Source organism: Kitasatospora sp. NPDC058046 (genome assembly GCF_042885595.1).
In the GTDB taxonomy this organism is placed as follows: domain Bacteria; phylum Actinomycetota; class Actinomycetes; order Streptomycetales; family Streptomycetaceae; genus Kitasatospora.
In genome coordinates, this window is the sequence record NZ_JBHVRS010000024.1 from 55,757 (window position 1) to 111,642 (window position 55,886).

A 55,886-nucleotide genomic window follows, 5' to 3' on the forward strand; every position below is an offset into this window, starting at 1 on the left:
CAGGCCGTCGACCAGGCCGGTCACCGTCGCCCGGGAGACGCCGAGACTCGCTGCGAGCTGGGAGGGCGACTTCTCGCCGCCGTGGTCCTCCAGGTCCGCCAGTAGTCGGTAGCGGCCGGTGGAGAGGCCGAAGCGGCCGAAGTGCACCTCGCCGGCCTGGTTGATCCGGGCGCCCGCCGCCATCAGCCGGGTCGCGACCAGAATCGCCTGCGGATCGGCCGAGAGGCCGTAGCGGGCGATCTGGCGGCGCGCCTGGTCGAGGCTGGGGGCGGTGGGACCGCCCGCGGAGTACTGGGTCACGAGAAGTAATATGGCGCCTAACTTGATTCCACGTCAAGCGGGACCATGGGCTTGTGCCTAGGCGGCACGCGGAGCGATCCGCGGCGGCGTCCAGTCGGCGTGCCGCAGGACGGTCCGGACCATCGCGCCGGGCGGGGTGAGCCGGATCGCGGTGTTGCGCAGGCCGACCGCCAGGGGGTGGGCCAGCTGCTGGCCCATCCGGCCGGCCCGGCGGGCGTCCCGGGCCACGGTCTGGCTGCGCGGACGGCGGGCCGCGTCGTACCGGGCGAGCGCGCCTTCGACCGTCCGGGCCTCGGCGAGCGCCGCCGCCAGGGTCACCGCGTCCTCCAGGGCCTGGCAGGCGCCCTGGCCGAGGTGGGGCGTCATGGCGTGCGCCGCGTCGCCGAGCAGTGCGACCCGCCCCGAGACGTAGGAGGGCAGCGGGATGGTCAGCTCGTTGATGTCGTGGTGCAGCACCGCCTCCGGCCGGGTCGCGGCCAGCAGCGAGGGGATCGGCTCGTGCCAGGGCGCGAAGCGGCGGCGGACCTCGGCCAGTGGGTCCCGGTAGCGGACCCCGGCCGGGGCGTTCAGGACCGCGTGCCACTCGGCGGTGCCGTCCGGGAAGGCGATGTGGCCGAACTCGGCGCCGTGTCCCCAGGTGATCTCGAAGTCGGCCCTCAGTCCGTCGACCGGGCGCTCGGTGATCGCCCGGAGCACCGTCGAGCCGCTGTAGACCGGCCCGGGGTGGTCGGGGAAGAGGCGGCGCCGGAGCCGGCTGTTGATGCCGTCGGCCGCGACCAGGAGGTCGGCCTCCAGGAACTCGGCCTTCGGGAGGTCGGCGTGCTGGGGGCCGGTCTGCTGGGAGTCGGCCTGCTGGGTGTCGGTCGCTGGGATGGTGCCGCCGAAGCCGGCCCGGACCCGGAGCGGCCGAGTGGTGTCCAGTTCGGTCACCTCGGCGCCGACGACCAGGGAGTCAGCGGGCAGCGCCTCGCGCAGGATGCGGTGCAGGGCCGCGCGGGGGATCCCGACGATCGGGGCGCCCAGCTCGCGTTCCAGCGCCGCACCGTCCATCGCGGCGAGCCGGCGGCCGTCCGGCGTCCGGGTGCCGCCGGTGTACTGGCGGCGGGCGGCAGCCTCGACCGCATCGCCGACCCCCAGGGCGGCGAGCGCGCGCATCCCGTTGGCGGCCAGTGAGATGCCGGCGCCCGCATCGTCCAGGACGGCCGCCCGCTCGACCACGGTCACGTCCCACCCCGCCAGTCGGAGCCCGATCGCGGCCGCCAGTCCGCCGATGCCGCCCCCGACCACCACCGCGCTGCTGCTGCTCATGCCCGGTCCTTCCCGTGTTGCCGCGCTGTTTTCTACATCTGTAGAAGGAGCGTACTACGGGGCTGTCGGCAGGTGGACGGGGGTGGGGGCGGGTCCGCCGGGGGCCGCCGGGGCGGTTCGGGGTGGTGGGGTGGCGGTCGGCGGTCGGCTCGGACCGAGGTGGTGCGCGCCGGGTGCCGCGGCCCCGGTAGAAAGGAGGGATGCGGCGACACGAGGACCAGAAGCGGGACGATGCGGGGCGGCCGGACCGCCGGACGGTGCTGGCGGACGCCGCGATCGGGGTGCTGGCCGACCTCGGGGTGCGCGGACTGACCCACCGGGCGGTCGACGCGGCGGCCGGGCTGCCGGTCGGAACCACCTCGGCCTACCTGCGGACCAGGCAGGCCCTGCTCACCGCGCTGGTGCGGCGGCTGGTGGAGCTGGACCAGGGCGAGCTGCACGCCATGGGGGAGCGGGTGACGGTCCGTTCGGCTTCGGAACTGGCCGACGGCATCGCCGAGTTGATGCGGCAACGACTGTCCGGCGACGGGCGGTGGCGCTCGCTGGCCCGGTACGCCTGCGCGGTGGAGAGCGTGCGCGATCCCGAGCTGCGCGAGATTCTCGTCCCGCGGGAGAACGCCGGGCGCGCCGCCGTCCGCGCGTTCCTCGCCGACCGGGGCGTGGCCGATCCCGACGGGCGGACCACCACACTGCTGGCCTGCGTCGACGGCCTAGTCTTCGAGCACCTGGTGGGCGGTGGCGAGCCCGGTGCCGACGCGATCCAGGGACTGGTGGCGGCCGCCCTGCGGGGAGCGGCCGCGAGTTGAGGCGTGCCGCTACGCGCCGGCGCGAGCCGGGGCGCGCCGGCGAGGCCCGGGACCATCTCCCCTCCACGGGCCGCCGGGCACCGGCGGGGAGCGTCGTGCCCTCGAAGCCGATCGCGCAATAGCGGGAGCCCCTGGGTGTTCGGCCGCGCGGGAAATCCGCGCCCTTGTCGGCTGCGCAGGCCCCCCGCCGGACGCCTCCCGCCCCCACCGAACCCGGGCGGCCGACGGTCGATCGGCAACGCGGGATGACGAAATCTCAGGTCAATCAACCGTCAAGTCGGTTCATTCACAGAATATTTCGCGATGTGTCACATGACAGGTGGATGATTTACGCCGCTCCCAGGTCTTCCCACGGAGATCTCCGACTGACAGGCTGGGGCCGCCCTTTCAGTACGGAGGAGGTTCCTTGTCCCGCATATCCACGCTGGCCGGAGCGGTCACCTGCGCTCTCGCACTTGTCACCGGCACCGCCGCCGCCGCTTCGGCAGCGCCTATTGACCAGACCCCGAGCCTGGCCGAGGCGAAGGTCGATCCCGTCGCCTGGACGCCGTGCAACCCCGACCCGACCAAGCCGGACCCCGGCATCTACGACTGTGCCGTCTACCCCGTGCCGCTGGACTACGACAAGCCGTCGGGCGAGAAGGTCGGCATCGCGATGATGCGGCGGCGGGCGAGCGACCCGTCGAAGCGGATCGGCTCGCTGTTCCTCAACCCGGGCGGCCCGGGCGGCAGTGGCTACCTGTGGGCGACGACCGCCCGCTTCGGCACCGAGGTGCAGTCGAAGTTCGACCTGGTCGGCTTCGACCCGCGCGGCGTGGCCCGGAGCAACCCGCTCAAGTGCTTCAAGACCCAGGAGGACGCCGACGCGGTCACCAACCGCATGGTCGGCGTGCCGGTCACCAAGGCCGAGATCAACGAGACGCTGGACGCGGACCAGGACTACACCGACGCGTGCAGCAAGAACGCCGGCCCGCTGATCGAGCACATGTCGACCATCAACGTGGTGCGCGACCTCGACCGGATGCGCCGCGCCGTCGGTGACGCCCAGCTCACCTTCGCCGGGTTCTCCTACGGCACCCTGATCGGTTCGACGTACGCCAACATGTACCCGAACAAGGTCCGCGCGATCATCGTCGACGGCAACGTCGACCCGAACCTGCGCCTGCACAACGGCCTGGAGTACGACCGCCAGCGGGCGAACGGCTTCGAGCTGGCCCTGGACGAGTTCCTCAAGCGCTGCCAGACCGCCGGCGCCCCGCGCTGCGCCTTCGGCGAGGGCGACACCCGGGCCAAGTTCGACCAGCTCCGCGACCACCTGCGGACCAGCCCGATCACGCTGCCGAACGGCTCCAAGGTGACGCTGAGCAGCTTCACCGGCGAGGTGGCCAGCGCCCTGTACTCGCAGGCCAAGCTGGCCCCGCTGGCCAAGTCCCTCCAGGCGACCTACCAGGTGTTCCAGAAGCCGGCCGCGGCCGCCCTGCTGGCCCCGCAAGCGAACGTCTCGGACGAGGACGCCAACCTGCTCTCGGTGGACGTCCCGCGGACGGCGCTGCGGGAGGCCCCGGTCGACTCCGAGTACACCGCGGACGACTCCTACATGGCCGTCAACTGCCAGGACAAGCCGTACCCCTCCAACGACCGGGTGTTCGCGAACGCGGCCAAGGCCTGGGAGAAGGAGATGCCGACCTTCGGCCGCTACCAGGCCTTCGACGCGCCCGCGTGCGCGAGCTGGCCGGCCCCGGCCCGGGACGCCGAGCGCTTCTCCGGCCCGTGGAACAAGAAGACCTCCAACACCGTGATGGTCATCGGCAACCTCTACGACCCGGCCACCCAGTACAAGTTCGCCCAGCGGATGCAGCAGGAGCTGGGCAACGCGGTGCTGGTCAGCGTCGACTCGATCGAGCACTGCGCGGTCGGCCGCAGCCAGGCGCTGAACAAGATGGTCACCCGCTACCTGGTCGACGGCACCGCGCCGGCGGCCGGCCAGCTGCTGAAGCCGGACGCGGAGATCTTCCCGGCGGTCTGACGGAACGGCCCCCGGTGACCCGGGGGAGGGTTTGACGGTCGTGGTGGTCGGCGGTGCAGCCGGCCACCACGACCGTGTTTTCCGGGCGAGTTCCCGGAGGGCCGGGAGGGCCCGGAGAACACGGAGAACGCGGAGACGGATCGTCATCGAACCTCCCGTGGAGCGGATTCCTGCGATTCGTCGGCGACCATAGCCCATGCCACTGACAATGGGATTCCGGCGTCAAGGTGACGGTCAAGACCAGGCTGGACCAGCAGGAATGACGTACTGTCACACTTTCCATTAACCGATTCCCGTGGCCGGATATCCGTGTTAGCGTGCGGGCCGCCGGCTTCTCTCGGACTCGGGAAAGTGGGGACGGAACATGCGGTACGAATTCTCCCGGCGGGGATTCCTGGGCGGTGCCGGCGCGGCGGCCACCGGGATCACCGCCGCTTCCACGGGCGCGGCGGCGGCCGAGGGCGCGCGCCGGGAGCTGCCGAAGGGGCGGTCGGTGCTGCCCGGTGACCCCCGCTACCAGACCCTCGCCCAGGGCTTCAACCAGCGGTGGAGCAGCAGTCCCGCCTACATCCGGCTGGTGGGCGACGAGGCCGACGCGGTCGCCGAGGTGAACCGCGCGCTGGACGCCGGGCTACGGCCGACGGTCCGCGGCGGCGGGCACTGCTACGAGGGTTTCGTCGACAACGACCAGGGCGTCATCCTCGACCTCGGCACGATGCGCGGCGTCGCCGCCTCGACCGACAAGTTCGGCCGGCCCACCTACGGCGTCGACGGCGGCGCGACCAACTGGGACGTCTACACCACGCTGTTCCGGGAGTACGCCGTCACCCTGCCCGCCGGGTCCTGCTACTCGGTCGGCGCGGGCGGGCACGTCTGCGGCGGCGGGTACGGCCTGCTCTCCCGGCGGCACGGGCTCACCGTCGACCACCTCGTCCAGGTCGACGTGGTCACCGTCCGGGGCGGCCGGGCGGTGGTGACGAAGGCGCACCGCGAGGACGCGCCGGGCTCGCCCGAGCAGGACCTCTTCTGGGCCCACACCGGCGGCGGGGGCGGGAACTTCGGGGTGGTGCTGCGCTACCACTTCGCATCGGACGTGCCCCAGCCGCCGCCCCGGGTCTGGCTGAGCAGCGTGGCCTGGCCCTGGGCCGAACTGCTCCGGCGGCCGGCCGACTTCGAGACCCTGGTGGCCAACTTCGGCGCTTTCATGGCCGAGCACAGCGGCCCGCGGGAGGCGGTGTACCAGGGGCTGTTCGCCATCCTCAAGCTCACCCACCACTCCAACGGGAACGTCGTCCTGTTCAGCCAGTGGGACGGAGCGGACCCGGCCCCGCTCGACGCCTTCGTGGCCGCCGTCGAACAGGGGATGACGACGCGCCCGGTGGTGCAGACCCGCTCGGCCGGCGGGCTGTTCCTGCCCTACCCGGACAAGCGGCGCCGGATGCCCTGGTTCCAGGCGACCATGACGCTCAACCCCTCGGGAGACAACGAGCGGGGCAAGCACAAGTCGGCCTACCACCGGGAGCCGTTCGCCCCGGCGCAGATCGCCGCCTTCTGGGACTGGCTGACGCGGGACGTCGAGGGGGTGGACCTCTCGAACACGGTGGTCCAGATCGACTCCTACGGCTGCCGGATCAACGCCCGCCGCCCCGAGGAGACGGCCGTCCCGCAGCGCGACTCGATCATGAAGCTGCAGTACCAGACGCACTGGACGGACCCGGCCGAGGACGAGAAGCACCTCGCCTACCTGAGCGGGCTGTACCGCGACGTCTACCGGGGGACGGGCGGTGTCCCGGAGGTCGACACCGCGACGGACGGTGCCTACGTCAACTACCCGGACACCGACCTGGGCACCGCCGACCAGCCCGACCCGGACTACCCGCGCCTCTACTACAAGGGCAACTACCCACGGCTGCAACGCACCAAGGCCTACTGGGACGGGGAGGAGGTGTTCCACCACGCCCAATCGATCATCCCGGCCGGGCCCTGAGTCCGAGCGCCGGCGCCCCACGGGGGCGGGGAGGCACCCCGCATCCCCACCCCCGTAGAGCAGTCCGGTCACGCGCACCCGTAGCGCACACCGGGATCGGCCCCGGGGCCCGGGCCCGTTCCGCTAGGCGGCCTGCTCCGCCTCCTCCTCGACGATCCGTCCGTCCCGGACCTCGATCACCCGGTCGGCGAGCCCCATCAGCGTCGGGTCGTGGGTGGCGACCAGCACGGTGACGCCCTCGCTGCGCACCACCGCGCGCAGCAGCTCCATGATCGAACGGCCGGTCTCGGAGTCCAGCTGACCGGTCGGCTCGTCGGCGATGATCAGGCTGGGCTGGTTGGCCAGCGCACGGGCGATGGCGACGCGCTGCTGCTGGCCGCCGGAGAGCTCGCCGGGGCGCTGGTTGGCGTGGTCGGCGAGGCCGACCAGGGCGAGGAGGGTGTGGGCGCGCTCCTCGCGCTCGGCGGCCGGGGCCTTGCGCAGCCGCAGGGGCACGCCGACGTTCTCGGCGGCGGTGAGCATCGGGATCAGCCCGAAGGACTGGAAGACGAAGCCGATCCGCTCCCGCCGCAGGGCGAGCCGGCCGTCCTCGTCCAGCGAGGCGAGGTCGATGCCGTCCAGCGCGATGCTGCCGCCGGTCGGTGCGTCCAGGCCGCCGACCAGGTTCAGCAGGGTGGTCTTGCCGGAGCCGGACCGGCCCTTGAGCGCGGTGAGTTCACCACGGCCGACGGTGAACGAGACGCCGCGCAGGGCGTGCACGGTCCGCTCACCGGTGCCGAAGCTCCGGCGGAGGTCGGTGACGGCCACCATCGGCTGGGTGGTGGTGTCGGCGGTGGCGGCCTGAGGCTGCGTCATGCGGCGTCCCCCTGTGGGCGTGGCGGCCCGGTTCCATCCGGGTCCCGTCCGGTTCTACGGATATGAGTGCTCCGGCGGTTCACGTTCCCGGGCGGGAATCCGAGAAGTCGGTGTCCCGGGCCAAAGGAGTGCGCCGAAGCCGGATTTGTGAGGTGTTCATGGCATTTCAAGTAGGGCATCCCCGGCCGGGATGCTACCAATGAAAGGAATTTGCTCACTGCTTACTTGATTCGCGCAAGTCCCTTCCGTTCCTGGATCGAATCTGACAGCATCGTCCGCTATCCGGCGACCGATAGCCGGTGATCAATGCGCCGGTGTGCCCGCGGTGTGTCCATCTGTGACCGATCTGCACGCGGATCGGCACTCGGATCGGACCGACGAGCGGGGCCCGGGGATGCAACCGGGGACGTAAGTCCGGGGGAGGAACCTGATGCTCGGCTTCGTCGTGCGCCGACTGCGCGGACGAGTGCCGCTGGCTGCCGCCGTCCTGCTCGCGGTGCTGATCACCACATCCGTGCTGACCGCCTTGGTCGCCTTCAACAGCAGTGTCGGCGAGGCCGGCCTGCGACAGGCGCTCCAAGGGCCCGGTCACGCACGGACCACGGTGACGGTGACCGGCGAGCACGGGCTCGACCAGCGGACGAAGGACGAGGAGGCGCTCGCCTCCTACCGGCAGAAGCTCTTCGGCGACCTGCCCGTGCACACCGACAGCGTGATGCGCAGCCGCTCCTACAGCCTGCCCGGCTCCGGGGGTGCGGCGAACGGCACCGCGGCGAACGGCAGTCCGGCCAACGGCACCGCGGCCAACGGCAGCCCGGCGAGCGGCACCGGCGCAGCCGGCGCCTCCGCCGGCCAGGCCCCCGGCGCCCAGCTCGACCTGACGGTCCTCGCCGACCTCGACCGCGGCCGGGTCCAACTGGTGGCCGGCGCCTGGCCGGGCGCCGCCACCGGGCCGGCCCAGTCCGCTGCCCCGGAGGCCGCCGTCCCGCAGAGCCTGCTGCGCCGGCTCGGTCTGACCGAGCAGGCCCTGCCCGCCGAGGTCCGGCTCGTCGACCGGAACGACAGCAAGCCGCTGACCGTCCGGATCACCGGCGTCTACCGGGCCACCGACCCGGCCGCCCCGTACTGGCGGATCGACCCGGTCGGCGGCCACGAGATCGAGGTCGCCGGCTTCACCACCTTCGGCCCGATGATGGTCGACCAGAGCGCCTTCACCACGGCCGGCCTGGTCCAGAGCAGCCGCGGCTGGTCGCTGGACGCCGACTTCTCCGGCGTCGACCGGGCCGCCGCGCAGGCCGTCGGCGACCGCGCCCAGCGCCTCTCCGATGAGCTGCGGACCTCCGGTTCGCTCGCCGCGAAGACCGAACTGCCCGACATCATGCGCGAGTTGTCCGACAGCATGGTGGTCGCCCGGTCCACCCTGCTGATCGGCGCCCTCCAGCTGGCGGTGCTCGCCGCGGCGGCCCTGCTGCTGGTCGTGCACCTGATCGCCGCGCGGCAGGAGTCCGAGAACGAGATGCTCGCCGCGCGCGGCGCCTCGGCCGTCCGGCTCGGCTCCTTCACCGCCCTGGAGTCGCTGCTGCTGGCCCTGCCCGCGGCGGTGTTCGCGCCGCTGCTGACCCCGTTCCTGGTCCGCGCGCTGGCCGGCCTCGGCAGCGCCCACCAGGTCGCCCTGGACACCGGCATCAGCTGGTCGCTCTGGCCGGTGGCCGTGGTCTGCGCGTTCGCCTGCATCCTGCTGGCCACCGTGCCGAGCGTGGTGCGCGGCGTCGGGGCCGCCCTGCGCCGCCGGGCCGGCCGCCGCCAGGCGGTGGTCTCCGGCGTCGCCCGCAACGGCGGCGACATCGCCGTGCTCGCCCTGGCCGCGCTCGCCTACCAGCAGCTCGACCAGTACGGCGGCGGGCTGTCCCCCGACTCCACCGGCCGGCTGGACGTGGACCTGCTGCTGGTCGCCACCCCGACCCTCGCCCTGTGCGCCGGCACCCTGGTGGTGCTGCGGCTGCTGCCGGTCGTCGCCCGGCTCGGCGCCCGCGCGGCGGCCCGGGGCAGCGGCCTCGGCCCCGCCATGGTCGGCTGGCAGCTGGCCCGCCGGCCCGGCCGCGCCACCGGCCCCGTCCTGCTCCTCGTCATGGCCGTGGCCACCGGCGTCCTGGCGCTCGGTCAGCACGCCACCTGGACCGCCTCCCAGCGCGACCAGGCGGCCTTCGCCACGGCCGGCGGCCTGCGCATCTCCGGCTCGCACAACGCGCCGATGGGTCAGGGCGGCCGCTACGGCAGCCTGCCCGGCGGCGACCGGCTGGTCGCGGTGGTGCGCGACGAGCAGCCGCTGCAGGGCGGCTCCGGCCAGCTGATGGCCGTGGACGCCGCCGCCTTCGCCGAACGCGTCCCGGTCCGCTCCGACCTGCTCGACGGCCGCACCGGCACGGAGGTCTTCGGCTCGCTCGCCTCCCCCGCCCCCGCCGGCATCCCGCTGCCCGGCAGCCCGCTGCGGATCGACGCGGACATCGCGGTGAGCCAGCAGGAGCCGAAGAACTCGCGGTTCACCAGCGTCCCGATCCAGCCCGAGGTCCGGTTGCTGCTGCGCGACCGCTTCGGCCTGGTCCACAAGGTCCCGTTCGGCGAGCTCCCGATGAACGGCCAGGCCCACTCCTCGATCCGGCTCGGCGCGCTGGTCGACGCCCCGGTGGGCTCGGTCGCCGCCCCGCTGACCGTGGTCGGCGCGAACGTCGCCTTCGGCGACCGCAGCGAGGGCGAGGTCACCCTGCGGAACCTGGCCGTCTCGGACACCGCCGACGGACCGTCCACCGCCGTCCCGGTGCCGTCCGGTGCCGGCTGGACCATCAAGCCGCCGGAGTCCCGCAACGGCGCGGGCGGCTCGCCGGTGGCCGCGCTCGCCTCCGAAGCGGCCGCGCCCGACAGCCTGTTCACGGTCCGCTACCACCCCGCGGGCGGCATCGGAGACCCGATCCGCGCGGTGCTGAGCCCGACCGGGGCGCCGCTGCCGGCCGCCGTCAACGGCGTCGCCACCCACGACTACCTGAAGTCCGTCGGAGCCTCCGTCGGCGACACCCTCCAGGTGCCGTTCAGCGGGGTCGTCGTCCCGGTCAAGGTGACCGGCGCGGTCGAGGCCCTCCCGGTGGCCGGCCAGCGGGCGCTGCTGCTGGACCTCGGCTCGGTCGCCCGGATGCTGTCCGTCCAGGACCGCAACCTGCCGTCCCGCACCGAGTGGTGGCTGCCCGCCACGGGGCCGGGCGACCGCATCCCGGCCGAGGCCGCCGCCGCCCTGCGCGGCGCGCCCGGCAGCCAGGACCTCGCGCTCTACGAGGAGGTCTCCGAGGGCCTCCTCGGCGACCCGGTCGGCGCCGCCCCGCAGAGCGCGCTGATGGCCATCGCGATCGTCACCGCCGTGCTCGCCGCGATCGGCTTCGCCGCCGCGGTGGCCGGTTCGGCGCACGAGCGCTCCCGGGACTCCGCGCTGCTGCTCGCCCTGGGCGCCCCGCGCAAGCAGGTCACCCGGACCGTCGCCGCCGAGAACGCGGTGCTGGTCGGCCTGGGCGGGATCGTCGGCCTCGCCCTCGGAGCCCTGCTCGTCCGGCTGATCGTGCCCTTCGTGGTGCTGACCCCGGCGGCCCGCCGCCCGGTGCCGGAGGCCCTGGTCGAGCTGCCGTTCGGTCAGGCGCTGCTGTTCGCGGGGGCGATCGCCGTCGTCCCGCTGCTGTCGGCCTTCCTGATCGGCCGCCGGCGTCGAGACGTGGCCGCGCGGCTGCGCCACGTGGAGGAGATGTGACCACCAAGGCCGGCACCACCGTGCCCACCCCCGCGCCGCCGCCGGCGCCCGAACCGGCGCGGGCCCACCGGCCCGCGCCCTGGGTGCGCACCCGGCTGCGCGCGATGCCGCTGGCCGCGTTGCTCACGGCGGCCCTCGCGCTCGTCACCGTCTTCCTGGCGGCGGCCTTCCCGCGCATCGCGGACCGGAACGCGGACAGCGCGCTCCAGGAGTTCACGCGCGGCCTGGGCACCAACGTCACCAACCTGGAGGTCACCTCCGGGCTGGCCCCCGGCGACGACGGCGCCGCCCTCGAAGCCCTGCAGCGGAAGTTCGACGCGCAGATCGGACGGCAGCTGCCGCTGAGCGCGTCCGCCCAGGTCCACGGCACCCGGATCAAGACCGAGCGGAAGATGTTCAACCCGGGGTTCACCCGGCTCTCCGACCGGGCCGTCCCGGGGCTCGGCCTGTTCTACCTGCACGGCCTCGCCGACCGGGCGACGCTGACCGCGGGCACCTGGCCGGGCCCCGCCCCGGTCGACGGCCCGCTGCCGATCGCGCTGAGCCAGCAGGCCGCCGAGGCCATCAACATCAAGGTCGGCGACGTCATCGAGAGCGGCACCGACGGACCGGTCGCGCTGCGCACCACCGTGACCGGCCTCTACCGGGTCAACGACCCCCAGGACCCGTTCTGGGAGGGACTCGGCTGCCCGTCCAGGGCCTGCCTGGGCGTCAAGGGCGAGGACGCGTGGTACTGGACCAGCGGCTTCGTCGACGGCGGCAGCCTGACCGCGCTGGCCCGCTGGGGTTCGAGCGGCCAGAACTTCTGGCGGCTTCCCGTCGACCCCGGCTCGCTGCGCGCCGACGAGCTCGACCACACCCGCGAGGTCCTCGGCTCGTACACGGCCGGCCCCGGCATGACCGCCCTGATCGACGCCACCCTCCGGGCCGACCTGCACGCCACCTCGCTGATGCCGGACGTCCTCGCCCGGGCCACCGCCCGCTACCAGGCCGCGGCCCCGCTCGGCGCCATCGGGCCGGCCGGTGTCGCCGGCGTCGCGGTCGTGGTGCTCTGCCTGGCCGCGGCGCTCAGCACGGACCGGCGCACGGCCGAGATCCGGCTGCTCCAGGCCCGCGGCGGCTCGCGCACCGGGGTGCTGCTGCGGCTGCTCGGGGAGGGCGCGGTGACCGTGCTGCCCGCCGCCGTGCTCGGCACGGCCCTCGCGCTGGTGCTGCTGCCCACCCCGCGCTGGGGCACCCCGGTGCTGCTGGCGCTCGCCGTGACCCTGCTCGCGATCCTGGTCTTCCCGGTCCGGGCCGCGCTGCTCTGGGCGCGCCCGCGGGCGGCCGGCGGCTGGCGCCGGATGGTCGGCGAACTCGCCGTGCTGGCCGTCACCGCCGCGGCCGTGGCCGAGGTCCGACGTCGCGGCGTCGGCCACCCCGGTAGCGGCGTCGACCCGCTGCTGGTGGCCGCCCCGCTGCTGCTCGCCGTCTCCGGCGGCCTGCTGCTGGCGAGGATCGAGCCGGTCGTGGTCGGCTGGCTGGCCGCACTCGCCGGCCGCGGCCGCGGCCTGGTCGGCTTCCTCGGCCTGGTCCGGGCCGCCCGCGACAACTCGGGCCGGCGGCGGCCCTCCGCGCTGCCGCTGCTCGCCCTGCTGATCGCCGTCACCGCCACCGGCTTCGGGGCCACCGTGCTCGACACGGTGGACCACTCCCGGGCGCGTGCCGCCCGGCTCTCCACCGGCGGCGACGTGTCCGTCTCCGTCCCGCTCTACGCCAACCTGCCGGAGGCCTTCACCAAGGCGGCCGGCGAACTGCCCGGCGTCCGGGCGGCGACCGGCGCGTGGATCGAGGAGCGGGCCACCTTCGTCGGCGCCGACCGGGAGACCGCCGAGGCCGTCCTGGTGGTGGTCGAGCCCGAGGCCTACGCGGAGATCTCCCGCACCGTCGGGGTCGGCGGGTACGACCCGGCCAGGCTGACCGCCGCCCCGGGCGGCAAGGACGGCCCGGTCCCCGCGCTGTTCAGCCGGGACCTGGCCGCGCACCTGGACTCGGGCGCACCGCAGGTGCGCACGCCCTCCGGCAGCCAGATGGCCACCAGCGTCGCGGGGATCGTCACCGCCACGCCCGCCTTCCCGGACCCCGGCAAGCCCTTCGTCGTGGTGCCGGCCGGCCCCGCCGCGGAGCACCTGCCGGAGCTCAAGCGGTCGAACCGGGTGAACAAGTGGTTCGCCGTCGGCGACGTCGATCCGGACCGGGTCCGCGCCCTGCTGCGGGAGCGCGCCATCGGCAGCGGCGAGCTCCTGGGGCGCGTCGCCAAGCTGATCGACGCGGAGGCCACGGCGGCCGGGAAGACCACCGCCGGCCTGCCCCCCGGTTACGTGGTGCACAGCAGCCGCGAGAAGATCGCCGAGCTGGCCGGCGACCCGGTGCAGCACGCCGCCGGGCGGCTGTTCTGGTACTCGGGCTTCGCCGCCGCCGGCTTCGCCCTGCTGGCCGTGCTGCTGACGCTGCTGCGGGCCGCGCCGGACCGTACGGCGGTGCTCGCCCGGCTGCGCACCATGGGCCTGCGGCCCCGGCAGGGCCTGGTGCTGATCATCGCCGAGGCGTTGCCGCAGACCCTGGCGGCGGCCGTCGGCGGCGGGCTGGTCGCGCTGGCCGCGGTCGCCCTGCTCGGGGGCGCCTTCGACCTCTCGGCGCTGGTCGGTGCCACCGTCGGCGAGACCCTGGCCCCGGCGGTGCTGCCGGTGCTGCTGCCCACCGCCGGTCTGGCCCTGGTGGTCGGCCTCGGGGTGGTGCTGGAGACCCTGGTCGCCGGCCGGCGCCAGATCGCCACCGAACTGCGAGCGGGGGAACGGCAATGAGGCCGGTACGGACGGCGGCGGACCCGCCGGGAGCGGCGGGCGGGGGCGGTGCACGGGCCGTGACAGCGGCCCGGTCCGCCGGGACAGTGGAGAGCGGTGCGATGAAGCAGACAGTCGAGACAGGAGACCACCGGTGAAGAGCACTCCCCAGGAGCGGACGGTCGCCGAGGCCCCCAGCCTCCAGGAGCTCCAGCAGCGGGCCCTCGCCGCCGCCTCGCCCAAGGCGTACGGCGAGGGAGCGGCCATCGTCTGCGACCGGCTGGTCCGGATCTTCAGCGCGGAGGGGGTCGAGGTCCAGGCGCTCCAGGGCCTGGAGCTGACCATCCGCCAGGGCGACCTGGTCGCCCTGGTCGGCGCCTCGGGCAGCGGCAAGTCCACGCTGCTCACCATCCTCGCCGGGCTGGACGTGCCGACCGCCGGCACCGCCACCGTGGCCGGCTGCGACCTGCTGGAGATGTCGGTCAAGGAGCGGCTGCGCTACCGGCGCGAGGTGGTCGGCTTCATCTGGCAGCAGACCGCCCGCAACCTGCTGCCCTTCCTCACCGCCGCCGAGAACATCGCCCTGCCGATGCAGCTGCGCGGTCGTCGTTCGGGCGCCGGCGGGGCCCGGCAGCAGGCGGCCCGGGTGGCGGAGCTGATGGAGGCGCTGGAGATCGGCGAGCTCGCCCACCGCAAGCCCAACGAGCTCTCCGGCGGCCAGCAGCAGCGGGTGGCGATCGCGGTGGCGATGGCCAACAACCCGCCGGTGCTGCTCGCCGACGAGCCCACCGGCGAGCTGGACTCGGAGACCGCCGGGATCATCTTCGAGTCCTTCCGCACCGTCAACCGCGAACTGGGCGCCACCGTCGTGATCGTCACCCACGACCCGATGGTCGCGGGCGAGGTCCGTCGCACGGTCGCGATCCGGGACGGGCGGACCGCCAGCGAGGTGCTGCGCCGCACCGTGACGGACGAGCACGGCGAGGAGTCGGTGAACGAGCGCGAGTACGTGATGCTGGACCGCAGCGGCCGGGTGCAGCTGCCGGTCAAGTTCCTGGAGTCGCTCGGCATGGAGCACCGGGTGGCGGTCGATCTCGCCGCCGACCACATCGAGGTCCGGCCGGACGACATCGCCGGGCACTGACCGGCGGTGGGCGGCGCGGCGTCAGCTGTCGCCGCCCATCCGCTGGAAGAGGCCGCTGCCCTCGGCGTCCGCCCGGAGGTCGGGCGGCGCCTCCTCCGCGGCGCGCTCGCCGCGCGAGGTGGCGGTGCAGAGGGCGAAGACGATCAGGGCACTGGCCGCCACGGCGAGGATGCCCAGTGCGGTCAGGACGCGTAGCCAGGTCAAGGGAGTGCCTCCTGGGGGGACGGTGCGGCCCACAGCGACGTGCACGGCGCTGCCGGGGATGTATCGGCAGGTCGGGCCGCACGATCGAGTGCCCACGGACGGTTCTTCCCGCCGGGTGGCGCACGAGAGGTCGCCCGCGTAGGCGCTCGATGCACTCGTCGGGCGCGTCACACCCCGTCGCGCGCCCCCGCGGTGGCGGCCGCCCGTCCGCTCCCGGCGTCCACCTGGGCCCGCAGGGCGGCGAGGTCCGGCTTCCCGAGGCCGTTCAGCGGGATCGCGGGCAGCAGCAGGAGCGAGTCCGGGGCGCACCGGCCGAGGCCGCGCGCCCGGGCCCAGCGGTGCAGCTGCCCGGCCGTCAGCCGCGAGCCGGGGACGAGGGCGACGGCGGCGTGCACCCGCTCCAGGCGGTCCGGGTCGGTGGTCGTGAACATCACCGCCTCGCGGACCTCCGGGTGGGTGCGCAGTGGCTCCTCGATCTCGCGGGGGAACACATTGTGCCCCTCGACGACCGCCATCGGGTCCCGCCGCCCGGCCACCGTCAGATAGCCGGCCGCGTCCAGGCTGCCCAGGTCGCCGGTGTGCAGCCAGCCGTCCCGGAGCACCTGCCCGGTCAGCTCCGGGGCGCGCCAGTAGCCGGCCATCGCGGTCGGCGTCCGGACGCAGATCTCCCCGGTCCGGTCCGGCGGCAGCTCGGCGCCGTCCTCGTCCAGGACGCGCAGCCCGGTGTCCGGGTACGGGCGGCCCGCGGTGGTCAGCAGCCGCGGTGCCAGGTGCTCGTCCGGGCCCAGCCGGGAGACCGGCCCGCACTCCGTCAGGCTGTAGGTCTGGTGCAGCACCCGGCCCAGCCGCCGGGTCGCCTCGGCGAGCCGCCGCGGCGAGGGCGCGCAGCCGGTGTAGCCGACCCGGCGCAGGCTGCCGGTGTCGGTCGTCGGCAGCAGCGGGTGGTCCAGCAGCCGGTACAGCAGGTGCGGCGGCAGGTACATCCGGGACACCCGGTGCCGCTCCACCGCCGCCAGCACGGCCCCGGCGTCGAACCCGTCCTGCATCACCACCATGCCCCCCGCCGCCAGCGCCAGGTCCGCCGTGGTGCCGCCGCCGTGGCAGAGCGGGGTGCACAGCAGGAAGACCGAGCCGGCCAGCAGCGGGGGGCGCGGCGGACGGGCGAAGCGGCGCAGCACGCCCTTCGGGCGCCCGGTCGTGCCGCCGGTGAACCGCACCGCCATCACGTCCTCGGGCAGGTAACGGGGCGCCAGCGGGGCGGGGGAGCGGGCCGCGGCGAGGTCCAGCAGGTCCGTGCCGAGCCCGAGCGGCGACGGACCCAGCGAGAGCAGGACGGCCGAGGGCACGGCCCGCGCGACCCCGTCGGCCGCCGCCGCGCACCGGACCGGGTCGAAGACCAGCGCGGACGTCCCGGCGAACTCCGCCAGCGCCACCTGCTCGGCGACCGGCCCGTCCGGGAACGGCATCGCCACCCGGCAGCCCAGCAGATTCGCGGCCAGCCGCACCAGCAGCGCCTCCGGCCGGTTCCCGGCCAGCACCGTCACCCCGTCCCCGCGCCCGAGCCCGGCCCGCTCCAGCGCGCGGGCGGCGCGGTGCACCAGGTCCAGGCAGCGCTGCCCGGTCCACTCCTCGTCCCCGTGCCGGAGCGCCACCCGGGCGGGATCCCGGGCGAGCCCGTCCAGCACCAGCGCGGTGTACGTCGGAGCCGCCTCCGCCATGGCCCGTCCTCCTGTCTGACGGCTCGTCAGCCTAGTGGACGGCGGGCCCACGGGTGCACTGCGGTCGCCGGGGGCCCAGGAGTCCCGACGGGCGCGGGTGGGCGCCGACGGACGGGTGCGGGCCTGCGAGGTCCCCTCGGCCCCCGGCCGGAGGGCGCCCCCGCTTCCTCTCCGTGAGGCGCGCACGCCCGACGCCGAGGCCCGGTCCGGCCGGATCCGCCGAGCGGCCGGCCGGGCGTTGTTGTTAGGGTTCCCGGTCGGACGTGAACGGGGGCTCGGACTGGTGGGCGGCGGGGTGGATGCGGTCGTGGCGCCGCGCGGCGTGGTCGATCTGCGGGGCGAGGCCGGGGCGGGGTTCGTCACCGCCTACCCGGCCGACGCCGTCGTGGTGGTGTCCGGGCTGCCGGGGGCCGGGAAGAGCACGCTGCTGCGGCGCTGGTCCGGGGCGGCGGTCCGGGCCGTGGACCCGCGGACGGTGCACGAGGCCTGCGAGGCGGTGATGCCCGCCGCCCTGCCGTACGCGGTGTACCGGCCGTGGGCCCGGCTGGAACACTTCCGGCTGCTGCGCTCCTCGGTGCGCGGTGGCGGCCCGCTGCTGGTGCACGACTGCGGCAGCCGCGCCTGGATGCGGCGCTGGCTCGCCCGGGAGGCGGCCCGCCGGGGCCGCGAACTGCACCTGGTGCTGCTGGACGTCGGCGCCGCCACCGCGCTGGACGGCCAGCGGGCCCGCGGCCGGCACGCCTCCAGCCGGGTCTTCGCCCGCCACCGCCGCGGCCTGGAGCGGCTGTTGGCCGCCTTCACCCGGCACGTGCGCGCCGGCGGCCCGATGCCGACCCCGGAGGCCTCGTCCGTCCTGCTGCTGGACGCGGCCTCCCGCTCCCGCGCCGAGACGGTCCGCTTCGGCGCGGCGGGCTGAGCCGGGCCGGCGGCCGCCGTCACCGACGGGCCCGGCGCTCGGCCTCGGCGTGCCACCAGCCGGGCGGGGAAGGTCCGTTGACGACCGCGGACGCCTGCTCGGGGTGCAGCCCGATCGTCCGCAGGGCGTCGGCGTCGACCCGGACGTCGAACCAGCCGCGCCACCGGCCGTCCGGGCCGACCCCGCAGAGCAGGTCACTGCGCACCGCATCGGCGGCGATGGGCATCCAGTCGATGCCCCGGTCGCGCAGTCAAGCGCGGAGGGCGGCCGGCGGGGTCGGGCGGCCGGGAAGGTTCTCGTACGCCGCGATGGTGATCCAGTCGTCGGGTTCGCTCATGCGGCCATGCTGACACGGATCGGATCGGGTCGGCAGTGGAAAAGGAGTCGGGGCGGCGGAACCCGCCTTCGCCGGGCGGGCGTTGGCGGCCGGGAGTGGCGTTAAACCGGTCGCCTCCCACCCGGGCCCGGGCCTACCCTCGGCGGCGTGCCGGACGATCGAGCGCAGGGGGGCGGATGAGCCAGGCCGAGGCCGTGAGGGTGGTCAACACGCTGGGCGCGCGCTGGGTCGGGCAGGTCGACCCGGAGGGTGGGACGGTCCTGATGCCGGCCGGTGTCTGGCCGCTGCTCGGCCTGCTGGCGCCGGCCGGAAGCCCCGCCGTCCAGGGCGAGTTGACGCAGGCCCTGGGTCTGCCGCCGGAGGCTGCCGCCGAGCGGGCCCGGGAACTCCTCGGTCTGCTGGAGGGCATCCCGGCGGTCGGCTCGGCCCTCGGGCTCTGGACGGGTGAGCGGCTGCGGCTGCGCCCGGAGTGGCCGGCCGGGCTGCCGGCGGGTGTACACGGGCGGCTCTCCGGTGACGTCCGGCAGGACCAGGCGCGGCTGGACGCCTGGGCCGCCCGGGCCACCGGCGGTCTGATCGACGCCATGCCGGTGCGGTTGGACCGGGAGACCCGCCTGGTGCTGGCCGCGGCGCTCACCGTCCGGACCGACTGGATCCGGCCGTTCGACGAGATCGACGGTCCGCCGGAGGGTCCGGCGGACGCCTGGGGCAGGCCCGTCCGGTACCTGTCGCGGTACACCTGCCTGCTGGACCGGGCCGCCGTGCTGGAGTCACCGACCGGGCTCGTCACCGAAGTGCGGGTGCACGGGTACGGGGACATCAGTGTCCATCTGCTGCTCGGCGAGCCCGGCGCGTCGCCCGGCCGGGTGCTGGCCACCGGCATCGAGGCGTTGAGCGGGCGCCACCGCCGGACCACCGCCGACCGCCTGCCCGTCGGCACCCCCGGCCCCGGCCTGACGATCGACCTGATCCGGCGGTACGAACCGGAGGATCTGTTGGCCGTGGACGTCCCGCGGTTCACCGTCGGGGCCGACCACGATCTGCTCGCCCGCCCCGACCTCTTCGGCCTGGCCACACTGGGGACCCGCTCGGAGACCGAGCACCGCCTGCCCGGGCTCGGCGGAGCGGAACCGCTGTTCATCGACGGCGCCCGGCAGCGCGCCACCGCGACCTTCGGCCCGGACGGCTTCCGGGCCGCCTCGGTGACCGCCCTCGGAGTCGCCGGGAGCGGCGCCGCGCGCCCGCGCCCGTCGTACCTGCGGCGGATCGTCCGGGCCGGCTTCGGACGGCCGTTCGGCTTCGTCGCCGTCCACCGCACCTCCGGTCTGCTCCTGGCCGCGGGCTGGGTCACCGATCCGGACCCCGCGAGCGGTGTCCGGGCCTGAACCTCCTGGCAGGCAGGCCCGGGTGGCCGGAGGGGCACCGGCGAGAACCGGCCTGCCGGAGGGTCATGATCGTCACTTCGCCCCCGCGGCGGGGCCCGGCACTGCCAGACTGGGGCCTGCAGAGTCCGTCACGGAGAGAGGTCGCACCCCGCATGTCCAGCAGCGCCGTCGTCGAGAATCCGTGGTTCCGCAGGTTCAACCCGTCCGACTCCGCGCCCGCCCGGATCGTGATCTTCCCGCACGCCGGCGGCTCGGCCAGCTACTACCTGGAGTACGCCAACGCGCTGGCGCCGCACGCCGATGTGCTCGCCGTCCAGTACCCGGGCCGGCAGAACCGCATCGGCGAGCCGACGATCGGCTCGGTGACCGGCCTCGCCGAGCAGCTCGCCCGGGAGCTGCGGGAGTGGGCGGACCGGCCGCTCACCTTCTTCGGGCACAGCATGGGCGCGGCCGTCGCCTTCGAGACGGTCCGCTGCTTCGAGCGCGACGGCGTACGGGGACCGGACCGGCTGGTCGTCTCGGCCGGCCGCGCGCCCTCGCTGCCCCGGACGACCAGGGTCCACCAGCTGCCGGACGACGAACTGCTCGCCGAGATCTCCGCGCTCGGCGGCACGGACGACCGGATCTTCGCCGTGCCCGGCCTGCGCGAGCTGGTCCTGCCGAGCCTGCGGGCCGACTACATGGCCGTCGAGACCTACTGCAGCACCCCGGACGCGACCGTGTCGCTGCCGATCACCGCCCTGGCGGGGGAGTCCGACGCGCACGCCACCGTCGACCAGGTCGGCCAGTGGGAGCGGCACACCACCGGCCCCTTCGACCTGCGGGTCTTCCAGGGCGGGCACTTCTACCTGGCCGACCGGACCCACGACGTGGTGGAGGTGCTCACCGCGCACCTGCGCGGCTGAGCCGGCCCGGGGCACCCCGGGTTGCCGGGGCGGCGGCGCGGTCCGCACGCCGCCGCCTCCTTCGAACGGATGCGCCCGCCACCGGTGACCGGAGCGCGCCCGCTCGACTACTGTGCCTGCTTGACGGACCGTCAACAGACCACCAGGAGGCAGTGTGCGCCGGATCGCCGTCGTCGGAGCGGGCCAGGCCGGCCTCCAACTCGCGCTCGGGCTGGTGGCGGACGGGTACCGGGTGACGCTGGTCGCCGAGCGCACCCCGGAGCAGCTGCGCGGCGGCCGGGTGCTGTCCACCCAGGCGATGTTCGGCCCCGCCCTGCGGATCGAGGCGGCGGCCGGGCTGGACCTCTGGGCGGAGCAGGCGCCGGCCGTCTCCTCGGTGGAGGCGGTGCTGGCGGCGCCCCCCGGCGTGCGGGCGCTGGAGTACACCATGACGCTGGACGAGCCCGCCCAGTCGGTGGACCAGCGGCTCAAACTGGCCGGCTGGCTGGAACTGCTGGCCGAGCGCGGCGGCGTGGTCGAGTACCGCACGCTGGACCGCGGCGGGCTGCACGAGCTGGCCCGTCGGCACGAGCTGACCGTGGTCGCGGCCGGCCGCGGCGCCCTGTCCGGGATCTTTGAACGCGACGCCGTCCGCTCACCGTTCGACGGGCCGCAGCGGGCCCTGTCCTGCCTGTACGCGCACGGCGTCGGCTCGCCGGACCCGGCCGCCGGGCCGAGGGCCCGGATGAACGCCCTGCCCGGCCTCGGCGAGCTGTACCTGCAGCCGGCGCTCACCCTCTCCGGCCCCTGCGACATCCTGCTCTGGGAGGCGCTGCCCGGCGGCCCGCTGGACGCGTTCGGCGATGCCCCGCCGCCGGACGTCCAACTGGCCCGGATCCGTGTGCTGTTGGCCGAGTACCTGCCCTGGGAAGCCGAGCTCTGGACGGGGGCCGAGCCGACCGACGCCGGGGCCGGGCTGTTCGGCGCGGTCACCCCGGTGGTCCGGCGCGCGGTGGCGGAGCTCGGCTCGGGCGTGGACGCCGTCCACGTGCTGGGCCTCGGCGACGCGGTGGTGGTGACCGACCCGATCGCCGGGCAGGGCGCCAACAACGCCGCCCGGGCCGCCGAGGCCTACCGCCGGGCCGTCGTGGAGCACGGCGACGCCCCGTACACGGCCGACTGGATGTGCCGCACCGCCGAGCGGTTCTGGCAGCAACAGGCCCGCCACAGCGTCGAGTTCACCGCCGCGATGCTGACCGTGCCGGACCACCTCCAGGGGGTGTTCGCGGCCGCCGCCGAACACCCGGAGGTCGGCCGCCGGCTCGCCAACACCTACGCCGAAGCGCGCGACTACGCCGCCTGGCTGGCCACCCCCGAGCTGACCGCCGCCTACCTGGCCTCGGTGGGCAACTCCTCAGCGGGGAGCCAGGTTCGGCTCGGCGACGAGGACGGGTCCGGCGGCTCCTGTCGGTAGGAACCGCCGGACCCGGGGGCCGTACGACAGTACGACCGGACACGGGACTTCCGGACCGGAGATGGTCGGGTGCGGATCCGGCCTCCGGCTCAGCGTGGTCCGGTGCCCGTGGCGCGCAGTCTGTCGAGGGTGTGGTCCAGGTTGGCCTGGGTCGCCGCGACGGCGGCGTCCGGGTCACCCGCGGCGATCGCCTCGACCAGGGTGCGGTGGGCGTGGGTGATGCCCTCCGCTTCGACGCCGTCGTGGAGCCGGTTGTCAGCCACCACGTGGCCGGCCGCTTCGCGCAGCGCGTCGACGAAGGAGTCGAAGAGGCGGATGAGCACCGGGTTGTGCGCCGCCCGGACGACCTGGCGGTGCAGTTCCAGGTCGGTCTCGACGAGCTCGGCCGGGTCGGCGGCCGCGTCGCGGGCGGCCAGCGCCGCCCGGAGCGCGGCGACGTCCGCCTCGGTGCGCCGCTGCGCGGCCAGCCGGCCCGCCTCCACCTCCAGCGCCGCCCGGACCTCGTACACGTCGAAGACCTCGGAGCGCCGCAGCTCCCGGTCGAACTCCGAGACCGGGGCGGTGGCGGCCACGTACGTGCCCGAGCCCTGACGGGCGCGCAGCTGGCCGTCGGCGATCAGCACCCGGACCGCCTCGCGCGAGGTGGTCCGGCCGACTCCGAGGAGTCGGCTCAGCTCCACCTCACCGGGCAGTTTGCTGCCGACCGGCCACTCGCCCGTGCCGATCAGTCGGCGCAGCTCGGCCGTGGCTTCCTCCACCAGTGAGCGATGGCGTACCGGGCGAACAGTCATGAGGACGACCCTATCGTCCTCCGGGTGCCGCACCCGTGGCGGCCTGCTCGTTCACCCGTTCCGGGGCCGGTTCCGGCCCCTGCTCCGGCCCCGCCTCCGGCAGCACGCGGTCGCGCAGCCGCAGCGCGGAGCCGAGTCCGAGCGCCAGCACGCCGAGGACCAGGGCGAGGACGGTCCGCAGGCCGTGGGCGTCGGCCAGGCCGCCGAGCGCCGGTGCGGCGAGGCCGCCCACGGACATGGCGAGTCCGAGGGTCAGCCCGCTGGCGGTGCCGGGCCGGGTGGGCAGGTAGTCCTGGGCGAGTGTCACCTGCGGGGCGAAGGGCAGGAACATGGCCAGTCCGAACGCCACCGCGCCGGCCATGGCGACCGCGACGGAGGGTGCGAAGGCCACGGCGGCCAGGGCGGGGACGGCCAGCAGGTAGCCGGTGCGGATCGGGGTCATCCGTCCGTGCCGGTCGCCGAGCCAGCCGCCGAGCAGGGTGCCGGCCGCCCCGGCCAGGGTGAGCAGGGTCAGCGCGGCGGCGCCGGTTCCCGTCGAGCCGTGGAGGTCGCGCTGGATGTGGAGGGCGAGCATCGAGGTGACGGTCACGTAGGGGATCGACCAGGCGACGGTGGTCGCGGCGAGGCGTCCGAACGCCCGCCAGTCGTCGCGGTGGGCGCTCGTCGCCGCGCCCCGGGCGGCGGCCGGGGTCGCCGGGGTGTGGCCGCGGTACCGCAGCCAGCGGCCCTGCGCGGCCCACAGCAGGGCCGTCACCAGCGCCGGGACGGCCAGCAGCCAGCTGCCGCCCAGGCCGTACGCGCCGACCACGAGGGTGACCAGGGCCGGTGCCAGCGAGGCGCCGAGGGTGCCCCCGACGGAGAACAGGCTCATCGCCCGCTGGGACTGTCCGCCGGCGACCCGGGCCTGGTTGGTGGCGGCCGGGTGGTAGGCGGCGATGCCGATGCCGGCCAGCGCGGCGAAGAGCCAGGTCAGCGGGTAGCTGTCGGCGAGGGCGGCGCCGGTGATCCCGGCCGCGGCGGTGAGGAAGCCGGCCGGGATGAGCCAGCCGCGGGGGCGGCGGTCGACCAGCAGGCCGAACAGCGGCTGGACCACGCTGGACAGGCCGCTCGCGGCCAGGGCGATGCCGGAGACGGCGGTGTAGCTGTAGTGCCGCTGGGACATCAGGAAGGGCAGCAGGGCCGGGACGGCGCCCTGGTAGAGGTCGTTGACGATGTGGGTGCCGGTCAGGAAGGCCAGCTGTCCGCGCTTCATCGCGTCCCCCGCTCGGGCCGCGCCGTGTTCTGCCCGGTCGCCCGCTCCAGGACGGCCGCCTGCCGGGCGGCGTGGTGGTGCCAGGGCCGGGCCCGTTCCAGCTGGGCGCCGAGGGAGAGCAGGAGGCCCTCCTGATGGATCCGGGCGGTCAGCATCACGCCGATCGGCAGTCCGTCCGGGGTCCAGTGCAGCGGCAGGCTGATCGACGGCCGGCCGGTGAGGTTCGCCACCGGCGTGCGCGGGGTGACGGCGAGCATCCGGGCGTAGCTCCGCTCCGGGGCGTCCGGGTCGGCCAACGACCCGACCGGCAGCGGCGGTTGGTCCGTCGTGGGGCTCAGCACCGCGTCGAAGCGGTCGTACCGGTGGCAGATCGTCCGGGCGGTGGCGGTCAGCGAGGCCATCGCCGAGGCCAGCCGGATCGCGCTGTGCTCGTTGCCCCGGGCGCGCAGCCAGCGGGTCAGCGGCAGCAGCCGGTCCTCCCGCTCCGGCGGGACGGGCACGGTGGCGGCCAGCACGCTCCACAGCACGGTGAAGTCCGGCTGGTACTCGGCCGGGTCGAACGGCGGGGCCTCCTCCACCCGGTGGCCGAGGTCGGCGAGCAGGTCGGCGGTGCGGCGGGAGGCCAGCGCGGCCTCCGGGTGCCACCCGTCCGTCCGGGGCAGGACGCCGATCCGCAGCGGGCCGGGCTCGCGTTCGGCGCAGGCCCTGAAGTGGCCGGCGGGGGAGGCGGGCAGGGTGCTGCCGTCGCCCGGGACGCTGCCGGCCATGACGTCCAGCAGGAGGGCCGCGTCCAGCACCGTCCGGGCCAGCGGGCCGGCGGTGGCCAGCCCGAAGGCGTCCGTGCCGGGGGCGGTCGTCACCCGGCCCCGGCTGGGCTTGAGGCCGACCACGCCGCAGGCGGCGGCCGGGATCCGGACCGAGCCGCCGCCGTCGCTGCCCAGGGCCCCGGCGGCCAGTCCGGCGGAGACCGAGGCGGCCGCCCCGCCACTGGAACCCCCGGCGCCGCGGCCGGGGTCGTACGGGCTGCGCGCGGTGGCGTGGACCGTCTCCGTGTAGGCGGAGCAGCCGAACTCGGCGGCCGTGGTGGTGCCCAGCAGCACGCCGCCCGCGGCCCGGAGGGCGCCGACCACGGCGGCGTCCTGCGGAGCGGTGCGGTCGTCGAAGGCGGCGGAGCCCGCGGTGAACGGGAGCCCGCCGACCGGCCAGGTGTCCTTCACCGACAGCGGCACGCCGAGCAGTGGCGGCAGCCCGGCGCCGTCCCCGGTCCCGGCGCCGTCCCCGGTCTCGGGGCCGTCCCCGGCGGCGGCCAGCCTGGCCTCGGCCGCACGGGCGGCCCGACGGGCGCCGGGCGCGTCGACCGTGCGGTAGGCGCCGAGCACGCCGTCGAGTTCCTCGATCCGGCGCAGGTGGTGGTCGACGAGTTCGGTCGGCGAGACGGTGCGCCCGCGGATCGCCGCCGCCTGTTCGGCCAGCGTCAGGGCATGGAGGTCTGACATGATCACTCTCCCCAAGTAGTCCTCAGGTCACCAGGTCTTCAGGTCCTCTGAGGACTTCACCATAGAGGCGGGCCCGACTCCATGGCAAGGCAAGCCTTACCGGCTGCCCGGGTGCGCGTTGGTCCTGGCGGATGGGCGGTGCGCGCCCCTCCCTCGCCTCCGATCGCACCCGCTCTTCCGGACACTACGGTGACCGTACTATGGTGATCGGCGTGACGAAGAAACGCTCCATGCAGGAGCCCACCTTCCTGCTGCTCACCGCCCTCGCCGACCAGCCCCGGCACGGCTACGCGCTCGGCGACGAGGTCGCCGCGATCTCCGACGGCCGGGTCCGGCTCGGCGCCGGAAGCCTGTACGGCACGCTCGACCGACTGCTCGCCGAAGGCCTCATCCGGGTCGAACGGGAGGAGACGGTCGACGGGCGACCCCGCCGCGTCTTCGCCCTCACCCCGACCGGAACCCAGGCCCTCACCGACGAGAGCCGGCGGCTGCGGGCCGCCCTCCGCGAGGCCGACCGCCGCCTCGCCATCACCCGGAACAGGCTCGCGGGAGGCCCGGCATGACCGCGCACCAGGACCACCAGGACCACCAGAACCACCAGGAGCAGAGCAGGGAGGGCCGCCTGACGGCCCACCTGCTGCGCCGCGCCCTCGCCCTCTACCCGGCCTCCTACGGCACCCACGCGCTGGCGGAGGTCGCCGATCACGCCGAGCGCCGCGTCCGAACCGTGAGGCCGCTCGCCGCTCTGCGCGAGGTGGCCGATGTGGCGGGGCACGGCGTCCGGGTCCGGCTCGGCCTGGTCTCCCACCGGCCGGCGGGCCGGGCCCTGGCCGCCGCGGCCCCGCTCGCCGCCGCACTGGCCGGCGGCTACGCGGCCGTGCACCTCTATTGGGCGGTCCGGGCCGCCACCGACCCGGACGGCGGGATGCGCGTCGGGTCGCTCGGCGCCACGATGGCGCTGCTCGTCCCGGCGGTGCTGATGGCCGTCGCGGCGCTGACCGGCCGTTGGACGGCGGCCCGCGCCCTGGCGGCGGCCACCGTCGTGGCCCCGCTGCTCGTCCTGCTCGCCGGCCCCGAACTGCCCGGTGCGCACGCGCGGGGCCCGCTGACCTACAGTCTGGTCGGCCCGGACACGGTGCTGTTCGCCCTCAACGCCCTGGTGCTGCTGGCCGCCCCGCCGGACCGCACCACGCGACCGCGCTCCGCCGTACCGTGGGCGGTCGTGCTCACCACCACGGCAGCGGACGTCGCCCTCGTCCTGGTCTCCGGCCCGGGGGAGGGAGTGTTCTTCCGGACCGGATTCCCCCTCGTCGCCCCGGTGGTCGTCGGCGCGGCCGTCGCCTGCACCACCCGTACGGTCCGCTCGGCGGCCCTGACGGCCGTCGTCCTGGGGGTGCCGCCCGTGGTCGCCCCCACGCTGACGGGCTACTACGTCATGAACGCGACCGCTGTCCTGTTCCTGGTGGTGCTGTTCACCATCGGGTACGCGGTCGCCCTCGCGGCGGTCCGACTGACGGGCCGGTTCGGCCCGCGGACCGACCCGCAGCAGCCCTGACCCCCGGGCACGGCCCCGGCCCCGCGTCGTGAACCCGCGCGTACGCCCGCGGGTCCGCGCGGCGTCGGACGAAGGGTGGCATCCGGCCTGGTCGGGTCGGATGCCACCATGGCCGGCCACCCACGCGGGTGGCAGCCGGGGCCGGTGGGTCAGGGCGCCCTATGCCCCGGCGAGGAGCATCCCGCCCATTGCCAGCATGGTCGCCGCGACCAGTCCGTCCAGCACCCGCCAGACCCTCGGCCGGGACAGGACGCCGCTCAGCAGCCGGGCGCCGAAGCCCAGGGCGGCGAACCAGCACAGGCTGGCCAGTGCCGCGCCCGCGCCGAAGGCCCAGCGCAGGTCGCCGCGGTCGGAGGCGAGCGAGCCCAGCAGGAGCACGGTGTCGAGGTATACGTGCGGGTTCAGCCAGGTCATCGCCAGGCAGGTGAGGACCGCTCGCCGGACGGAGCCGGTCTCCGGTCCGCCGCCGGTGAGCGCGGCCGCCGGATCCGGGCGCAGCACCCGTCGGGCCGCCAGGAAGCCGTAGCAGAGCAGGAACGCCCCGCCGACCAGGCCCACCGCGGTCAGCGCCGCCGGCCAGGCCGTGACCACCGTGCCCACCCCCGTCACGCCGAGCGCGATCAGCGCCGCGTCCGAGACGGCGCAGATGGCGACGACCGCGAGGACGGCGTGCCGGCGGGCGCCCTGGCGCAGGACGAACGCGTTCTGGGCCCCGATGGCCACGATGAGGGAGAGTCCGGTACCGAACCCGGCGAGTGCGGCGGCGATGGTGCTGCTGGTCATGGGTTCGACCGTATGGACCGCGTATAGATGAGTACAGCTAAAGATTCTAAAGTAACCTTAGCCATACTTATGGACGAGCTTCCCCTGGACCAGGTCCGGACCCTGCTCGCGGTGGTCGACGAGGGCACCTTCGACGCCGCGGCCGCCGCCCTGCACGTGACCCCCTCCGCCGTCAGCCAGCGCGTCAAGGCCCTGGAACAGCGCACCGGTCGGGTCCTGCTGATGCGCACCAAGCCGGTGCGGCCCACCGAGTCCGGCGAGGTGGTGGTCCGGTTCGCCCGCCAGCTCGCCCGGCTGGAACGCGACGCCCGTGCCGAACTGGGCCTGGCGGCCGAGCAGGGCCCGGCCCGGGTCCCGATCGCGGTCAACGCCGACTCCCTCGCGACCTGGTTCCTGCCCGCGCTCACCCGGGTGCCGCAGGACCCGCCGATCTGCTTCGAGCTCCACCAGGAGGACGAGGCCCACACCACCGCCCTGCTGCGCGAGGGCCAGGTGATGGCCGCCGTCACCTCCTCGCCCGACCCGGTGGCCGGCTGCACCGTGCGGCGGCTCGGGCTGGCCCGCTACCTGGCCGTGGCCACACCGGAGTTCGCGGCCCGTCATCTCACCGGGGACCTGGCCGAGGATCTGGGCCGGGCCCCCACCGTGGCCTTCGACCGGCGCGACGAGCTCCAGGACGAGTTCGTCCGGTCCCTCACCCGGGGGCGGTCGGGCGCCGGGCGGATCCGCCACCTGGTGCCCGCCTCGGACGGGTTCCGGGACGCGGTGGCCGCCGGTCTCGGCTGGGGCCTGGTGCCCGAGCCGCAGGCCGAGCCGCTGCTGCGCTCCGGGCGGCTGGTGGAGCTGGCACCCGCCCGGCCGATGGACGTCCCCCTGTACTGGCAGCAGTGGAAGCTGGATTCGCCCGCCCTGTCCACGGTCGCCGAGGCCGTCGCGGCGGCCGCCGCCGAAGCCCTGCCGGCCGGGCCCACCCGCCGCCGGCCGTAGCCCGCCCGGGGCTCGGCCCGCCCTCGCTATCCCTCGTGTCCTTGGTCCTGCCCGTTCCGCAGGGCGGCGCCGTGGGCGAGCAGGACGCTCAGCGCCACGTAGTCCGATCCGGGGCGGCGGACGGGCACGAACACCTCCAGCCGGTCCCCTTCGGTGCGGTAGCCCGCCTTCGTCGCGCGCCCCGACAGGGCCCGGCTGCCGACGTGCGAGGCCAGTCCCCGGACGTCGAGCCGGACACCGTCCGCCGGGCGCGCGGAGACGAGGGCGATCCGGGACCAGGCGATCGGCGCGGGGAACGGGGAGAGGGTCATCCCCTCGGCGGTGAAGGTCAGGGCGCCCCAGCGGGACGACCCGCCCGCGCCGAGCTCGTCCAGGAGGCGTTGCGCACGGGCCACGGCGACGGACTGCGTCGCGTCCGAGACGAAGCGCGCGCCGGTGGTGGGGTGCGCCTTCGTGATCATCCGCCAGAAGCCGCACTCCTCCTGGACCCTGATGTAGTCCAGGCCCCGGAGGCGGATCCGGCCGCCCGCGTAGGGGCGGATCACGGTCTTGAGCACGTCGTGCGAGTGCGCCGAGTTGAAGTGGACGGACACCCGGGTCGACTCGACGGAGGCGATCTCCTGCCACGCGTACCGCAGCGTGCGGCGCCCCGGCCGGCGCAGCTCGAAGCCGTGCTCGTACTCCCGGATCCGGATCCGGGCGTGCCGCACGCACAGGGCGAGGCACCCCAGGGCCGCCACGGGCAGGGCCCAGAACGCGAGGCGGAACGAGGAGTCCTCGTCGTAGTACTTGCCGACGAGGGAGCACAGCACGCCGAACAGGATGAGGAGCACGACCAGCGCGGTCGTCGGCCTGCGTACGTAGGCCCCCTGGTAGGTCCACACCCGCTGCCCCAGCAGCCGCCCGCTCCGCTCCGACCCCGCCGTCGTGCCTGCCGTCACCACACACCTCGCATAGCCGTCCGATACCGCGTCGTCGAGTCTCGGGCGGGTGCGTGCGGGGGACAACGGGAGAACTACTCAATTCCCGCACGCTTTCCGTGCCGGTACCGTCAGCGCGCGTCCGTAGGATGACCACCCATGGAAACGGGGGCAGCCGCGGGGACGTTCGCCGGCCTCGGCGGCTTCGACGCCGAACTGACGCCGCTGATCGGGCGGCGGGCGGACACGGTCCGGATCGCCCGGCTGCTGTCCGGCGCGCGTCTGGTGACGCTCAGCGGCACCGGAGGCGTGGGCAAGACCCGGCTGGCGCTGCGCGTGGCGGCGGACGCGGCGCGCTCCGCCTTCCCCGACGGCGTGTACGTCGCCGAACTCGCCGACCTCCGGGACCCGGAACTGCTCGCGTCGAGCGTCCTCGGCACCCTCGACGTGGCGAATCCGGGGCACCCCGGCGCCGACGCGGCGGCCGTCCTCGCCGCCCGGCTGCGCGAGCGGCGCGCCCTGCTGGTCCTGGACAACTGCGAGCACCTGGTCGACGCGTGCGCCCGCCTCACCGACGCGCTGCTGCGGGCCGCGCCCGGACTGCGCGTCCTGGCGACGAGCCGGCAGCCGCTCGGCATCGCGGGCGAACAGGTCTTCCCCGTGGAGCCGTTGCCGGTGCCGGACGCGCGCGCGGGTCACGGCCTGCGCGACCTGAACGGCAATCCGGCCGTCGCGCTGTTCGTCGACCGGGCCGCCGCCGTGCTGCCCGGCTTCACCCTGACCAGGCCGGACGCCGCCGCCGTCGCCGAGCTCGTCCGCCGCCTGGACGGGCTGCCCTTCGCGATCGAACTGGCGGCCGCCCGCATCCGGAGCCTGACGCCGCAGGAGATCCTGGAGCGGCTCACGGACCGGTTCGCGCTGCTCACCGGCGGGAGCAGCGTCGCCGCCGACCGGCAGCGCACCCTGCGCGCGTTGATCGACTGGAGCCACGAACTGTGCACGGGGCGCGAGCGGTTGCTGTGGGCGCGGGCCTCGGTGTTCCGCGGCGGCTTCGACCTGGAGAGCCTCGAACGGGTCTGCGCGGACGCCGAACTGCCGCCCGCCGCCCTGCTCGACGCCCTCGACGGCCTGGTGGCCCGGTCGATCGTCAACTGCCGCCACGTGCAGGGACGTTCGCGCTACCACATGCTGGAGACGGTACGGGAGTACGGGCACCAGCGGCTGGCCGCGTCCAACTCGCTCGACGCCCTGCGCGGCCGCCACCGGGACCGGTACGCCGAACTGACCGCACGAGCAGGGCGGGAGTGGTTCGGGCCCCGGCAGGTCGACTGGTTCACGCGCCTTCGCCTGGACCACCCGAACCTGCGCGCCGCCCTGGGATTCTGCCTGGAGCGGCCCGGGCAGGCACGGGCCGGTCTGGCCCTGGCCGTGTCGCCCCGGCACTACTGGATGACCGCGGGCCTGCTGTCCGAGGGGCGCCACTGGCTGTCGCAGCTGCTCGCCGCCGACCACGCGCAGGACGGCGGTGACGGTGACAGTCGCGGTGACGGCGCGACGGGGCCGGAGACGGCCGTCCGTGTCCACGCCCGGGTCACCGACACGTACCTGCGCATCCTGCAGGGCGACCCGGACGCCGACGTACGGCAGGCGCTCGCCGCGTGCGAGGCGGCGGCCGAACAGGGCGGCCACCGGCGGGATTCGGCGTGGGTGTGGCACCACCACGGGATCCTCGCCGTCTGGCGCGAGGACTACGCGAGCGCCGCCGAACTGTTCGCGCGGGCGCGCACCGAGTTCCGCGCGCTGGGCTGCCTCGACGCGGCCCTCGAGTGCCGGGTCAAGTTCGCCATCGCGCACGCCTGCGGGGGCGAGGCCGCCGTGGCCGAGGAGGCGTGCGGCGAGGTCGAGGCGGCCGCCCGCACGCACGGCGAGTCATGGCTGCGCGGGATGGCCCTGCTCGCCCGTGCCCTGCTGGCCCTGCGCGCGGACGCGCCCGCCGACGCGACCACGCACGCCAGGGCGGCCATCGCCCGGCTGCGCCCGTTCCAGGACTGGTGGGACGTGGCCATGTGCGTGGAGGTCATCGCCTGGAGTACCCGGAACGACCCGCGGCGCACGGCCCGGCTCCTGGGCGTGCTGCACCTGTTGTGGGAGTCACTGGGCGGGCGGCTCGGCGCGGCGCCGTTCATGCGCACCCAGCACCTGCGCCTGGACGCCGCGGTACGGGAGGCGCTGGGCGCGGCCGCGTTCGACCGGGAGTTCCGCCGCGGAGCGCGCGCCACCGTGGACGAGGCGATGGCCCACGTCCTCGACGACCCGGTCGGGGTCCCGGGACTGACGAAGCGCGAGAGCCAGGTCGCGGAACTGGTCGCCGAGGGCCTCACCAACAAGGACATCGCGGCGCGCCTCACCATCGCGCAGCGGACCGCGGAGAACCACGTCGAACGCATCCTGGGCAAGCTGGGGCTCGCCTCGCGCACGCAGCTGGCGGTGTGGACGTACGAGCAGCGAGGCGGTCCCGCCCGGGGCCCGCGGCGCCGTGGGCCTGCGGAGCGGTCGCCGGCGGACTGAGTCGGAGAACCGGGTTGTTCGACCCAGCCGCCGGACTTTGTCGTTCGACCCAGCCGATGGACTGGGTTGTCCGACCCAGCCGGTGGACTGAAGTAGCAGACCGAGCCGACGGTCCGAGTCGGTGGACCGAGCCGGCAGACTGAATCGGTGGACCGAGCCGACAGACCGAGTCGGTGGACCGAGTCGACCGCCCTCAGCCGCGCACGTGCAGCCCGAACCCCGTGCGGCCCGCGGGCTCCAGCCCCTCCTTCAGATGAAGCGAGGGGATCTCGTAGTCGCCGAAGTTCTGCCGCCGGAACGCGATCGGCTCGGTCGACTCCAGGGTGAGCAGGCGCTGCTCCCAGGCCCGGGCGACGGCCGGGTAGTCCTCGTCGGTCATCCGGTCGCTGCCGTACAGCACGAACGGCGGCAGCACCTCGATGCCCGGGTAGTAGAGGACGCCGTGCTGGAACGGGAACAGCAGGTCGTCGATGGGGCCGCTGATCCCGCGAGCGGCGTAGTGCGACTCCGGGCCGCCGACGGTCACCGACAGCAGCGCCCGCCGGCCCGCGAGGGTGCCCTCGCCGAAGCGCTCGCCGTACCTGGTGGCGCTGTGCTCGCCGACGCCGTACGCGAAGCGGTAGGTGAACACCCGGTCCACCCACCCCTTGAGGATCGCGGGCATCGTGTACCACCACAGCGGGAACTGGAAGACGATCGTGTCGGCCCACAGCAGCTTCTCCTGCTCGGCGCGGACGTCCGGGGAGAGCGTGCCGGCCTCGAAGGCCCGGCCCGAGTCCAGGGCGACCTTCAGCGGACTCGAGGCCTCGGGGCCGTAGTCCGCGGCGTCCACGACCGCCTTCCAGTTCATCGCGTACAGGTCGCTCACCCGTACCTCGTGCCCGGCGGTCTCCAGGGTGGACACCGCGAGGTCCTTCAGCGAGCTGTTGAGCGACTTCGGCTCCGGGTGGGCGTGGACGATCAGCGTCTTCACGGGGGACTCCTTCGGATCGGATGCTCCGATCCTGGACGCCGCGGCGCCCGGCGTTCAGGGGCGCCGCTTCCGTCGGACCGGACTTCCTGGTACCGGCAGGGCCACCCTCACGGGCACCCGAGTCGGCCGAACGGGCGCCCGCCGCGGCCATACTGAGGGGCATGGACGATCTCGCGGGCTTCCTACGGACCAGGCGTTCCCGGGCCGATCCGGCCACCGTCGGCATCCGCACCGACAGCCGCCGCCGGGTCGCGGGGCTGCGCCGCGAGGAGGTGGCGCACCTGTCCGGCGTCAGCGTCGACTACTACGTACGCCTGGAGCAGGGCCGCGCGACCCAGCCCTCCGAGCAGGTCCTCGACGCGCTCGCCCGCGTCCTCGACCTCGACGAGACCGAACGCGGGCACCTCTACCGCCTCGCGCGGCAGCGCCGCCGCCGTGCGACGGCGCCGGGCAGCCGGGTCCGGCCGGAACTGCTGCGCGTCCTCGACCTGGTGGCCGGCGCACCCGCGCTGATCATGAACCACCGCCTGGACGTCCTCGCCGGGAACCGCCTCGCCGGACTCCTCCTCGGCCGCCCGATGCCGGGCCTGAACACCGCCCGGCACATCTTCCTGGAGGAGGCCGACCGCGGCCTCTACGCCGACTGGGAGAACTGCACCCTCGACGTGGTCGGGCACCTGCGGCTGGCCGCCGGCCAGTACCCCGACGACCCCCGACTGGCCTCGCTCATCGGCGAGTTGGCGATGGGCAGCGAGCGCTTCCGCCGCCTCTGGGCCCGCGCGGACGTCCGCGCCCGCACCCACGGGCGCAAGGCGTACCGGCACCCCCTGGTCGGACCGCTGGAACTGCACCAGGAGAACTTCGCGCTGCCGGACGAGCCGGGCATCGAGCTGCTGGTGCTGTCCGCGGCCCCCGGCAGCCCCGCCGAGGACGGACTGCGCCTGCTCGCGGGACTGGGCACGGACACCGGCGAGCCCCGCGGCGCGGCGGCCGTCGGTGCTGCGGGCGCCGCGGGTGACGAAGACCTGCTTCGGCGGGCGGGGAAGGCGTAGCGGCGGGGTGCCCCGTCAGCGGGTGAACTTCGCGATGGCCGCCGGGGTGACGGGCGTGAAGAAGTTGACGAGGTTGCCGTCGGGGTCGCGGAGCAGCAGGGAGCGGTTGCCCCAGGGCATCGTGGTGGGCTCGGTGACGAAGTCCGTGACGAACCCGGTCAGGTCGCGGTGGACGCGGTCCACGTCGTCGACGAGGAACTCGGTGATGACGCTCTGGTTGGCGGCCGGGCGGGCGGAGCCCGGGGCGAACAACGGGACGGTGCGGGTGCCCGCGATCGCGAGGGTGGCGCCCGTGGTCCGGAGCTCGGCGAAGTCCTCGGTCGCCCACTCCGCCCGCACCCGCGTGGCGCGCTCGTAGAACTCGACCAGGCGTGCGACGTCGCCGGTGATGATGCGGATCGAAACGAAGTCCATGGTGTCCTCCTGGGACGGGGTCGGAGCCGGCCGCGGTCGCGCGGCTGAGTGCTGGTGCCGCTGAACGGCCGTGCGCTCCGCAGACTAGGAGGGATAGTGGACAGAACCTGTCCACTATCCGCCTAGGCTGTGGTCATGTCCCGACCCACCGGCCGTGTGCTGACCCTCCTGGAGCTGCTGCAGTCGGGCGGTACCCGGACGCTGGCCGAACTGGCCGACCGCCTCGGCGTCGACGGGCGCACCGTGCGGCGCTACGTGGACCACCTGATCGACCTCGACGTGCCCGTGGAGTCGGTGCGCGGCCGGTACGGCGGCTACCGGATCTCCCCGGGCTACCGCCTTCCCCCGCTCATGCTCGGCGAGGACGAGGCGCTCGCCGTGCTGCTCGGACTGCTCGCCGGACGCCGGACGGGACTGGCGACGGCCGAGCGCACGGCGGGCGAGACCGCGGCGGCCAAGATCCGCCGGGTGCTGCCCCGGCACGTCGCGGCCCGGCTCGACACGCTCCTGGACGCCCTCTCCTTCACGGACGGCTCCGGCGGGGACGCCGCCCCTGACGCCGGGATCCTGCTCACCCTCGCCGACGCGGTGCGCCACCGACGGCCGGTCTCCCTCAGGTACACCGACCGCGACGGCCGGCCCAGTGAGCGCACGCTGCACCCGTACGGGATCGTCGCCCACGCGAACCGCTGGTACGTCACGGGCGCGGACCCCGGGATCGGCGAGGACCGGACCTTCCGGCTCGACCGCGTCGCGGACGCGAGGGCCCTGCCCGGCACGTTCGACGCGCCCGCCGGCCCCGACCCGGCCGACCGCCTGCTGTCGGGCTTCGCCACGGCCGACTACCGGCACGAGGTGACGCTGCGCATCCACGGCACGGTCGAGCAGATCCGCGCCCACCTGCCCGCCGGCGTCGCGACACTGGAGGACCACGACCCGGCACCGACACCGGACGGGGACCCGACCGCCGAGCGCTGGCTGCGCGTCGAGCTACGGGCGGAGCGCCTCGACTGGCTGCCGCCGCTCCTCGCCGCGATCGACCGCCCGTTCGTCATCGAGCGCCCGGAGGAACTGCGCACCCTCGTCACCGCCCTCGCCGACCGCCTGGCCTCCCACGCCCGCCGGACCTGACGGCACCCGCCCGGCTTCCCGCAGGCCGACCGGCCTGCCCGGGGACCGGAGCGCTCGGCCGACGTGTGAAGCACCACACTTCCGGTCCAGAGCGTGCCGGAACTCGCGGCCCGGCCGACGGCCAAGGACACTGATCGTCGTGACTGATGTGCGTGAGACCCTGGATTACCAGACCTTCGGGCGGGCGGTGCGCGAACTCGCGCAGACGATCGCCGACGACGGCTACGAGCCCGACCTCGTCCTGAGCATCGCCCGCGGCGGGGTGTTCGTGGCGGGCGGTCTGGCGTACGCGCTGGACTGCAAGAACATCCACCTGGTGAACGTCGAGTTCTACACGGGCGTGGGCACCACCCTCGAGATGCCCGTCATGCTGGCGCCCGTTCCCGCCGCGATCGACTTCACCGACAAGAAGGTCCTGATCACCGACGACGTCGCCGACACGGGCAAGACCCTGCGACTCGTGCACGACTTCTGCCTCGACCACGTCGCCGAGGTCCGGTCCGCCGTCATCTACGAGAAGTCGCACTCCCTGGTGAAGTGCGAGTACGTGTGGAAGCGGACCGACGACTGGATCGAGTTCCCGTGGTCGACGGAAGGACCGGTCGTCAAGCGCGAAGGCCAGGTCCTCGACGCCTGACCGGAGGCCTGACCGGAAGCGGTCCGCGCCGCACGCCGGGACGCCCCCCAGGCCGGGACGCTCCCAGGGCGGGCTCCCGCGGAGCAGAGAAAATCGGAAGGGTTGGGACCTGTCACCCCTTCGGGGGGTGGAGCTGGCGCGCGCGGGCAGCGGTGCGGCAGCATCGGGGCGGGAGCCCGGTCCTGGCAGGACCGGGGGTGGTTGAGGAGCGGGTGCCCGTCGTGGTGACGCGGGCACCCGCTTGGCGGTGTCCTCGCTGATACCGGTGCTCGCAGCTGATACCGGTGCTCGCAGCCGGCACCGGTGCTCGCATCGCCCGCCCGATGCGTGACGACCGACGACCTACACCTCGTCGTCCCGGCCGCCGTCCTGCGGCGTCTCGCCGAACCGCTCCTGCGCCTCCGCCGGCCCGCAGCCGAAGGCGCGGCCGATGTACTCCCAGGTCATCAGGTTGTGGTGGGCCCTGCGGCCGGCCAGCAGCGCGGTCGAAGCGGCGGCGCGCTCGAACCGGCCGGCCGCACGGGCCGCGGCGTACGGCCTGCTCTCCGTCAGGTCGCAGATCCGGTCCACCAGCGCCGCGATCAGGTCCTCGACCTCGCGCGGCACCACACCCTCGGCCAGGTCGACGTGCGACTCCCAGTCCGCGAACGGCCCGGTGTCCTTGCCCACCGCCTCGGTCGCCGAGTCGTCGCCGAAGTCCAACCGGTGCACCTGCTCGCCCCGCCAGCCGCAGCTGCAACCACCGCGCACCGCGGTGGCCCGGGGGCCGTCCGCACCGTTGTAGAGCCACCAGGTGGTGCGCCCGTCCGGCAGCGGCTCCGGCTCGCTGCCGTCCGCCAACACCGCCGCCGGGAAACCCCGGTGGCGTTTGCTCTCGTCAACCCATGGCATGCCGTGTCCCTCGCGTCCCTGGAGTACAGCACCAGGGTTCTCAGCCCGTGGCGCAGTGTCAAGGCTTCGCGACAATCGGTGCGATCCGCGGATCACAGGGGCCGCGGCCGGGAGCACCCAGCGCCTGCGCGCGCATCGGGGCTCTCGCGGATCGGGTCAGCTGCTCGGATGGGAGGCCGCCCAGCCGTGTTCGAGCAGGGCGAAGGCCTCGTCGGCGGCCCGGCGCGGTTCGGGGTGCTGCAGGATCAGGCTGCGGGCCGCCAGGGCGAACCGGGCCAGGGCGACGCAGCTGACGTCGTCGTCGGGCGCGTCCACGGCCTGCGCGATGGCCCGCGCCAGGGCCGTTTCGTGGCGGGTCCACATCCGTTGGGAGTAGTCGCGCAGCGCGGGGGTGTCCTGCACCAGGCGGGTGAAGTCGGCGAACCGCGGGTCGGCGGTGTGAATGGCGAACCGGGTCTGGTTCAGCAGCAGGTGCTCGCGCAGCGCCTGTGGGACCGACCGGCCCGGGGGCCGCTCGCGCACGGCCGCGACGAGGGCCGCCTCCAGGTCGTCGTCCTGGTCGAAGACCAGCGCCTCCTTGCTGGTGAAGTGCTTGAACAGGGTGGTCACCGAGACGTCCGCGGCGTCGGCGACGTCCTTGACACCGACCTGGTCGTAGCCGTGTTCGAGGAAGAGTTCGAGTGCGGCGTCGGCCAGGGACTGGCGGGTCTGGGCCTTCTTGCGCTCGCGGCGCCCAATCGCTTCGGTCACCCGACCACCATAGCCCGAAGTGCATCCACTCTGAAAGTGTAGTCATTGCACTTATTTAGCGAGTGTGCTTTCTTGGTGGTGTCGGGCCGCCCGGCGACCCGCCCACCACCGGAAGGACGCACCCATGCCCACTGCCCGTGCCCCCCGCATCGCGATCGTCGGCGCCGGCCCCGGCGGCCTGACCTGCGCCCGGATCCTGCAGCAACACGGCCGCGCCGTCACGGTGTTCGAACGTGAAGCCGACGCCGACGCGCGCCCGCAGGGCGGCTCCCTCGACCTGCACGCCGACACCGGCCAGGCCGCCCTGCGGTCGGCAGGCCTGCTCGACCGGTTCCATGCCCTCGCCCGCCCTGAGGGCGACGAGTGGCGGGTGCTCGACCATGCCACCGGCGCCCTCCTCGCGCAGCGGGGGCCGACCGCGGGCGGGGGCCGGCCGGAGATCGACCGCGGCCAACTGCGCGGCCTGCTGCTGGACTCGCTCGCCCCGGACACGGTGCGGTGGGACCGTGCCGCCGCCGGGGTCACCGCGCTGGCGGGCGGCACGTGCCGGCTGCTCCTGGGCGACGGTACGTCCGAGGAGTTCGACCTGGTGGTCGGTGCCGACGGCGCCTGGTCACGGGTCCGCCCGGCGCTGTCACCCGCCGTACCCCGCTACACCGGTGTCACCTTCGTCGAGACCGGCTTCGACCAGTGCGACACCCGCCACCCCGAACTCGCCCGACTGGTCGGCAGCGGATCGCTGCTGGCGAAGGGCGTCGGCCGGACCCTGGTCGCCCAGCGCAACAGCAACGGTCACATCCGCGGCTACCTCGCGCTGCGCGAGCCGCAGGACTGGCACACGGCCGCCGGACTCGACCTCGGCGACCAACGGGCCGTGCGGGAGCACCTGTTGGAGCTGTTCGACGGCTGGGACGACAGCCTGCTGCGGATCCTGCGCGACAGCGACCACGGCTTCGTCAGCCGGCCCCTGCACGTGCTGCCCGCCCCGCACGCCTGGACGCACGTGCCCGGAGTGACGCTGCTCGGCGATGCCGCACACCTGATGCCCCCGGTCGGGCTGGGCGCCAACCTCGCCATGCTCGACGGCGCCGACCTCGCCCACGCCCTCGTCACCGAATCCAGCGTCGGCGACGCCGTCCGCGCCTACGAGCACGTCATGCTGCCCCGCTCGATCAAGGCGGCGACGGGAAGCGCCCAGGGCCTCGACCACCTCGTCCCCGCGACGGCCCGCTGAGTCGACTCCACCACCGCTCGACGATGCCGAAGGCGCCGAAGTCGTCCAGGGGATCGACTCCGACGGCCCCCTCGACGCGTTCCGGTACCGCGCCCGCCCTGAGGAAGGTACGGGCGGGTGGTACGCCGGTCGTATACCGATGGCCCGCCGTGGTGCGTCTGACGTACCGCCAGTTCGTGTCGCAGGGCGATGCCTTCGGAGCAGGTGCGTTGAGAGGCTCGACCGGCACGGCCCGGACGTCCTCCGGGCCGGACGCGTCCGTCACCCCCCTGGGAGAGAGCAGCATGACCATCACCGGCACCACCGTCCGGCGCGCCTCGGCGGCGGGGCTCGTCCTCGCCACGGGCCTCACCACCTGCCTGGCCGTCGCACCCGCCGCCCTCGCCGCGACGCCGGCCGTCGCCGTCGACGCGGCCCCTGCCGCCGGACTCGGCCGCTACTACCAGCAGCCCCTGGACTGGCACGGCTGCGCTCGGGGCGGGGACGACCGGACGGGCCGCGCCCTCGACGCCGCGGGCGCGCGCTGCGCCGACGTGACCGTACCCCTCGACTACGGCGACCCCGGCGGCAGGACCATCACCGTCGCCGTGTCCCGTCTGAAGGCCACCGACACCCGCCGCCGGATCGGCTCCCTCCTGGTGAACCCCGGAGGCCCGGGCGGCCCAGGCCTCGGCATCGGACTTACCGTGCGCCCCGTGATGAAGGAAACCGGCGCCCGCTACGACGTGATCGGCATGGACCCGCGCTTCACCGGCCGCAGCACCCCCCTGGACTGCGGTCTGCCCTCCGGGCCCGGCCTGCTGTCGGCCGGCCCCGGCCGGGCCGGCTTCGACCGCCAGACCGCCCGGGCCAGAGACGTCGCGGACCGTTGCCGGGCCACCAACGCCGAGGTCCTGCCGCACGTCACGACACGCAACACCGCCCGGGACATCGACGTCGTGCGCGGCGCGCTCGGCGAACGGCGGATCTCCTACCTGGGCTACTCCTACGGCACCTACCTGGGCACGGCCTACACCCAGATGTTCCCCGCCCGCTACGACCGGGTGGTCCTCGACAGCGCCCTGGACCCCGACCGCTACAGCCCCCGCCTCATGAAGGGAACCGAGGCCGAGAACGAGAAGGCGTACGACGACTGGGCCGACTGGACCGCCGCCCGCGACACCACCTACGGCCTCGGCCGCACCCGGGAGGAGGTACGCGCCACCCTCGACGGCGTCATCGCCGCCTCCTCCCGCGAACCGCTCACCGTGGGGACCGCCCCCGACGCCTTCCGCCTCGACGACAGCCAGGTCCCCGCCCTGCTCTTCACGGGGATGGCCGACGACACCGACCCGGCGCGCGCCTCCCTGGCCGAGCAGATGTCCCTGCTCGCCCGGGCCGCCCAGGGCCACCCCTCCACCCTGCCGCCCGCCTTCGCCGACCTCCTGCGCTCCGTGTTCACCCCCGCCGGCTCCAGCACCGGCAGCGCCCAGACCGCGATCCTGTGCGGAGACGCACCCGCCCCGCGCGACCCCGAGACGTACTGGAACGACATCGAACGCGCCCGCGCCGCCCACCCGCTGTTCGCCCCGCTGACCGAGAACATCACCCCCTGCGCCTTCTGGGACCGCCCCCGCGAAGCCCCCGTCCAGGTCCGCCACGACACCCCGGCCCTGATCGTCGCCTCCACCGGCGACCCCCGCGTCCCCTACACCCGCAGCACCGCCCTGCACGACCGCCTCCCCAGCTCCCGCCTGCTCACCCTCGCGGGCGCCAACCAGCACGCCAACTACGGTGTCCACGGCAGCTCCTGCGTCGACACCGCCGTCAACGCCTACCTCGCCACCGGACACCTCCCCGCCCGCGACCGCACCTGCACCGCGTAGCTCCGCTACTCAGTGGCCCTTGAGTACGTCCGCTCATGCGTTCCGACCAGCTGTTTCCCTACCGTGACCCGCATGGACACGAACGCGGCTCCCGCCTGCCCCCGGCCCTCCGACACCCCGCGCTGGGCCACCGTCCTCGGGGTCGCGCTGGCGGTCCTCACCGCCCTGGTCGTCCTGGGAGCCATGGCGCTGGCCAAGTTCGAGGACTCCCTGACCCAGCACGGGTACGTCAAAGGCCCCGGAAGCGTCGTCGAGCCCCTGGGCGCGGGCGGGACCGCCCGCTACGACGACGGCCTGAGGATCACCGTGGGCCCTCCCCGCCGGGAACCCGACGGCAGCTACAGCTTCACGATCACCTACGACAACGGCACGGGTGAGGAGTTGCGCCCGGGCGGGATGTCCCCCGACACCGGCGTCGGCACGACCGGTGGCTCCGCCGCCGTCGTGGTCCGGGCGGGGAAGGCCATCGACTCCGGCCCGCTGTCCACCCCTTCCGCCTTCGGCTCCGCTCCCGTCCCTGCTGCGAGCATGACCTTCCTGGACCAGGCCGCGACCGTCACCGCCCTCACGCCGCCCCTCGGCACGGAGCAGAAGCGCACCGTGCCGGTGCGGGTGAAGCCCGACAAGGCGGGAGGCCCGGTCACGATCGAGGTCGCCCCGAAGTCGCCCGGGTTCCGCGACACCGCGTACTGGCAGTTCGACCTCGGCTGACTCCGCGTACAGGTGCCGCCTCTGCCGCTCCGTGGTGAGTGGCCGACGGTCAGGGCCGGTGCGAGGAGCCGGACGCGTGCGAGAGCCCGTCGGGCCTCTGCCGCGGCCCGGCGGCAGCTGCGCGCAGCCGGTCCAGGGCCGCCTGGCTCTCCGCGTCCGCCGCACGGTAGATCACCAGCAGCTGGTCCGGGTCCTGGAGCGGCCTGAGGGTCTCGAACTGCACGGTGAGGACGCCGGCCTCGGGGTGTCGCAGCGCCTTGTGGCCGCGGCCGTTGACCCGGACGTCCCGCTCGGCCCACAGGCGCGCGAACTCCTCGTCACCGGCGGTGAATTCGGCGATGAGGCCGCTCAGGGCCCGGTCTTCCGGGTGGGCGGCCCACGCGGCGCGCAGGTGGGCGATCCCCTCCCGCACCACGCGTTCGCGGTCGAGGTAGAACTCCCGCACCCGCGGGTGCATGAGGCACAGCCACATCGCGTTGCGCTGCGGGGGCGGCAGGGCGTCGAAGTCCACCATCAGTCCCGCCATTTCGGCGTTCCAGGCCAGGATGTCGTAGCGGTGGTTCAGGAGCATGGCGGGCAGCGGCGCGAGGTCGGCGACCAGCCGGGCCAGCGGCGGCGCGGCGGCGGTGGCGGGCCGGTCGGCGCCGGGGGGCCGCCGCAGGGCCAGGTCGAAGAGGTAGGCACGCTCGTCGGGGGCCAGGCGCAGCGCCCCGGCCAGGGCCTGGAGCACGTCGGGGGAGGGGCGCAGCCCGCGGGCCTGTTCCAGCCGGACGACGTAGTCGACGCTGACCCCGGCCAGTTCGGCGACCTCCTCACGGCGCAGCCCCGGGGTGCGGCGGTTCCGGAGGCGCGCCGGCAGGCCGACGTCCCGGGGATCCAGGCGTTCGCGCCGGCTGCGCAGGAACGCGGCCAGCTCCTGGGTCTGGGTCCTGTCCGGCGCGGAGGTCGTCATGACCGGCGCAACAGCCAGGGTAGGACAGATGTTCCCAGGAAGTCCCCTCCCTTATCCGTGCCCCGTCGCCACCGCAGACTCGCTGTCGACGACGGATCACGAACACGGGAGGTCACCATGGCACTCACCCTCGACAGCTACCGGCTGCTGGGCCGTTCCGGACTGCGGGTCTCACCGCTCGCGCTGGGCACGGCCACGTTCGGCACCGAGTTCGGCTGGGGCGCGGAGAAGGCAGAGGCGCGCAGGCTGTTCGACGCCTACGTCGAGCGCGGCGGCAACTTCATCGACACCGCCAGCACGTACACCGACGGCAGTTCCGAACGCCAGCTGGGCGAGTTCACCCGGGGCGGCCGCGAAGGCCTGGTGCTGGCGACGAAGTACACCACGCTGCGCCGGCCGGGCGACCCGAACTCCGCGGGGAGCCACCGCAAGAGCATGTTCGCCTCGGTGGAGTCCAGCCTCCGGCGGCTGGGCACGGACTACCTCGACCTGCTGTACCTGCACGTGTGGGACTTCACGACGCCGGTCGAGGAGATCCTGCGCGCCATGGACGACCTGGTGCGGCAGGGCAAGGTCCTGTACGTGGCGGTCTCCAACGTCCCGGCCTGGGAGGTCTCGCGCATGCAGGCGGTCGCCGACCTGCGCGGCTGGTCCCCGCTCGTCGCCCTGCAGATCGAGTACAACCTCCTCAACCGGGCGGCGGAACGCGATCTCGTCCCGATGGCACGGGAGATGGGCCTGGGCGTGCTGCCGTACTCCCCGCTGGCGGGCGGCCTGCTCACCGGCACGTACGGCCGCGCCGACCTGACCGCGGCGGCCGCCGGCGCGGGGGAGGGCACCCGGAGGAGCTTCAACGCCGGGCTGGGCATGGTCACCGAACGCGCCCTCGCCGTCGCCGAGGTCGTGAAGGAGGTCGCCGCCGAACTGGGCCGCACACCCGCGCAGGTCGCGCTCGCCTGGACGCTGCACCGGCCGGGCGTGACGGCGCCCGTCGTCGGCGCCCGCACGCTCACGCAGCTGGAGGACAACCTGGGCGCCCTGGAGGTCGAACTCAGCGCCGCCCAGTCGGACCGCCTCGACGAGGCCGGCCGCATCGAACTCGGCTACCCCCACGACCTGCTGGCCGGCCCCCACATCCGCCAGGTCACCCGGGGCGACCTGAAGATCGCCCCCCGCCCCTGAGACCCGCCGGCGCCCCGAGACGCCACCCACCTGACTCCCCGAGCAGACCGCACAGGCCATCCTGGGAGCGGTGCCGCACTGGACGATCAACACCTAAACCCCGTAGGGAAGTTAGAGAGGACATGGGCACCACCGAAGCCAGTCTCACCCCGCTCCCGATCATGGACGTCCACGTCGTCCTGCACCACCAGGACCCGGCGGCTCTGCGCTCGATTGTTCACCTCACTGAGACCCGTAGAGCTCCCACTGCCTCATGACCCCTGCGTAGAGGTAGGAACACGCCTCTTCCTCCGAATCGAAACTCGCTTCCTCCCAGTGCTCGCCACGCTCATAGACGTCGATCGTCCATCGACCGTCGCGGCCCTCGGTGAGGACGGGGGCCGCCTCGTGCAGATGGTTGGACGTCGAGAGACCCCGCGTGCTGATCCCGTAGAAGCGGTCGCTCACACCTGCCTCGGTGAGGCGCGTCAGAAGTTGGTGACGATCCATCAGCAGGATTTTCCATTCTCGAAGACAAGGTATTCCGCGGCGCAGAGTACCTTGACGGGCTTTTCAAGGGAGAACTGAGTGACGCCTCCGGGTTGTTCGAACCACGGTGCGGCCTTGGTTGCCGCAGGAATCCACTGCATGCGAATTCCAGCACTTCCCGACGAACTGCTCCCTCGCCAGGTTGTCGTATCGCTCCCACTCCTCGGCAAGGCGCCCGGCGTCGGCGTGGGTGGCGCCGCGCGCGCTCCCCGGCTGCTCCTGTGCGCCGTACGACCCGAAGCGTTGGCCCACCCGGGATGGTCGGCCAGCCGTGCCTGTCCCGCGAGGAGGAGCGGTGGGACCGCCATTTACTTTGGGTGCTCGCCCACCTACGCTCTGCTCTGAAATTCTCGGAGCGTCGCACAGAAGGGGGAATCACCCGTGGGTGACGAGAACAAGGGCGGCCCGAACGACGGTAGGGGCGGCTCCCACGCCAAGCCCGGTGGCCCGCAGATCGGCCCCAAGCCGAATCCCGACGGACAGGGCCCGACTCCCGATCCGAAGCACAAGTGACGGCGATCGCCGACCTCCAGGGCCGGCTCGTCGACCGGTTGGAGGCCTCGGGTGCGCTGACCCCGGGCTGGCGTCAGGCCTTCCTCGACGTCGGGCGCCACCTGTTCCTCCCGGACGTCGTCTGGGCGAGCACCAGCGACGGCTACGAGCGCTGCGACCGGACGGAGAACCCCGGGAGGTGGCTGGAGCTCGCGTACTCCGACGTGGCGATCGTGACGCAGTGGGAGGACGACGCGGACGGCGGGCAGCGGGAGCCGACGTCGTCGGTCTCCATGCCGACGATGGTGGCCTCCATGCTGCGCGACCTGGACGTCCACGAAGGCCACACGGTCTGGGAGGGCGGGACCGGCCCGGGCTGGAACGCCGCGCTGCTGGCCCGGCGCCAAGGCGCGCAGGCCGTGGTGACCGTGGAACTGGACCGGGAGGTCGCCGCCCAGGCCGAGGCGAATCTCCGGGCCCTCGACGACGCCCCGACCGCGGTAGTGGGCGACGCCGCCGACGGGTACCCGCCGCGGGCCCCGTACGACCGGGGGATCCTCACCTGCTCGGTACGGGAGGTCCCCGCGGCCGTGATCGGGCAGATCCGGCCGCAGGGAGTGCTGGTGCTGCCCTTCGCGCCGCTCTTCGGCGGCGGAGCCGTCGCCCGCCTCACCGCCGCCGGCCGCACCGCCGAGGGGCCGTTCACGGGGTCCTCGGCGTTCATGCGCATGCGTCAACAGCGCTACCAGGGCCCGCCCGTCGACGACTACCTGCCCGGCGACTGGCCCGGCGACGCCGCGCAGGAGTACACGACCCTCAGTCCGCTCGATGTCGTGGACGACTGGCTGGCGTCCTTCGTCGTGGGCCTGGCCGTGCCCGATGCGTACTACCGGCGCAGCGACGGCGACGGGATGACCACCCTGTGGCTGTTCGACACCGGCGTCACGTCCTGGGCCACGGTCGACTTCGTGGACGGCGCGGAACGGTACGAGGTTCGCCAGTCGGGTCCTCGCCGGATGTGGTCGGAGATCGAGGATGTCGTCCGCTGGTGGGAGAAGCAGGGCCGCCCGGGCTTCGACCGGTTCGGGCTGACCGTGGACACGGACGGATGGCACCGGGCGTGGCTGGACGAGCCGGCCAACCCGCTGCCATCCGTACGGGGGTAAGGCTGAGCCCGGCCGGACAGCGGCTTCCCCCGCGGTCCGGCCGGCACGTCTCCCGGTACCGGATCGGCCGGGAGACGAGACCTCCCGCGCTCCTCGGCGGCCCGCCGGACGATCCGGCGGGCCGCCGCCCCGCGTCCTGCGGCGCCCGAACGTCCCGCTGTACGGCGGCCGTTGACCAGCAGGTCGGCGTCTCATCGTGCGTCAGGACGGCGCTCCGCCGTCCGATGGCGCTGACGTCCAGCACCTGCACCTGCTCGCCCGCCGGCCGGCCGACCGAGAGCAGTCGGCCGGTCGCGGCACGCACGGCCTCCCGGCCGAACCAACGCCGCTCAGACCACCGCCCCGTTGTGGTCGCGCGCCCGCGCCGCGCCCGCCGCGTGAGGCGCCGGTGCCTCCCCGGCCTCCTGCGGCCGGTCCGGGAACCGCTCCTGGAGCAGGACGACCACCGGCATCGCGGTGAACACCGTCGACGCGGTGCCCAGCAGGACCCCGGCCAGCAGCGCCACCGAGAAGTCGGCGAGCGCGTCGCCGCCGAAGGCCGCCAGGGCCACCAGGACGAACAGCGCCCCCATGCCGGTGTTCACCGTCCGGGGGAGGGTCTGCGCCACGGCGCGGTCCGCGAGATCCGCCCAGTTCGCCTTCGTCCCGGTCCGGCGCAGCTCGCGCAGCCGGTCCAGGACCACCACCGTGTCGTTGACCGAGTACCCGACGATGGTGAGCAGCGCGGCGAGGAAGACGCTGTCCACCGGCTTGCCCAGCCAGGCGAAGAGGCCGAGGACGAGCAGCAGGTCCTGCGCCATCGCGATCACCGCTGCGGCCGCGAAGGCCCACCGGAAGCGGATCGTGAGGTAGAGCAGCTGGGCGGCGACCGCGAGCCCGAGCGCGGCCAGCGCGTAGCCGCGCAGCTCGCCGCCGAGGCTCGGCCCGATCAGCTCGTCGCGCTCCACGGACAGCTCGCCGGTGACGCCGGTGAGCGCCTCCCGGATGCGCTCCTGCTGGTCGTCGCCGGTCTCCTTGGTGCGGACGGACACCCCGGTGTCGCCGGTGGTCTGAACCACGGCCTGGGGGAACCCGGCGCCGACCACCGCCGCGCGGGCGGCGTCCGCGTCGACCCGCTGCGCGGCGGTGTACTGCGCCACCCGACCGCCGGTGAACTCGACGCCGAAGTCCAGGCCGCGCCCGCCGATCCCGGCCACGGCGAGCAGCAGCAGGCCGGCGCAGACGCCCAGCCAGCGCCGCCGGTGGCGCATCAGCCGGGGCGGCCGCCGGGTCAGCCGGGTCCGGAGCCGGCCGACGGTGGCCATGCCGGTCAGGGCGGGCCGCCGGGCGACGGCGGGCCGGCGCACCGCCCACTCGGCGAGCAGCCGGGTGATCAGCATGGCCGAGAACATCGAGGCCAGCACGCCGATCGAGAGCGTCACCCCGAAGCCCTTGACCGGGCCGGTGGCGAACACGAAGAGCAGACCGGCGGCGAGCAGCGTCGTCACGTTGGAGTCGGCCACCGCGCTCCATGCCTTCGCGAACCCGACGCGCAGCGGGCGCCGAAGGTCCCGCTCCCTGCCGGGGCCGACCGCGCGAGGAGCGGTGTACTCCTCCCTGGCCCGTTCGAAGACCAGCACGTTGGCGTCCACCGCCATGCCGATGGCGAGCACGAAGCCGGCCAGCCCGGGCAGGGTGAGCGTCGCGCCGAGCGCGACCACGGCGGCGTACGAGATCAGTCCGTAGAGGGCGAGGGCGACGGTGGCCAGCACACCGAGCAGGCGGTACACCGCGATGACGAAGGCCCCGGTGCAGAGCAGGCCGATGGCCGCGGCGAGGGCGCTGGCCCGAATCGCCTCGGCGCCGAGGGTGGGGCCGACAGTGCTCTGCTCGATCACCGTCACCGGGACGGGCAGGGCACCGCCCTTGACCAGGGCGGCGAGATCGCGGGCCTCGTCGGCCGAGAAACCGCCGGTGATCTGGGTCGAACCACCGGTGATCCCCTGCCCGCAGGGCACGCTGTCCTGGACGCCGGGGGCGGACAGGACGCGGTCGTCGAGCACGATGGCGACCCGGCGGGCGGGGTCGGCCGGCGCGGCGCACGCGGCTTCCCCGGTGAGCCGGGCCCAGGCGTCGCCGGCCGAGCCGCGGAAGGAGAGGTCGATGCTCCAGCCGAGGCCCGTCCGGGTGTCGAGGACGGCCGAGGCGTCCTTGACGCCGTCGCCGGTCAGCACCGGCGGACCCAGCCGCAGGTGGCCGCCGGGGAGGCCGGGGTCGGCGAGGACCCGGGAGCCGTCCGCCGCCGGGGGTCCGGCCGGGCCGTCGGCGGTCGCGGTGACGGCGTGGAAGGTGAGCTGGGCGGTGCGGCCGATGACCCCGGCGGCCTCGCGGGGGTCCTGGACGCCGGGGAGTTCGACGACGATGCGCCGTTCCCCGGCGCGGGCGAGCGAGGGTTCGGCGACACCGAGACCGTCGACCCGGCGGCGCAGCACCTCCAGCGCCCGGTCGGTGGCGTCCGCGTCGGCGCGGACAGTGGGCGAGTCCTGGGTCTCCAGGACGATCCGGGTGCCGCCGCGCAGGTCGAGCCCGAGGCGGGGCGGGGTGGTCAGGGCGACGTAGAACGAGACGCCGACGACGGCGAGCGCGACGAGCGCGCGCCAGAACGCGGCACGGCGAATAGGCATGGGTACTCCACGGGCGGTCCGCGGGAGCCGGGCGTCCGCAGGGGGACGCCGCACCCGGGACGGGCGGACGCGAGGGGACGGCGCGCCGCCGGGAACGCTCCGAGCACGGTGGCCGGAGCCTTCCCGTCCGGGCCGCGGGCAGGCCGCGGCACCCGGGTCGGCGGGCGCGGTGGAACGTCAGCTGGACCGGGTGGAAGGGGGACCGCGGGTGTGGCGGGGGTCGTAGCGATCGGACGGCGGCGCCCGCTCCTGGCGCGGCCCCGGGGCGTACATCCCGGGCCGGGGCCGGGGGGCGTCCGTCCGGCCGGACGGGAGCGCGGCCGGCGGGAGCGCGGGCAGCCGGACACCGGCCTCGGCGGCGGCCGTCTGCCGCTGGGCGACGTCGTGGCGGGGGCGGTCCGCAGCGCGCCGGACCTCCGCGCCCGCCGGGCCGAGCCGTGCGACGGCGGGGGCCGCCGGGGCGGCGACGGCGGGCGGCGTGCCGGGGGCCGGCTGCGCCGCGCCCGTCGCCGTGGCCGTCGTCGTGCCGAGGAGGACCTGGCAGACGGCCCAGGCCGTGAGGAACGCCCAGGACAGCGCGGCCGCCGCGGTCCGACGTACGCGTCGCTCCACTCCGGCCCCCTCCCCGCTCGTGCCGTCACCAGGCCCCGCCCGCAAGAAGCTCTCACTGTAGGCGACGACACCGTCGTGCGGGGAGGCCGGGGCGGCGGAGCGGACCGGCCGAGGCCGGGGTCACGGTCCGGCGGGGACCTGCGCGGTGGCGCGAGGGCGCCCTCCCGAAGGACGGCGCCCTCGATCCGGCGCCCTTGACCCGGCGTCCGCGGATCAGTGCCGCCGGCCGAGGAAGTAGCCGATCTCCAGCGTGCACCCGCCGTACGATCGCTCGCTCCGCCTGCGCGGGGAGGCCCGAACCGAGGACGTCGACCCCTGGGACTTCCACGCGTCCGCCTCGCCCATGGACAGACGAAGGCTGTCGGCACGCTCGACGGGATCGCCGTCCGCGCTCTCATCGCGCTCCGGCGGCATGGCGGTCGGGCTGGTCGGCCGCTTGGCGTCGCCTTCCCGCTCTGTCATCCTGCGGGAACGGTGGCCGGGGGAGGGCCGTCGGGTGGTCCGTGCTTCAGGGGGGTTTGATGGGATCGGTCGGTGTGGTGTGCGCGGTGGCCGCGCTCCTCGGGGCGGCGCTGCTGCGATGGCACCCGGCCCGGGGGAGGACTGACGGCCTGACAGCCGCGGCGATCGCGGGGGTCCGTGGGGGATCGAAGGCCGCACTGGTCGTGGCCGTCGTCGAACTGCACCTCGCGGGGGTGCTCGACACCGACCGACGGGGCCGCCTGCGGCGGGTGGTGCACGCCCACTCAGGGCAGGACGCAACTCCACTGCACCGGGCAGCGCGGACGGCGTTCGGCCGGGACCTGTCCTGGGCCGACGCCGTGACCACCCCACCTGTGCGGCGGGCCCGCGAGGAGACCCGCACCGACCTGGTCCGCCGCGGCCTGCGCTGCGGTCCGGCCCGGCTGGCCGCATCCAGCGTGCTGGCTGCGGCCACGTGCGCCACGGGCGCGTTCGCCACCGCCCGGGGCGCCTGGTGGACAGGCCTGCCCATGGCCGTACTCCCGCTCATGCTGCTCTGCGCTCCGGCCCGCACCCTCGCCGGACACAGGCTGCTTCGCGAGCTGCGCCGCCGGCACCCCCTGAACGGGGCGGTGGCATCAGGTGGCACACGGCCGGGGCCCGACGGGGCAGGACTGCTGACCGCACTGTACGGACGCCGGGCGCTGCGCCTGCTGCTGCCGGACTTCGCCGCCCGGGCCGCGCTCCTCGGCGGGCGCGGGGCCCGGGAGACCGTCGCCCGCACCGGCAGCGACTACGGCCCGTACGAGGGGTCCGGCGACGCCGCGATCTACGGCGGCGACCTCTGATCTCGGGTGACCCCGAATGCCGCTGCCGGTACAGGCGCCCGTCGGCGGACTGCGGCTCAGCACCGCTGCCGGGCCCTCCCGCCGTGGTGCGCGCCAGCGCGGACCTGTGGCCCGCCGGTCCGCACACCGCACCGACCACGACGCCCCATCGGCCCCGCCAGTGCGGAGGCTTGCCTGCGGCCTTCTCCGCACCGCATGTGGCTCATGCGGCCCGATCCTGTCAACAGCCGCTGGTGGCAGGTGTGTTCAGCAGGGGACGGCCTGGGCGCCGATGAGGCCCTGGCCGGTGGCGGCGGCTCTTCGCCAGACCGGTACAAGGTCGTCGAGCAGGGCGGCGGCGTCCTCTTCCGAGACTTCGTCCAGGATGTCGTACAGGCGCTGCTCCACGGTGCTGCGCTGGTCGGGTGTCAGGTCGAGTGCGGCCTGGACGGCGGTGAGCGTGGCGCGGACCTCCTGCGGGGTGAGGACGAAGTGGCCGAACCAGCCGGGCAGGGCGAGGAACCGCTCGGCTCGGAGCGCGTGGGCGAGGCCGACGGCGGGGTAGCCCTTGCGGCAGGAGGACTTCAGGAACGGGCCGGCCGCCTCGTGGGTGCCCCAGATCCCGAAGAGCACGTCGAGATGGTCGTCGAGGAGGTAGGGGGCGGCCAGGTCGTGAAGCTCCGTCACGTCCGGTCGTCCCGGGCTTTCGTGGCGCCACCGCTCCAGCCCCTCGCGGCCTGCCGCCGCCTGGGCGTCGATCAGGGGCGTGAACACCGGGGCCACGTCGGCGACCACGTCGACGGGCACCGGCATCACGACCCAGTACCCCCTGAAGCTCATACCGCGAGGATAGGCGGACCGTGTGACACCCGGGCCGTTGTTCCCGGGGCCGTTACCGGCGCCCGACGATGGCGTTGGCGGCGGTGTGGCGGGAGGACGGGTCGTCGGGGCCGCCCGGTGTCCTGGCGACGATGGAGTCGGGGGTGAAGTTCCACCCGGGCTTGCCCGTGTCGGCGAGGGGGGTGCTGGCGACGGCGAACCCGGAGCCGTCGGCGGGGGCGGCGACCTCGCTCAGGGTGGCGTTGCCGTCGCGGTGGGAGGCCCGCAGTCCGTTGTACGTGCCGTGGATGGTCTGGCCGCCGTCGCGCAGCGGGCTGAGTGAGGCGGTGGGGGTCTGGTACGGGTCGCCGGCCGGGCCGAGGTTCGTGAAGACGATGCTCGCGGTCGGTTTCGTCGGGTCCGCTTTCCCGGCTGCGACGGCCAGGTTGCGTGCGGCGGTGGCGTCCGCGGGAAGGGTCCCCACCGCCGGGTCGGGCGGGACGTAGGCGGCGATGTGGGTGGCGGTGTCGGGGTTGCCGTAGGCGAGGACGGCGCCCGGGACGTGGGACACCGAGCGGGGGTCGTCCACGCTGAGCAGGAGCTGGGGCGGTACGCCGGGGGTGTCGATCTGCTTCTGGAGGGCGTCGAGGCCGTCCAGGTTCGCCTGGGTGATGTTCTGCGAAGGGGGGCCGGTGAGTTCTCGCGCCATCTCCTCGCGCAGCTGGGGCAGCCAGGCCCGGTTGGCCTGGTCACGGACCTCGGCGGGCACGCCGTCCAGGGACCCGATCCAGCCGGGGCGGTCCTGGATGAGCTGCTGCCGGGTGGCCTCGGGCAGGGAGTCCCACCACGCCCGGTTGGATTCGGGGTTGCCGCCGCCGCTCCCCACGCCGCCGCCCGGCATCCGGTCGAGTTCGGCGACGGCCTTGGTGATCTCGGCGACCTTCTCCGGGTAGTAGTCCCCGTCCTGCTTGGCGATGTAGTCGAAGGCGGCCAGGGCACGGGCGAGGCGGTCGTCGTCGCCCCGGGCGGAGGTGCACAGGGCGTCGATGTCCGTCACGAGGCGGTCCCGGGCGGCCTCCACCTCCTTGCGCCACTCGGGGTCGTTGCGGGAGTGCTGGTCGGGCGGCAGGACGCGCACCACCGGTGTGGCGTTCACGTCGGCGGCGACGATCTCCAGGCAGTTGCCGGTCGCCCGCGTGATGAGCGTCTGCTGGCGTGCCTGCAGGAGGAGGACGCTGTCGATGCCGTCGGTCAGCATCCGGCGCAGGTCCTCGATGAACTGGTCGACGAGCAGCAGCTGGTTGGTGCGGTTCTGGAGCGCGGTGGTGGTCGCGTCCGACGCCTGGCCGTGCCAGGACGAGGAGGCGAGGGTGCGCTGCATCGTCTGCCAGGCGGTGACCTGCTGCTTGTACCTGCCCTCGAAGGTCGTCAGGACCTGGACGGCCGTCCTGAGCGTGCCGACATCGGCTTCCTTGATCATTCCCCAGTAGTGCGGCATCAGCCCTGCCCCCCTGTCCCGGTCTGCGCACCGGCGCCGTCGACCGTCGAGGCGGCGCCGTTGTCCGTGTTCTCGTAACTCCTGGCGATGATGGACAGGTTGCCGGCCGCCTCCGCCAGGGTTCTGGTGGTGATGCGGTCGATGTGCTCGCCCAGGTCGTGGAGGGCGGCCTGGGCCGCTCCTTCGAAAGACCAGTTCGGCAGGCCCAGGGCCGGCGGCGCGTGGCCGAACGCCTCCGCCCAGTCCTGCTGGATGCCCTTCGCCACCGCGTAGCCGCTCTTCGACGCGTCGCGCAGGTCCTGCGGATTCACTCGGAACCCTGCCATCGTCTCAGCCCCCTCAGACACACCAGTTGCGTGATCGAACCGCCGCCCAGCGTAAATGACGAGCCCGAACAAGCCCAGCGCATCAGGGTTTTGACGGACAGCCAGCAAAAATGCTATCGACCGATCCCGGGGCCCGACCGCAGAGCCGAGCCCCGGGCGGTGCCCGGCTCCCGACCGCTGCGCCCGTCCTCGGCCCCGAGGGCGCAGCCGCAGGTCGGAGCCCGCCGTGATCACGAGTGGCCCACCCGGACGGCGCGACGAGACGTTCCGGGCCCCCTCGGGCGATCGCTCGGCCCGGTAGCCCGGTGGCCCGGTGGCCCGGTCGCGCGTTCGAGTGGTGTCGAGCCGCCGGTTGAGCGAGATCGGCGCTTCGCTACCATCCATGGAGAACGTCAGGTGCATGGGTGGGAGGGGCACTTCGGTGCCCGGTCCCTGTTCCCGGAGTACGGAGCGTTCATGTCACCGCTGTCCGTGGCCCGTCGCCTGGTCGTCGTTCTGCTGTCCCTGCTCGCCGTCGCCCTCGCCGGCGGTACGGCAACAGCGTCCGCCGCCGCGGCGAGCGCGGGGGTCCGAACGGGAGTGGACTGGGATGCCGTCGCCAGGTGCGAGAGCGGAGGGCGCTGGCAGGCCGACACCGGCAACGGCTACTACGGGGGGCTACAGTTCGACAGCGGGACCTGGCGCTCGAACGGCGGCCTCGCCTACGCGCCGCGCGCGGACCGGGCGACCCGCGAACAGCAGATCGCCGTGGCCGAACACCTCGCCGAGCGTCGCGGCCTGACCCCGTGGCCGGCCTGCGGAGCCCGTGCCGCACACAGCGGCGACCACCCGGCCGCTCACACCGGCAGCCACCGGCCGGCGCACACCCGGCCCCATGCCTCCGCCGCCCCGCCATCCCACGCCGACGCCCCCGCTCCGGTCTGCACGGACGACGACGAGGACTGCCCGGACACCTGGACCGTGGAACCCGGCGACACCCTCGGCGGCATCGCCGAGGCCTTCGCCACGGACGGCGGCTGGCCCGCCCTCTACGAACTCAACCAGGACACCATCGGCGACGACCCCGATCTGCTCCTGCCCGGCCAGGTCCTCGCACTGCGCTGACGCCCGCCGGCGGAGCGGGCCCGTACGAGCGGCGGCTCGACCCGTAGCCCGGGCACCTCATGGTCCACCTCGCCACTCGCGCCATGCCATCATCACCCCGCCTGTGAAGGAGCGTTCCACCGCGGCACTGGTGTGGAGTCGCCAACGACTCAGGACCAGGCGGAGATTCACGAGCCAGCCTCCCGTGACGTCGAGAGCCGGACGCCCGGCCGGACAGCTTCCAGCCCTTGGAGAGGCGTCCGCTCCTGGTCCGGCGGTCCGTCGCGGCGGGCACGCTCCGTCTCCGGGCCGTGCTGTCAGAGCCCGGTGCGATGCTCAACCACCATGGACACCCAGCAGTTCTGGAACCTGATCGAGGATGCCCGCTCGCGAGTGCCGGCCCCGGACAACGGCCACGCTGTTGCGATCCGGGCCGGCGCGCTACTCGCGCTTCGCCCCGCCGGGGAGATCGTCGCCGCCGAGCAGGTCCTGCGGAACCTGATGGCCGACTCGTACCGGGCTCCGCTGTGGGGCGCCGCCTACCTGATCAACGGCGGTTGCTCCGACGACGGTTTCGACTACTTCCGGGGTTGGCTGATCACACAGGGCCGCACGACCTTCGACAGCGTCATCACCGACCCGGACCGGCTCGCCGCGCTCCCGGCCGTACAGGCGTACGCCGCCGACGGGATCGACATCGAATGCGAAGAAGCCCTGAGCATCGCCTGGAGCGCTTACCGGGAAGCCACCGGTGAAGACCTCCCCGACGAGGCCCTCACCGTTCCGTACCCGCCGCTGGACCCGGCCTGGAACTTCGACTTCGGCGACGGTGACCAGCTGAGCCGACGGCTGCCACGCCTGGCGGCGTTGTATTCGGAGTGACGAAGCAGACAGCGCGGCGCCGCTCGAGGTCCGAGCCGACGGGCCGCCTCCCGTGGGCTACTGGATGCTCCAGCGGTGCGGATGTCCGGGATCGTTCGGGCAGGTGAAGATGTTGAGTTCGCCGAATCGGCCGACGGTGATTCCGGTGCAGCCCGTGGGGACCTTCCGGCCGGGTTCCGTTGCCGGAAGGCCCCCACGGATGGTCGGGGCGGGTGCCTACCAGACCTTGTGGAGCTCGAACAGGTCGGCCTTGAAGGAGCCCTGGGTGACGTGGGATCCGGAGTTGGAGCCGTCCACCGAGAGCCAGCGGTTGCTGTGCTTGGCCATGATCGCCTTCAGGTTGGTGCCCGGCACCGGCTGGATGAAGAAGATCTCGCTCTGCGAGTAGTTGCAGGGCTCGTCGATCAGCCAGTTGCCGTCGTCGGTCATGG

At 74.4% G+C, this 55,886-nt stretch carries 49 protein-coding genes (2 of these 49 running past the window's edge); 25 read left to right on the forward strand and 24 right to left on the reverse strand.

The genetic code is table 11. The features are described from left to right. Both ACFVU7_RS35970 and ACFVU7_RS35975 read right to left on the reverse strand, forming a co-directional pair. Positions 1-300, reverse strand: the 5' portion of a protein-coding gene (locus ACFVU7_RS35970) for a MarR family winged helix-turn-helix transcriptional regulator (RefSeq protein ID WP_049656412.1). 222 nt of this gene lie to the left of the window's left edge; only the first 300 of its 522 coding nucleotides appear in the window; it begins with the start codon at positions 298-300; the stop codon falls past the left edge of the window. Between the two features lie 57 nt (positions 301-357). Continuing rightward, positions 358-1,608, reverse strand: coding sequence for an FAD-dependent monooxygenase (locus tag ACFVU7_RS35975; RefSeq protein ID WP_388049589.1), 1,251 nt, complete (start codon positions 1,606-1,608; stop codon positions 358-360). Positions 1,609-1,808: 200 nt separating this feature from the next. Between ACFVU7_RS35975 and ACFVU7_RS35980 the strand changes: the two genes are divergently transcribed. From ACFVU7_RS35980 to ACFVU7_RS35990, 3 genes are all read left to right on the forward strand, one after another. Beyond that, the gene (locus ACFVU7_RS35980) at positions 1,809-2,414 is read left to right on the forward strand and encodes a TetR/AcrR family transcriptional regulator (protein WP_388049592.1); all 606 of its coding nucleotides are present in this window, start codon (positions 1,809-1,811) and stop codon (positions 2,412-2,414) included. Positions 2,415-2,820: 406 nt separating this feature from the next. Beyond that, positions 2,821-4,440 carry an alpha/beta hydrolase gene (locus tag ACFVU7_RS35985; protein WP_198959396.1) on the forward strand — a complete coding sequence of 540 codons (1,620 nt, stop codon included), beginning with the start codon at positions 2,821-2,823 and terminating at the stop codon, positions 4,438-4,440. A 364-nt stretch (positions 4,441-4,804) separates the two neighbouring features. Then, positions 4,805-6,427, forward strand: coding sequence for an FAD-dependent oxidoreductase (locus tag ACFVU7_RS35990; protein WP_388049595.1), 1,623 nt, complete (start codon positions 4,805-4,807; stop codon positions 6,425-6,427). 123 nt (positions 6,428-6,550) lie between these two features. On the opposite strand, the gene ACFVU7_RS35995 is transcribed toward ACFVU7_RS35990, so the two are convergent. Next, the gene (locus tag ACFVU7_RS35995) at positions 6,551-7,282 is read right to left on the reverse strand and encodes an ABC transporter ATP-binding protein (RefSeq protein WP_049656422.1); all 732 of its coding nucleotides are present in this window, start codon (positions 7,280-7,282) and stop codon (positions 6,551-6,553) included. 430 nt (positions 7,283-7,712) lie between these two features. On the opposite strand from ACFVU7_RS35995, the gene ACFVU7_RS36000 reads away from it, so the two are divergent. The 3 genes from ACFVU7_RS36000 to ACFVU7_RS36010 all read left to right on the forward strand — a co-directional run bounded on the left by ACFVU7_RS36000 (position 7,713) and on the right by ACFVU7_RS36010 (position 15,035). Further along, entirely contained in the window at positions 7,713-11,069 is a 3,357-nt protein-coding gene (locus ACFVU7_RS36000; protein ID WP_388049597.1) for an ABC transporter permease, read from the forward strand. Next, a complete protein-coding gene (locus tag ACFVU7_RS36005) occupies positions 11,066-13,912 on the forward strand; it encodes a hypothetical protein (protein ID WP_388049600.1) in 2,847 nt (948 codons plus the stop codon). Before ACFVU7_RS36000 ends, ACFVU7_RS36005 begins: the two co-directional genes overlap by 4 nt. A gap of 133 nt (positions 13,913-14,045) precedes the next feature. Then, entirely contained in the window at positions 14,046-15,035 is a 990-nt protein-coding gene (locus ACFVU7_RS36010; protein WP_380743290.1) for an ABC transporter ATP-binding protein, read from the forward strand. A 21-nt stretch (positions 15,036-15,056) separates the two neighbouring features. On the opposite strand, the gene ACFVU7_RS36015 is transcribed toward ACFVU7_RS36010, so the two are convergent. Together ACFVU7_RS36015 and ACFVU7_RS36020 are read right to left on the reverse strand one after the other, a co-directional pair. Further along, complete coding sequence (locus ACFVU7_RS36015; protein WP_049658969.1) at positions 15,057-15,239, reverse strand: hypothetical protein; 183 nt, start codon at positions 15,237-15,239, stop codon at positions 15,057-15,059. Positions 15,240-15,406: 167 nt separating this feature from the next. Continuing rightward, on the reverse strand, positions 15,407-16,957 hold the full coding sequence (locus ACFVU7_RS36020; RefSeq protein WP_388049604.1) for an AMP-binding protein: 1,551 nt from the start codon (positions 16,955-16,957) through the stop codon (positions 15,407-15,409). 295 nt (positions 16,958-17,252) lie between these two features. Between ACFVU7_RS36020 and ACFVU7_RS36025 the strand changes: the two genes are divergently transcribed. Further along, on the forward strand, positions 17,253-17,873 hold the full coding sequence (locus tag ACFVU7_RS36025) for an AAA family ATPase (RefSeq protein ID WP_380775216.1): 621 nt from the start codon (positions 17,253-17,255) through the stop codon (positions 17,871-17,873). Between the two features lie 19 nt (positions 17,874-17,892). On the opposite strand, the gene ACFVU7_RS36030 is transcribed toward ACFVU7_RS36025, so the two are convergent. After that, the gene (locus ACFVU7_RS36030; protein WP_380743296.1) at positions 17,893-18,099 is read right to left on the reverse strand and encodes a hypothetical protein; all 207 of its coding nucleotides are present in this window, start codon (positions 18,097-18,099) and stop codon (positions 17,893-17,895) included. Between the two features lie 287 nt (positions 18,100-18,386). Here ACFVU7_RS36030 and ACFVU7_RS36035 point away from each other — a divergent pair, with 287 nt between their 5' ends. The 3 genes from ACFVU7_RS36035 to ACFVU7_RS36045 all read left to right on the forward strand — a co-directional run bounded on the left by ACFVU7_RS36035 (position 18,387) and on the right by ACFVU7_RS36045 (position 21,953). After that, entirely contained in the window at positions 18,387-19,595 is a 1,209-nt protein-coding gene (locus ACFVU7_RS36035) for a proteinase inhibitor I4 serpin (RefSeq protein ID WP_387971198.1), read from the forward strand. Between the two features lie 152 nt (positions 19,596-19,747). Further along, complete coding sequence (locus ACFVU7_RS36040; protein ID WP_049657441.1) at positions 19,748-20,500, forward strand: thioesterase II family protein; 753 nt, start codon at positions 19,748-19,750, stop codon at positions 20,498-20,500. Positions 20,501-20,654: 154 nt separating this feature from the next. After that, a complete protein-coding gene (locus ACFVU7_RS36045; protein WP_388049607.1) occupies positions 20,655-21,953 on the forward strand; it encodes a styrene monooxygenase/indole monooxygenase family protein in 1,299 nt (432 codons plus the stop codon). A gap of 89 nt (positions 21,954-22,042) precedes the next feature. On the opposite strand, the gene ACFVU7_RS36050 is transcribed toward ACFVU7_RS36045, so the two are convergent. The 3 genes from ACFVU7_RS36050 to ACFVU7_RS36060 are packed head-to-tail and all read right to left on the reverse strand — an operon-like array spanning position 22,043 to position 25,492. After that, positions 22,043-22,744, reverse strand: a complete 702-nt coding sequence (locus ACFVU7_RS36050) for a FadR/GntR family transcriptional regulator (protein ID WP_388049610.1) — start codon at positions 22,742-22,744, stop codon at positions 22,043-22,045. Between the two features lie 10 nt (positions 22,745-22,754). Then, positions 22,755-23,996 (reverse strand): MFS transporter, encoded by a 1,242-nt coding sequence (locus ACFVU7_RS36055; RefSeq protein ID WP_074003587.1) that lies wholly within the window; start codon positions 23,994-23,996, stop codon positions 22,755-22,757. Then, entirely contained in the window at positions 23,993-25,492 is a 1,500-nt protein-coding gene (locus tag ACFVU7_RS36060) for an amidase (RefSeq protein ID WP_388049613.1), read from the reverse strand. The genes ACFVU7_RS36055 and ACFVU7_RS36060 overlap by 4 nt, the downstream gene beginning before the upstream one ends. Before the next feature lie 230 nt (positions 25,493-25,722). On the opposite strand from ACFVU7_RS36060, the gene ACFVU7_RS36065 reads away from it, so the two are divergent. Next, on the forward strand, positions 25,723-26,055 hold the full coding sequence (locus ACFVU7_RS36065; RefSeq protein WP_079272352.1) for a PadR family transcriptional regulator: 333 nt from the start codon (positions 25,723-25,725) through the stop codon (positions 26,053-26,055). Beyond that, positions 26,052-27,047: a hypothetical protein gene (locus tag ACFVU7_RS36070; protein WP_388049616.1), complete on the forward strand. Its 996-nt coding sequence runs from the start codon at positions 26,052-26,054 to the stop codon at positions 27,045-27,047. The genes ACFVU7_RS36065 and ACFVU7_RS36070 overlap by 4 nt, the downstream gene beginning before the upstream one ends. A gap of 159 nt (positions 27,048-27,206) precedes the next feature. Here ACFVU7_RS36070 and ACFVU7_RS36075 read toward each other — a convergent pair whose 3' ends face one another. After that, positions 27,207-27,830 (reverse strand): LysE/ArgO family amino acid transporter, encoded by a 624-nt coding sequence (locus ACFVU7_RS36075; RefSeq protein ID WP_388049619.1) that lies wholly within the window; start codon positions 27,828-27,830, stop codon positions 27,207-27,209. A gap of 69 nt (positions 27,831-27,899) precedes the next feature. Between ACFVU7_RS36075 and ACFVU7_RS36080 the strand changes: the two genes are divergently transcribed. Then, entirely contained in the window at positions 27,900-28,817 is a 918-nt protein-coding gene (locus tag ACFVU7_RS36080; protein WP_388049622.1) for a LysR family transcriptional regulator ArgP, read from the forward strand. A gap of 26 nt (positions 28,818-28,843) precedes the next feature. On the opposite strand, the gene ACFVU7_RS36085 is transcribed toward ACFVU7_RS36080, so the two are convergent. Further along, entirely contained in the window at positions 28,844-29,758 is a 915-nt protein-coding gene (locus tag ACFVU7_RS36085; RefSeq protein WP_388049624.1) for a hypothetical protein, read from the reverse strand. A 138-nt stretch (positions 29,759-29,896) separates the two neighbouring features. Here ACFVU7_RS36085 and ACFVU7_RS36090 point away from each other — a divergent pair, with 138 nt between their 5' ends. Then, the gene (locus ACFVU7_RS36090; RefSeq protein ID WP_388049627.1) at positions 29,897-32,305 is read left to right on the forward strand and encodes an ATP-binding protein; all 2,409 of its coding nucleotides are present in this window, start codon (positions 29,897-29,899) and stop codon (positions 32,303-32,305) included. Between the two features lie 193 nt (positions 32,306-32,498). Here ACFVU7_RS36090 and ACFVU7_RS36095 read toward each other — a convergent pair whose 3' ends face one another. Beyond that, complete coding sequence (locus ACFVU7_RS36095; RefSeq protein WP_074003580.1) at positions 32,499-33,278, reverse strand: NAD(P)H-dependent oxidoreductase; 780 nt, start codon at positions 33,276-33,278, stop codon at positions 32,499-32,501. A 161-nt stretch (positions 33,279-33,439) separates the two neighbouring features. Here ACFVU7_RS36095 and ACFVU7_RS36100 point away from each other — a divergent pair, with 161 nt between their 5' ends. After that, complete coding sequence (locus ACFVU7_RS36100; RefSeq protein ID WP_388049629.1) at positions 33,440-34,330, forward strand: helix-turn-helix transcriptional regulator; 891 nt, start codon at positions 33,440-33,442, stop codon at positions 34,328-34,330. A 15-nt stretch (positions 34,331-34,345) separates the two neighbouring features. Here ACFVU7_RS36100 and ACFVU7_RS36105 read toward each other — a convergent pair whose 3' ends face one another. Continuing rightward, positions 34,346-34,744, reverse strand: coding sequence for a VOC family protein (locus tag ACFVU7_RS36105; RefSeq protein WP_388049632.1), 399 nt, complete (start codon positions 34,742-34,744; stop codon positions 34,346-34,348). Positions 34,745-34,879: 135 nt separating this feature from the next. Between ACFVU7_RS36105 and ACFVU7_RS36110 the strand changes: the two genes are divergently transcribed. Together ACFVU7_RS36110 and ACFVU7_RS36115 are read left to right on the forward strand one after the other, a co-directional pair. After that, positions 34,880-35,875, forward strand: a complete 996-nt coding sequence (locus ACFVU7_RS36110) for a helix-turn-helix transcriptional regulator (RefSeq protein ID WP_388049634.1) — start codon at positions 34,880-34,882, stop codon at positions 35,873-35,875. A 139-nt stretch (positions 35,876-36,014) separates the two neighbouring features. Then, a complete protein-coding gene (locus ACFVU7_RS36115) occupies positions 36,015-36,512 on the forward strand; it encodes a phosphoribosyltransferase (protein WP_049651192.1) in 498 nt (165 codons plus the stop codon). Positions 36,513-36,854: 342 nt separating this feature from the next. On the opposite strand, the gene ACFVU7_RS36120 is transcribed toward ACFVU7_RS36115, so the two are convergent. Then, positions 36,855-37,403: a hypothetical protein gene (locus ACFVU7_RS36120; RefSeq protein ID WP_388049637.1), complete on the reverse strand. Its 549-nt coding sequence runs from the start codon at positions 37,401-37,403 to the stop codon at positions 36,855-36,857. A 156-nt stretch (positions 37,404-37,559) separates the two neighbouring features. Further along, positions 37,560-38,153, reverse strand: coding sequence for a TetR/AcrR family transcriptional regulator (locus ACFVU7_RS36125; RefSeq protein WP_117486506.1), 594 nt, complete (start codon positions 38,151-38,153; stop codon positions 37,560-37,562). Positions 38,154-38,277: 124 nt separating this feature from the next. Here ACFVU7_RS36125 and ACFVU7_RS36130 point away from each other — a divergent pair, with 124 nt between their 5' ends. The 3 genes from ACFVU7_RS36130 (at position 38,278) to ACFVU7_RS36140 (ending at position 41,963) form a co-directional block, all read left to right on the forward strand. Next, positions 38,278-39,387, forward strand: a complete 1,110-nt coding sequence (locus tag ACFVU7_RS36130; RefSeq protein ID WP_388049640.1) for an FAD-dependent oxidoreductase — start codon at positions 38,278-38,280, stop codon at positions 39,385-39,387. A 284-nt stretch (positions 39,388-39,671) separates the two neighbouring features. Continuing rightward, on the forward strand, positions 39,672-41,252 hold the full coding sequence (locus ACFVU7_RS36135; protein WP_388049642.1) for an alpha/beta fold hydrolase: 1,581 nt from the start codon (positions 39,672-39,674) through the stop codon (positions 41,250-41,252). Positions 41,253-41,324: 72 nt separating this feature from the next. Then, a complete protein-coding gene (locus ACFVU7_RS36140) occupies positions 41,325-41,963 on the forward strand; it encodes a hypothetical protein (protein ID WP_388049645.1) in 639 nt (212 codons plus the stop codon). Positions 41,964-42,012: 49 nt separating this feature from the next. Here the strand turns inward: ACFVU7_RS36140 and ACFVU7_RS36145 are convergent, their stop codons facing one another. Beyond that, entirely contained in the window at positions 42,013-42,915 is a 903-nt protein-coding gene (locus ACFVU7_RS36145) for a helix-turn-helix domain-containing protein (RefSeq protein ID WP_388049648.1), read from the reverse strand. A gap of 117 nt (positions 42,916-43,032) precedes the next feature. Between ACFVU7_RS36145 and ACFVU7_RS36150 the strand changes: the two genes are divergently transcribed. Next, complete coding sequence (locus ACFVU7_RS36150) at positions 43,033-44,097, forward strand: aldo/keto reductase (protein ID WP_388049651.1); 1,065 nt, start codon at positions 43,033-43,035, stop codon at positions 44,095-44,097. 222 nt (positions 44,098-44,319) lie between these two features. Here the strand turns inward: ACFVU7_RS36150 and ACFVU7_RS36155 are convergent, their stop codons facing one another. Then, complete coding sequence (locus tag ACFVU7_RS36155; RefSeq protein WP_074003571.1) at positions 44,320-44,586, reverse strand: hypothetical protein; 267 nt, start codon at positions 44,584-44,586, stop codon at positions 44,320-44,322. 548 nt (positions 44,587-45,134) lie between these two features. Between ACFVU7_RS36155 and ACFVU7_RS36160 the strand changes: the two genes are divergently transcribed. Continuing rightward, on the forward strand, positions 45,135-46,283 hold the full coding sequence (locus ACFVU7_RS36160; protein WP_388049654.1) for a protein-L-isoaspartate(D-aspartate) O-methyltransferase: 1,149 nt from the start codon (positions 45,135-45,137) through the stop codon (positions 46,281-46,283). Between the two features lie 329 nt (positions 46,284-46,612). On the opposite strand, the gene secD is transcribed toward ACFVU7_RS36160, so the two are convergent. The 3 genes from secD to ACFVU7_RS36175 form a co-directional block, all read right to left on the reverse strand. Further along, on the reverse strand, positions 46,613-48,946 hold the full coding sequence (gene secD, locus ACFVU7_RS36165) for a protein translocase subunit SecD (protein WP_388049656.1): 2,334 nt from the start codon (positions 48,944-48,946) through the stop codon (positions 46,613-46,615). A 177-nt stretch (positions 48,947-49,123) separates the two neighbouring features. Then, positions 49,124-49,558: a hypothetical protein gene (locus tag ACFVU7_RS36170; protein WP_388049659.1), complete on the reverse strand. Its 435-nt coding sequence runs from the start codon at positions 49,556-49,558 to the stop codon at positions 49,124-49,126. A gap of 213 nt (positions 49,559-49,771) precedes the next feature. Next, positions 49,772-50,020 carry a hypothetical protein gene (locus ACFVU7_RS36175; RefSeq protein WP_388049660.1) on the reverse strand — a complete coding sequence of 83 codons (249 nt, stop codon included), beginning with the start codon at positions 50,018-50,020 and terminating at the stop codon, positions 49,772-49,774. A 59-nt stretch (positions 50,021-50,079) separates the two neighbouring features. Here ACFVU7_RS36175 and ACFVU7_RS36180 point away from each other — a divergent pair, with 59 nt between their 5' ends. Further along, positions 50,080-50,868 carry a TIGR04222 domain-containing membrane protein gene (locus tag ACFVU7_RS36180; protein WP_388049663.1) on the forward strand — a complete coding sequence of 263 codons (789 nt, stop codon included), beginning with the start codon at positions 50,080-50,082 and terminating at the stop codon, positions 50,866-50,868. Between the two features lie 246 nt (positions 50,869-51,114). Here the strand turns inward: ACFVU7_RS36180 and ACFVU7_RS36185 are convergent, their stop codons facing one another. From ACFVU7_RS36185 to ACFVU7_RS36195, 3 genes are read right to left on the reverse strand one after another with little or no spacing between them, the layout of a single operon-like run. Further along, entirely contained in the window at positions 51,115-51,687 is a 573-nt protein-coding gene (locus ACFVU7_RS36185) for a hypothetical protein (RefSeq protein WP_388049666.1), read from the reverse strand. Between the two features lie 52 nt (positions 51,688-51,739). Then, positions 51,740-53,146, reverse strand: a complete 1,407-nt coding sequence (locus ACFVU7_RS36190) for a hypothetical protein (protein ID WP_388049669.1) — start codon at positions 53,144-53,146, stop codon at positions 51,740-51,742. Between the two features lie 17 nt (positions 53,147-53,163). Next, positions 53,164-53,490 (reverse strand): hypothetical protein, encoded by a 327-nt coding sequence (locus ACFVU7_RS36195; protein WP_159028505.1) that lies wholly within the window; start codon positions 53,488-53,490, stop codon positions 53,164-53,166. Positions 53,491-53,946: 456 nt separating this feature from the next. Here ACFVU7_RS36195 and ACFVU7_RS36200 point away from each other — a divergent pair, with 456 nt between their 5' ends. Further along, the gene (locus ACFVU7_RS36200) at positions 53,947-54,594 is read left to right on the forward strand and encodes a transglycosylase family protein (RefSeq protein ID WP_388049672.1); all 648 of its coding nucleotides are present in this window, start codon (positions 53,947-53,949) and stop codon (positions 54,592-54,594) included. 324 nt (positions 54,595-54,918) lie between these two features. After that, complete coding sequence (locus ACFVU7_RS36205) at positions 54,919-55,455, forward strand: DUF4240 domain-containing protein (protein ID WP_380743364.1); 537 nt, start codon at positions 54,919-54,921, stop codon at positions 55,453-55,455. 216 nt (positions 55,456-55,671) lie between these two features. Here ACFVU7_RS36205 and ACFVU7_RS36210 read toward each other — a convergent pair whose 3' ends face one another. After that, positions 55,672-55,886 carry the final stretch of an RICIN domain-containing protein gene (locus ACFVU7_RS36210; RefSeq protein WP_388049675.1) on the reverse strand. Its footprint extends 361 nt past the window's final position, so the window shows 215 of its 576 coding nt (coding positions 362-576); its start codon lies off the right edge, out of view — the gene reads right to left on this strand; it ends in the stop codon at positions 55,672-55,674.

Bases quoted from the DNA above. Each gene is read 5' to 3' on its own strand.
- ACFVU7_RS35975 (WP_388049589.1), bottom strand. From the start codon at position 1,608: ATGAGCAGCAGCAGCGCGGTGGTGGTCGGGGGCGGCATCGGCGGACTG.
- ACFVU7_RS35980 (WP_388049592.1), top strand. From the start codon at position 1,809: ATGCGGCGACACGAGGACCAGAAGCGGGACGATGCGGGGCGGCCGGAC.
- ACFVU7_RS35990 (WP_388049595.1), top strand. From the start codon at position 4,805: ATGCGGTACGAATTCTCCCGGCGGGGATTCCTGGGCGGTGCCGGCGCG.
- ACFVU7_RS35995 (WP_049656422.1), bottom strand. From the start codon at position 7,282: ATGACGCAGCCTCAGGCCGCCACCGCCGACACCACCACCCAGCCGATG.
- ACFVU7_RS36000 (WP_388049597.1), top strand. From the start codon at position 7,713: ATGCTCGGCTTCGTCGTGCGCCGACTGCGCGGACGAGTGCCGCTGGCT.
- ACFVU7_RS36020 (WP_388049604.1), bottom strand. From the start codon at position 16,957: ATGGCGGAGGCGGCTCCGACGTACACCGCGCTGGTGCTGGACGGGCTC.
- ACFVU7_RS36030 (WP_380743296.1), bottom strand. From the start codon at position 18,099: ATGCCCATCGCCGCCGATGCGGTGCGCAGTGACCTGCTCTGCGGGGTC.
- ACFVU7_RS36035 (WP_387971198.1), top strand. From the start codon at position 18,387: ATGAGCCAGGCCGAGGCCGTGAGGGTGGTCAACACGCTGGGCGCGCGC.
- ACFVU7_RS36040 (WP_049657441.1), top strand. From the start codon at position 19,748: ATGTCCAGCAGCGCCGTCGTCGAGAATCCGTGGTTCCGCAGGTTCAAC.
- ACFVU7_RS36050 (WP_388049610.1), bottom strand. From the start codon at position 22,744: ATGACTGTTCGCCCGGTACGCCATCGCTCACTGGTGGAGGAAGCCACG.
- ACFVU7_RS36055 (WP_074003587.1), bottom strand. From the start codon at position 23,996: ATGAAGCGCGGACAGCTGGCCTTCCTGACCGGCACCCACATCGTCAAC.
- ACFVU7_RS36060 (WP_388049613.1), bottom strand. From the start codon at position 25,492: ATGTCAGACCTCCATGCCCTGACGCTGGCCGAACAGGCGGCGGCGATC.
- ACFVU7_RS36065 (WP_079272352.1), top strand. From the start codon at position 25,723: ATGCAGGAGCCCACCTTCCTGCTGCTCACCGCCCTCGCCGACCAGCCC.
- ACFVU7_RS36070 (WP_388049616.1), top strand. From the start codon at position 26,052: ATGACCGCGCACCAGGACCACCAGGACCACCAGAACCACCAGGAGCAG.
- ACFVU7_RS36075 (WP_388049619.1), bottom strand. From the start codon at position 27,830: ATGACCAGCAGCACCATCGCCGCCGCACTCGCCGGGTTCGGTACCGGA.
- ACFVU7_RS36080 (WP_388049622.1), top strand. From the start codon at position 27,900: ATGGACGAGCTTCCCCTGGACCAGGTCCGGACCCTGCTCGCGGTGGTC.
- ACFVU7_RS36090 (WP_388049627.1), top strand. From the start codon at position 29,897: ATGGAAACGGGGGCAGCCGCGGGGACGTTCGCCGGCCTCGGCGGCTTC.
- ACFVU7_RS36100 (WP_388049629.1), top strand. From the start codon at position 33,440: ATGGACGATCTCGCGGGCTTCCTACGGACCAGGCGTTCCCGGGCCGAT.
- ACFVU7_RS36105 (WP_388049632.1), bottom strand. From the start codon at position 34,744: ATGGACTTCGTTTCGATCCGCATCATCACCGGCGACGTCGCACGCCTG.
- ACFVU7_RS36110 (WP_388049634.1), top strand. From the start codon at position 34,880: ATGTCCCGACCCACCGGCCGTGTGCTGACCCTCCTGGAGCTGCTGCAG.
- ACFVU7_RS36120 (WP_388049637.1), bottom strand. From the start codon at position 37,403: ATGCCATGGGTTGACGAGAGCAAACGCCACCGGGGTTTCCCGGCGGCG.
- ACFVU7_RS36130 (WP_388049640.1), top strand. From the start codon at position 38,278: ATGCCCACTGCCCGTGCCCCCCGCATCGCGATCGTCGGCGCCGGCCCC.
- ACFVU7_RS36135 (WP_388049642.1), top strand. From the start codon at position 39,672: ATGACCATCACCGGCACCACCGTCCGGCGCGCCTCGGCGGCGGGGCTC.
- ACFVU7_RS36140 (WP_388049645.1), top strand. From the start codon at position 41,325: ATGGACACGAACGCGGCTCCCGCCTGCCCCCGGCCCTCCGACACCCCG.
- ACFVU7_RS36145 (WP_388049648.1), bottom strand. From the start codon at position 42,915: ATGACGACCTCCGCGCCGGACAGGACCCAGACCCAGGAGCTGGCCGCG.
- ACFVU7_RS36150 (WP_388049651.1), top strand. From the start codon at position 43,033: ATGGCACTCACCCTCGACAGCTACCGGCTGCTGGGCCGTTCCGGACTG.
- ACFVU7_RS36155 (WP_074003571.1), bottom strand. From the start codon at position 44,586: ATGGATCGTCACCAACTTCTGACGCGCCTCACCGAGGCAGGTGTGAGC.
- secD (WP_388049656.1), bottom strand. From the start codon at position 48,946: ATGCCTATTCGCCGTGCCGCGTTCTGGCGCGCGCTCGTCGCGCTCGCC.
- ACFVU7_RS36175 (WP_388049660.1), bottom strand. From the start codon at position 50,020: ATGACAGAGCGGGAAGGCGACGCCAAGCGGCCGACCAGCCCGACCGCC.
- ACFVU7_RS36180 (WP_388049663.1), top strand. From the start codon at position 50,080: ATGGGATCGGTCGGTGTGGTGTGCGCGGTGGCCGCGCTCCTCGGGGCG.
- ACFVU7_RS36185 (WP_388049666.1), bottom strand. From the start codon at position 51,687: ATGAGCTTCAGGGGGTACTGGGTCGTGATGCCGGTGCCCGTCGACGTG.
- ACFVU7_RS36190 (WP_388049669.1), bottom strand. From the start codon at position 53,146: ATGATCAAGGAAGCCGATGTCGGCACGCTCAGGACGGCCGTCCAGGTC.
- ACFVU7_RS36195 (WP_159028505.1), bottom strand. From the start codon at position 53,490: ATGGCAGGGTTCCGAGTGAATCCGCAGGACCTGCGCGACGCGTCGAAG.
- ACFVU7_RS36200 (WP_388049672.1), top strand. From the start codon at position 53,947: ATGTCACCGCTGTCCGTGGCCCGTCGCCTGGTCGTCGTTCTGCTGTCC.
- ACFVU7_RS36205 (WP_380743364.1), top strand. From the start codon at position 54,919: ATGGACACCCAGCAGTTCTGGAACCTGATCGAGGATGCCCGCTCGCGA.